Origin of the sequence: Luteibacter sp. 621, from assembly GCF_050435445.1 — a bacterium.
Lineage (GTDB): Bacteria > Pseudomonadota > Gammaproteobacteria > Xanthomonadales > Rhodanobacteraceae > Luteibacter.
Genome location: NZ_JBNDKI010000024.1, coordinates 1 through 57,671, shown reverse-complemented (window position 1 = coordinate 57,671; position 57,671 = coordinate 1). Strand labels below are relative to the sequence as shown.

Here is a 57,671-nt window from a genome sequence, read left to right as displayed (position 1 = left end):
TGGAAGAAGGCGACCTGGAGCTGCGCGGCGCCGATGCCTGGGCGCGCGTGCGCCCCCTTTCGGTCAAGGACGACCCGAGTGGCTGGTTCACGCTCGGCGAGCCCACCTGGCGCCCGCTTGCCGGGATCGACATCGTGCTGGCCCGGAAGGACCCGCCGGTCGACGCCCAATTCATCTACGACACCATGGTGCTGGAAGCGGCGCAGAAAGCAGGCGTGAAGGTGGTGAATGACCCGCGCAGCCTGCGCGACTGTAACGAAAAGCTGTTCGCCCTGCAGTTCCCGCAGTGCACCGCTCCGACCCTGGTCTCGCGCGACCGCGACCAGCTCAAGGCCTTCGTGGCCGAGCATGGCGAGGCGGTGCTCAAGCCGCTGGACGGCATGGGCGGCCGGGGCATCTTTCGCGTGAAGGCCGGCGACAGCAACCTGAACTCCATGCTGGAGACCCTGCTCGACGGCAACCACCACTTCACCATCGCCCAGAAATACATCCCGGAAATCACCTCGGGCGACAAGCGCATCCTGCTGGTCGACGGCGAACCGGTGCCCTACGCCCTCGCGCGCATCCCCCAGGGGGACGAGTTCCGTGGCAACCTGGCCGCGGGCGGCCGCGGCGTAGGCGTTCCGCTATCGGACCGCGACCGCTGGATCGCCAGCCAGGTCGGCCCCGAACTGGTCCGCCGTGGCCTGCGCTTCGTGGGCCTGGATGTTATCGGCGACTACCTGACCGAGATCAACGTCACATCTCCCACGTGCATCCGTGAGCTGGATGCCCAGTTCGGCATTAACATCGCCGGGCTGCTGTTTGACGCGATCGAGGCCCGATGACGACCCGTACCACCGGCGCCGACCTGATCGGCGCCACCCTGCTTTTTTCGTTGCTGCTGCACGGTGTCGTCATCCTGGGCGTCACGTTCCGGGCCGAAAAACCCGCCCCCAGCGTTCCGACGCTGGACGTTACGCTCGTTGACGTCGCCAACCAGGAACAGCCGGACAAGGCTGATTTCCTTGCCCAGGCAAGCAACTCGGGTGGCGGCGACCGCGACAAGGCCTCTCGCCCTTCCGAGCCGGTGAGCGGCCCGCTGCCCACTCGTAATGCAGGCGCGGCACCCGAGGTCGAAGAGGCCCAGGCGCCCTCCCCGCGCGAAGCCACTCCGGACCAGGTGCTCACCACCGCGGGCCAGACCGGCTTCCACGTTGATACCACCCAGCAGCAGACCGAACAGAAGAAACACCCCCTGCCGCCTTCCGACAAGGAAGTACAGCGCAAGCTGGAGATGGCAAAACTGGCGGCCGAGGTTCGCGATGAATCCGAGGCGTACGCCAAGCGCCCGAAGAAGAAGTTCATCTCCTCGAACACGCGCGAGTACGCCTATGCCGCCTACATGAAGGGCTGGGTGAACCGCGTGGAGCGCGTGGGCAACCTGAATTACCCGGATGAAGCCCGCCGCCAGGGGGTCTACGGCGAGCTGGTGCTCACGGTAGGCCTGAACCGCGATGGCTCAATCAAGAGCATCGATGTGATCAAGAGCTCGGGCCACAAGCTGCTCGACGATGCCGCGCAACGCATCGTGCGGCTTGCCGCCCCGTTCCCCGGCCTGCCGAAGGACAGCAAGGAAAAGGTGGATGAGCTGTACATCACCCGCACGTGGCAGTTCCTGCCGGGCAACGTCCTGCGGAATTATTGAGCGGCCTCACGGTTTCGGCAGAAGCTGGTCCGCCTCGCTCACGTATGCCTTTCCGGCCTTCCGGTCCCAAACGCATAACTCACGCCCCGGCGCGTTCTTCATGTGCTTCTGTGGGTAGCGCCCGGCGAGCACCAGCGCGGTGACCGGCACGCGGTCGTCGTACTTCACCAGCCCGCCCACCGGCTTCACATCCTTCAGGCCGCTGGCCGCGACACATGCCTGGGTTACCCGTTGGTCATAGTCCTTCCAGGCAGAAGGCGACGAGGCGTGCGCCGGGAGCCCGCCTAAGGCCATCGAGGCAACCACAAAACCCTTAACAAACATCATCTTCGGCATGAGTTGCCTCCATGTGAACCGGTGCACAAGGTACGCGCCCGGCGATGAACAATTCCGCACGGCCGCTGCCCGCTGCGGCTACAATGCAGCCATGAGTATCGCCAACACTTTCGCCGGCCAGTTTCTCATCGCGATGCCTTCCATCGCGGAACCGCCGTTTGCACGTGGCGTAGCGTTCCTTTGCCAGCATGGTGAAGATGGCGCGGTTGGGCTGCTCATCAACCAGATCTCAGAATACCGCCTTGGCGATGTACTCGCCCAGATGAAGCTGCCATGCGAGGACATGGAGATCGCCGAGCACCCGGTGCTCATCGGCGGCCCGGTACAGCAGGAACGCGGCTTTGTGCTGCACCGCGAACACGGGCACTGGGATTCCAGCTACCGCATCAACGATGACTGGTCGGTCACCACCTCGCGCGACATCCTGGTCGCCATGGCGCGCGGCGATGGTCCGCGACGGGCGGTCGTTACCCTGGGCTATGCCGGGTGGGAAGCGGGCCAGCTCGAGCAGGAAGTGATGGAAAACGCATGGCTGACCACGCGCGCGGATGAGCGCATCGTGTTCGATACGCCGATCGAGGAACGCTGGTTCGAGGCCACGCGCAAGATGGGCGTGCGTGATCCGTCGCAGCTTGCCGGCTACGCCGGGCACGCCTGATCCATGAGCTGTCTGTTCGGGTTCGATGTGGGCACCAAGGTGGTCGGCGTGGCCGTGGGTAACCGCCTGACGGGGACGGCGCGTGCGCTTGCCGCCCTGCCCGTGCGCGATGGCACGCCCGACTGGCAGGCGCTGGATAACCTGCGCCGCGAATGGCTGCCAGGCGAACTCGTCGTTGGCCTCCCCCTGGATAACGAAGGCAAGGAGCAGCCGATGACGCGCACCGCGCGCCGGTTCGCCGAGACACTGGCAGAACGCTACGGCATCCCCGTGGCGTTCGCCGATGAACGCATGAGTTCGCAGGAAGCCGCACGGCGTTTCGCCGCCGCGCGCGCCGCGGGCACCCGCAAGCGATCGGATGCAAAATCCATCGATGCCGAGGCCGCCGCGGTTATCCTCGAGTCGTATCTGCTGCAACCGTAAACCGATCGCCATCCACCGTTAGCCTTGAGGCCGTCATGTCAAACCGCCTGCGCCATCTGACCACCCTCGAGAACCTGCCGCGCGAAACCATCGAGCGCCTGCTCGATAAAGCCATCAGCCTGCGCGACCAGTGCGCACACGGAACGCGCAAGCTCGATATCCTTGCCGGCCGCACCGTACTGAACCTGTTCTTTGAGCCCTCGACGCGCACGCGCACGTCGTTCGAGCTCGCCGCGCGCCGCATGGGCGCCGATGTCATCAACTTCGATATCGGCCTGTCATCCACGAGCAAGGGCGAGGAACTGTTCGATACCTTGCACACGCTCGAAGCCATGCACCTGGACGCGATCATCGTCCGCCACAAGGTTTCCGGTACGCCGGAAGAATTGGTGAAGCACGCCATGAGCGGCGTCGCGGTGGTGAATGCCGGCGATGGCAACCGCGCGCACCCCACGCAGGGGCTGCTCGATGCGCTCACGATCCGCAATCACCACCCGGATTTCCGCAAGCTAAAGGTCGCCATTTGCGGCGATGTGCGTCATTCGCGTGTCGCCCGTTCCGACGTGCACGTACTGACCGCACTTGGGGCTAAGGATATCCGCATCGTCGGTCCTAGCCGCCTGCTTCCTGCGGAAGGTGAGTTCAAGGGCGTCACACTGCACGAAAATTTCGATGAAGCGATCGAGGGGGTCGACGCCGTCATCATGTTGCGCCTGCAGAAGGAGCGCATGGAGGCGACCGATCTTCCGGATGAAGCCGCCTACTTCGAGCGCTACGGCCTGGATACGAAGCGCCTGGCCCGGGCGGCCAAGGGCGCCCTGGTGATGCACCCGGGCCCGATCAACCGCGGCATCGAAATCGCATCCGACGTGGCCGATGGGGCCCAGTCGCGGATCCTTGAGCAGGTCGGCAACGGGGTGTTCGTACGCATGGCCGTGCTCTGTGAAGTGATGGGCCGGTGAATATCATGCTGGGACACGCCACACCGCGCGTTCCGGCATAATGGGGGTTCCAAGGGACCAATTAACGGGATAAAGAATGCGACCGACGAAGCGACTCCTCGCGCTCGGCGTCGCCAGCGTGCTGCTGGCGGCCTGCGGCCACAAGGACAAGGATGCCCCGCTGGCTTTCGTACCGGCCGATACGCCGTACGTCGTGGCCAGCCTCGATAAACTGGACGACAGCGCCTACGAGGCGGTGCTCGCCCAGCTGAACTACGAAGCCCCGGGCCAGGTCGCCCAGCTCAAATCCTACGCCCAGGAGTTCGATACCAAGGGCAATGCCGATGCCGCCCGCCTGCTGCGTGCGGTCGTCGCCGAGATGGATGGCAAGAACGCCGAAACCATCCTGAAGAACGTCGGCATCGATCTCAAGACCGGCTCGGCCGTCTACGGCCTGGGCCTCAGCCCCGTCGCCCGCGCGGCGCTGGGCGATCCGGCGGCGTGGGATGCCTTTGTCGGCCGCCTCGAAACCGCTTATGGCAAGAAGCTGGATACCGCCGATGCGGGTGGCCAGGCCTACCGCCACGTCGCCCTGGGCGATAGCGGCACGCAGCTGGTCATTGCCACGGTGGGCAAGAACGCGGTCGCCGCGCTGCTCCCGGCCGATGCGGCGCAGCCGCTGATTCGCCAGGCCCTGGGGGTCGATCGCCCGGAAAAGAACCTGCAGGATGATGGCCGCCTCGCCGACCTGGCGAAGGACAAGGGCTACAAGGATTACGTGGTCGGCCAGGTGGACCTGACCCGCCTGCTTCCGCTGGTTGCCGCCGGTAAGGATCCGCTGTTCGCAACCTTCCTCAAGCAGCAGTCGAAGAAGACCGGCGAGCCGGCACCACAGATCCCGCCCACCTGCCAGGAAGAAGCCACCCGCGTGGCGGCCCGCGTACCCTCCTTCAGCTTCGGCTACACCAAGCTCGACCTGCACCATGTGGAGCAGCGCGTGGACGTGGCGCTGGCCAGCGACATCACCAGCGCCTTCTCGGGCCTGAAGGTGGAACTGCCGGGCCTGGGCAACGATGCCACCGGCCCGTTCGATGCCAGCATCGCGCTGCCGGTTGAGCAGATCCGTACGTTCTTCACCACCCAGTCGGAAGCCGTCGCGGCCAAGCCGTTCGCCTGCCCGGCGTTCGCCAGCCTCAACGATAGCTTCGCGAAGATGGGCTCGACGATGCAGCAGGCGGCGATTCCGCCGTTCGGCGATATCCGCGGCGTGCGCCTGGTGGTGGATTCGTACAAGCCGGGTGCCCCGGGCGCTGCCATCCCACAGGTCACCGGCCGCATCGTGCTCGCTACGCGCAACCCCGCGGGCCTGCTGGCCATGAGCCAGGCGGTGCTGGGCGGTGAGTTCAAGCTGGCCGCCGATGGCAAGCCGGTGGCGCTCCCTGCCAACCTCACGCAGTCGCTGGGCATGCCCGGCTGGGCGGCGATGAACGGCCAGGCTATCGCGATTGGCCTGGGCGATGGCGAAGATAACAAGCTCGACGACGTACTGATGGGCAGCACCGGTGATGCCGGTCGCTTGAGCCGCCTGCACCTGAACGGCGATATGTACCGCACGTGGGTGGATGTCATGTCGGATAAGGCGCAGCAGTACGCGTCGGCCATGGCAGAAGCGGCCACCGCGGATGGCGCGCCTGATTCGCAGGCAGCGGATACGGCGACGGCGCAGCGTTCGAAGGCACAGTTCGATGCGATGAAGGCGCAGGCTGCCCGCGTGGTGCAGGTGAGCGGCGAGGCACACATGGATGAGAAGGGCCTCGTGATCTCCGGTGCCGTGGAATACAAATAAGCACTGGCACTAACTGTAGGAGCGTGCTTGCACGCGATAAGCCAACGAAGCGGTAAAAGCCGCAGCGTCAGCAAACCAAAAAAGGCCGCGATCAATCGCGGCCTTTTTTGTTGCCCGTTTTTGCACGCGCTTTCACTGCCACGACAACATGTGAAGACGTATTCGGCAAAGCTGAATCAATGCATTTTTCGGGCACAAATCGTTCACGGATGCGCTGGTGTTATGGCCACCGCGACAACGGCAGCCACAGTGCGTGGCGCCGGCGTCGTCCCACCACAGATCCGTAAAAAGGAGTTCCCCATGATGAACGCCAACATTCGCAAGGCCCTGTTCGCTGCCGCCCTCGTTGCCGGTCTCGGCACGGTCCCGTTTGCCTCGGCGTATGCCCAGGACTCCGCCGCGGCCGCCTCCAAGGGCGATAACCAGACGGTAGCCGGCAAGGCCGACGACACGTGGATCACCACCAAGGTGAAGAGCGAATTCGCCGCTAACAAGAGCGTGAACGCGACCGATATCTCGGTGAGCACCACCGAAGGCGTCGTGACCCTCACCGGCACGGTCGCCACGGCCAAGGAAAAGAGCCACGCCGAAGCCATCGCCAAGAAGATCAAGGGCGTGAAGAGCGTGGATGCCAGCGGCGTGACCGTGTCGGCTGCTGCTGCCAAGTAATCGTACCCGGTAGGTGAAATGCAAAAAGGGAGCCCCAATGGGCTCCCTTTTTCTTGTAGGAGCGCGCTTGCGCGCGATCCGGCGTTACCGCAAGCACCCCATCGCGCGCGAGCGCGCTCCTACATCTAGCAGCAACGGTTAGCGGTGCAACATGCCGCCGAACGTGTTTTTGTCGTTGGCCTTGTCGATTTCGACGCCTTCAAGGCCCTGCGAGAGGGTGTGGGCATCGCCGCCCTGCGCCAGCTTGATGCGCAGGCGCACCTCGTTGGAGCTATCGGCGTGGCGCAATGCATCTTCGTACGAGATCTCGCCAGCGTGGTACAGCTCCACCAGGCTCTGGTCAAACGTACGCATGCCCAACTGGTTGGAATCGCGCATGAGTTCCTTGAGCTTATGGATTTCACCCTGGCGGATGTAATCCTGCGCCAGCGGCGTGCCCAGCAGCACTTCGATAGCCACGCGGCGCGCCTTGCCATCCGGCGTGGGAATGAGCTGCTGCGCCACGATGCCCTTCAGGTTCAGCGACAGATCCATTAACAGGGCGCTGCGGCGGTCCTCCGGGAAGAAGTGCAGGATGCGGTCCAGCGCCTGGTTGGCGTTGTTCGCATGCAATGTACACAGGCACAGGTGGCCCGTTTCGGAGAAGTTGATCGCGTGTTCCATGGTTTCGCGCGTACGCACTTCGCCGATCATGATCACGTCCGGCGCCTGGCGCAGCGTGTTCTTCAGTGCGTTTTCCCAGTTATCGGTATCGATGCCGAGTTCGCGCTGGGTGATGATGCAGCCTTCATGGCGGTGCACGTACTCGATCGGGTCCTCGATCGTGATGATGTGGCCCGTGGAGTTCTGGTTGCGGTAGCCGATCATCGATGCAAGCGAGGTGGATTTACCGGTACCGGTACCGCCCACGAAGATGATGATGCCGCGCTTGGTCATCGCCAGCTGCTTGATGATCGGCGGCAGGTTCAGCTCTTCGGGCGTGGGGATCTTCGACTCGATGCGGCGCAGGACCATGCCCACGCAATTGCGCTGGTAGAAGCACGATACGCGGAACCGGCCCACGCCCGAGGCGCTGATCGCGAACTGGCACTCGTGGGTCTTTTCGAATTCTTCGCGCTGGGCCGGCGTCATGACGTTCAGCACCATATCGCGCGACTGCTGCGCGGACAGGGGGCTTTGCGTGATGGGCACGATGCGGCCCTGCACCTTCATGGAGGGCGCGACACCGGCGGTGATGAACAGGTCGGACGCCTGCTTATGCACCATCAGCTTAAGAAAGGAGGTGAAATCGAACTCGCTCATGGCCTGGATCCCCGTTGCCGGAACGGGCCGGCACCCCTATGGCCGATCATATACCTGCCCGGTTACCGCTGCAGAGACGGTAATCACACCGGCGGCCGGGCCACGGTAACCGCGGCCCTGGCGGAACGGCTCCGCTTAGCGGAAGCCCTCCTTGTTCTTGGCGTACATGGCGCCTTCCTGGCGGGTGATCAGGCCACGCTTGATCAGGTCAGCCAGGTTCTGGTCCAGGGTCTGCATGCCATGTTGCTGGCCGGTCTGGATGGCGGAATACATCTGGGCCACCTTGTCCTCGCGGATAAGGTTACGGATGGCCGGGATGCCCACCATGATTTCGTGGGCCGCGATACGGCCACCGCCGACCTTCTTCAGGAGCGACTGCGAAATGACCGCACGCAGCGATTCCGACAGCATGGAACGCACCATCGGCTTCTCACCGGCGGGGAACACGTCGATGATACGGTCGATGGTCTTGGCGGCCGAGGACGTATGCAGCGTGCCGAATACCAGGTGTCCGGTTTCCGCAGCGGTGAGCGCCAGGCGGATCGTTTCAAGGTCACGAAGCTCGCCGACCAGGATGTAGTCGGGATCTTCGCGGAGCGCCGAGCGCAACGCCTCGTTGAAGCCGTGGGTATCGCGGTGCACTTCGCGCTGGTTCACCAGGCACTTCTGCGAGGTATGTACGAATTCGATCGGGTCCTCCACGGTGAGGAGGTGGCCGTATTCGTTCTTGTTGATGTGATCGACCATGGCGGCCAGGGTGGTCGATTTACCTGAACCCGTAGGCCCCGTGACCAGGATGAGGCCCTGCGGCTGTTCGATCAGCTCACGGAAGATCTTGGGCGCGCCCAGGTCTTCAAGGGTAAGCACCTCGGAAGGAATGGTACGGAACACGCCGCCCGCACCACGGTTGTGGTTGAAGGCGTTCACACGGAAGCGGGCCAGGCCGGGGATCTCGAACGAGAAATCGACCTCAAGGAATTCCTCATAGTCGCGGCGCTGCTTGTCCGACATGATGTCGTAGATCAGCGAGTGGACCTGCTTGTGCTCCAGGGGCGGGATATTGATCCGTCGAACGTCACCGTCCACGCGGATCATGGGCGGGAGGCCTGCGGAAAGATGCAGGTCGGAGGCCTTGTTCTTCACTGAGAAGGCAAGGAGTTCGGCGATATCCATTGTGGTCCCCTTTCTTTGTGGGCCAAAGGTAACCACCCCCGGGGGTCGGCGCAAGGCGGCGCAGCGTATATGCTTTACCAGTCTGTGAAAGTCGTCGCGAACGGAGCGAAACAACCCATGAACCGGATCGCCTTCATTGGTGGCGGCAATATGGCCACGGCGCTGGTTGCGGGCCTGGTCCGCCACGGTGCCCAGCCCGGCGGCATCGCCGTGGCCGAGCCGCGCGCCGAGGCCCTGCAGGAGCTATCGCGCCAGTACGGCGTGGCCACGTATACGGATAACGCGGCGGCGGCCGAGGGCGCCTCCCTGCTGGTGCTTGCCGTCAAGCCGCAAATGATGGCCGAGGTGTGCCGTGGCCTCCGCGCCGTGGTGCAGCAGTACCGGCCCATGGTCGTTTCCATCGCTGCCGGCATTCGCATCGCCCAGATCGAACGCTGGCTGGATGCGGCGCTGCCCGTGGTCCGCTGCATGCCCAATACGCCCGCCATGTTCAGTGCGGGCGCCACCGGCCTGTATGCCAACGCCAGGGTCAGCGCCCCACAACGTGCCGAGGCCCAGCACGTACTGGATGCCGCCGGGCTCACCGTGTGGGTACCGGATGAGGACCAACTGGATATCGTCACCGCCCTCTCCGGCTCAGGCCCGGCTTACTTCTTTCTCATGGTGGAAGCGCTGGAAAACGCCGCCGTGGCCCAGGGGCTCTCCCGCGAGACGGCACGAGCCCTTGCCGCCCAGACGGCACTGGGCGCCGGCCGCATGTTGATGGAAAGCGGCGACGACGCGGCGACGCTGCGCCAGAAGGTCACCTCGCCCAAGGGCACCACCCAGGCGGCACTGGAAAGCTTCCAGGCCGACCACTTCCCTGCCATCGTGGCGCGTGCGGTGGATGCCGCCCGCCGTCGTGGCGTGGAACTCTCCGAACAGATGGAAACGAACTCGTGAACTACCTGACCAACGCGGGCGGCCTGCTGCTCAATGTCATTTTTGGCGCCCTCGTGGCCCTGTTTGTCCTGCGCCTGCTGGCCGAGGCCAACCGGGCTGACTTCAACAATCCTATTTGCCAGTTCCTCTACCGCCTTACCAACCCGGTGGTACGCCCGTTGCGCAAGGCGCTGCCTAGCGTGCGCCGGATCAACCTGGCGGCCCTGCTGATTGCGCTGGTCATCGAATGCGTCAAGGTCCTGCTCATCGTGCTGCTGGCCGGCCTGCCGGTTTCCGTGCTGGGCATCCTGGTGATGGGCCTGGCCGAACTGCTCGATTTCTTCCTGCTCACCTGGATCGTGGTGGTGTTCGTGTGGTCGCTGATGAGCATGCTCTCCACCGACCGCTACCACCCCGTAGCGCGATTCGTTACCGCGCTGGCCGAACCGCTGGTTCGGCCGCTGCGTGGGCGCATGACGATCGGCGGCCTGGATTTCTCGCCGACAATCGTGCTGCTGGGCCTGTTCCTGGCGCGGATCCTGATTGCCCAGCCGTTGCAGGACCTGGGCGGCCGTCTGCTGGTCGGCATGTAAGGGCTCAGCGACCACCCAGACGGCGGGCATCCGTCACGTTGGGCAGCGCGGCAAGCCTGCCCAACAACATGGAAAGCTGCTCGTAATCGCGAACGCGCAGGGTGAAGCGCATATCCACTTCGCTGGTACGCGTATTCACCCGGCTCGATGAAGCGACAATGTGCGGGCCAATGTTGTTGATGGTCGTGGCCACGTCTTTCTGCAATCCCTTCCGGTCGTAGCCGCGCAGCTCGATATCCACCTCGTAGTTCTGTACTTCCACCCTGCCCCAGCTCACCTCGATCACGCGATCGGGGTCCTTGCGGGCAAGGCGTGCCAGCGATGCGCAATCGGCGCGGTGCACGGATACGCCGCGGCCACGGGTGATGAACCCCCGTACCGGATCACCCGGAAGCGGCTGGCAGCAACGCGCCAGCGTGGTGAGCAGGTTGCCCACGCCCTCGATGGATAGCGCGCCACGATCGTGCTGCGCCCCGCGGGCCGTGACGGGCGTGGCGGACTGGGTGAACCCTTGTTCTTCGGGCTCCTGCAGGTGGCGCGCCACCTGGCCCAGCGATACCTCGCCCAGGGCCACCGTGACGAACAGCTCCTCGACACTCTTCAGGCGGAAGTGCGCCGCTAGTGCCGCGAGGTCCACGTCATCCAGCGCAAGCCGGCGCAGCTCTTTTTCCAGCGTCGCCTTGCCGGCCACGATGTTGGCTTCGTGGGCTTCGCGGCGGAACCACGCACGCACCTTTTCCTTCGCGCGCGAGGTCGCGAGGTAGCCATGATGGGCAGAGAGCCAATCGCGGCTTGGCTCGGAGATCTTGGTGGTGAGGATCTCGACGCGGTCGCCGCTGCGCGGCTGCGTCGTGAGCGGCACGATGCGGCCGTTGATCTTGGCGCCACGGCAGCGATGCCCGACCTCGGTATGGATGTGGTACGCAAAATCCAGCACGGTGGCGCTGCGCGGCATGTCGATCACCTCACCCTTGGGCGAGAGCACGTACACGCGATCTTCCATCAGCTCCGTTTCGAAGCCAGCCGCCAGCTCGGCATCATCCTCACCGCGCGGTTCAAGCAACTTGCGCATCCAGGCGATCTTCGCCTCGAACTCCGCATCCGCACCGCCGCCTTCCTTGTAGCGCCAGTGCGCCGCCACGCCCAGTTCGTTGGCGCGGTGCATTTCGTGCGTACGGATCTGCACTTCCAGCGTCTTGCCTTCCGGACCGATCACCGCCGTATGCAGCGAACGATAGCCGTTGCCCTTGGGACGGGCCACGTAATCATCAAACTCGCCCGGTAAGTGCGGCCACAAGCTGTGCACGAGGCCCAGCGCCGCGTAGCAATCGGCGACGGAGCCGACGAGGATGCGTACCGCACGGATGTCATAAAGGTCGGAAAACTCCAGGCCCTTCTTCTTCATCTTTTTCCAGATGGAGAAGATGTGCTTGGGCCGGCCCGCAAGCTCAGCGTCGATGCCAGCATGGCCAAGCACGCTACGCAGTTCCGCCAGGCTTTCGGTGATGAAACGCTCACGATCGGCACGGCGCTCATCGAGCAAGCGGGCAATACGGCGGTAGGTATCTGGCTCCAGGTAACGGAACGCCAGGTCCTCCAGCTCCCACTTCAGCTGCCAGATACCCAGCCGGTTGGCGAGCGGCGCATGAATATCGGCGGTGAGCTGGGCCAGCTCACGGCGCTCCGCATCCGGCAGCGACATGGCCGTGCGCATGGCGGCGAGCTGGCGCGCCAGCAGCACAAACACCACGCGCAGATCGCGAATAATGGCCAGCAGCAGGCGACGAAGGCCTTCGGACCCGGTGGCCGGACCACGCTGCGCGTGCAGCGCCCATACCTTCTCGGCCTCGCCCTGCCCATCCACCACGCGCCGGAGCGATGCCGGCCACGATGCAGCGGCGTCATCCGTGGCACCTGGCATGCCACGGGACAGCGAATACCAAAGGGCCGCGGCACAGGTTTCATCGTCGCAACCGAGCTGGCGCAGCAGCTCGATAATGGTTTCCGCTTCCGCGCGAGCGGCGGCCGGCAGCACACCGCACGCCTCGCGCGCACGCTCGGTGAGCGGCTGCCGCGAGCCCGTATCGGGCGTATGCTCCGAACCTGCGTTGGCCTGTGAACTCTTCATGCAGTACTCGCCTGTGCGGCTTCGAGTGCCTTGACCAGTCGCTTGGCCGAGACGGGCTCGGCGGTTTTCAGTTCCTGGGCGAACAGCGATACGCGCCATTCTTCGATAAGCCAGCGCAGTTCAGCCCAGTTCTGCGCATCCAGTGCGGTGCCGCCGGCATTGAGCAACGCCCGCCAGTACGGCAATACCTGCAGCATACGCGACTGGTCGCGCTGGGGATCCTGCCGTAGGCGCTCGCCACGCAGGCGCATGGCTTTCAGGTACCGGGGGATGTGGGCCAGCCGGCTCGTGGGCAGTTCACGCAGGAAGCCCGGCTGGAGCAGCCCAGCCAGCTGCTCGCGCAGGTCGTCGTAGCTGGCCTTGGCAAAGCCCATCAGCGGCGGCTCCATCCAGGGCCGAAGCTCGGCCTGGGCCTCGATGATGGGCTCGGCCAGCTTTTGCCGGGCCATGGCGGCGCCGAACAGGCCACGCCCGAACTCGGTTTTCAGGTGCTCAAAGTCAGCCAGTGTTCGCACGTTGAGCTTCGCATCGGCCAGCAGATCGGCAAACCCACCTTCCACAAGGTCGTCGCGCAGGCCATCCACACTTCCCAGCGGGGCATACTTCAGCGACAACGGATTGCTAATGGGCAACTGGCGCCGGGCCCGCTTGAACTCGGGCGCCAGCGCGCCACGCAGCAAGCGCTCCACGCCGCGCACGTGCGCCTGGGCCGCTTCGTCGGCGCGTTCGAACACACGCAACGCGACCGCCTCGCCCAGATCGACCAGGGCCGGGAACGCCTTCAGGCCCGCTTCGGAACGCACCTCGGCAGGAATCGATTCGAAATCCCACGTAAGGATGTCTTCGCGGGTCAGCTCAATATCGGTCTTGCGGGAGAAGGCCTCCCGGGCCTTGTCTTCCCACTGCGCGCGGATCGCCCCCAGGTCGCGGCTTTCCGCGACCGTGCGGCCGTTCTCATCGTGTATGCGGTAGCGCATCAGCAGGTGCGTGGGAACCTCGGCCTCGGCAAAGGCGGCCGCATCGATATCCACGCCCGTGGTGCGCTTGAGGAATGCGGCCAGTGCCTTGGCCAGCGGCTCGTCACGTGGTGCTTCGGCCTCGGTGAAGGCGCGGGCGAAATCCGGTGCGGGCACGAAGTTGCGGCGAAGCGCCTTCGGCAGCCCGCGGATCAGTTCCGCCACCTTGTCGGCCAACAACCCACCCACCAGCCATTCACCGCGCGTGGATGGCAGCGCGTTGAGGAACGCGAGCGGGACGTTGATGGTCACGCCATCAGCCGGATCGCCAGGCACGAAGCGGTATTCCAGGCGGTAACGGTGCTGGCCGATATCCATCGAGGCGGGGAATGCCTTCGGATCAAGGCCTGCGCCCGCATCCATCACATCGGCCAGAGTCCAGCGTAGCGCCGCCTGCTCGCCGGGCGATGCCTTCCGGAACCACGCATCAAGGGCGCGCGTATCGGCGATGGACTCGGGCAGTTTGCCCTCGAAGAATGCGGCAAGATCCTCGTCGGAGCGCAGCAGGCCCGCACGGCGCTGCTTGGCCTCGATATCGTGCGCCTGCTCGAGCACGCGCTGGTTGGCGCGCACGAAATCCGCACGGCTATCAAGGTCCGCCCGCACCAAGGCTTCGCGTACGAAGATATCGTGCGCCAGGCGGGGGTCCTGTTTGTGGAACGTCACCGGCCTCCGCTCGACCAGCACCAGCCCGAACAGCGTCACTTCCTCATAGGCCACCACCGTGCCGCGCTTGCGCGACCAGCGCGCGTCGCGCGCCGTGGCACGCACAAGGTGGCTGGCCTGTTGCTCAACCCATGCCGGATCGATGCGGGCATTCATCATGGCCCACACGCGCCCACCGATATCCAGGATCTGCGCGGCGAATAGCCACGCTGGCGGCGCCTTGGCCAGGGCCGAGCCGGGAAACACCTGGAAACGGCGTTCGCGCGTGCCGCGGAAAATGCCCTTTTCATCCTTGTGGCCCACCTGCGTGGGCAAACCGGCGAGCAGGCTGCGATGGATCGATTCGAACAGGGCATCGCCCTCGGCTGCGGATTTTTCGAGATTCCAGCCAAGGTCGCGGGTAACCAGCACCAGTTGGCGGTGCAGCTCGCGCCATTCGCGCATGCGCATGAAGCTGAGGAAGTGCCGCGAGCACCAATCGCGTAGCTTCGACGAGGTGAGTTCCTCGGCGGCGGCGAGATGCGCCTTCCACAGGTTGAGCACGCCGACGAAATCGGATTTGGGATCGGCGAACTGCGCGTGGGCGGCATCGGCCTGGCCGCGTGCTTCGGGTGGGCGCTCGCGCGGATCCTGGATGGAGAGGAACGCCACGATGGTAAGCAGGTCGGCCAGGCTGCCGAGGCGGCGCGCCTCCACCAGCATGCGCGCCAGCTGCACATCGATAGGCAGGCGCGCCACCGTGCGGCCGGTTTCGGTCAGCTTGCGATCGTCCCCGATCGCGCCGATCTCGGCCAGGCGGCGGTAGCCATCGGCCACCACGCGTGGATCGGGCGCCTCGAGGAACGGGAAATCCTCCACCTCGCCCAGATCCAGCGCCAGCATGCGCAGGATAACGTTGGCCAGCGACGAGCGGAGCAGCTCCGGATCGGTAAATTCCGGGCGCAGCATGAAATCCTGCTCTTCGTAGAGCCGGTAGCAGATGCCTGGCCCCACGCGGCCACAGCGGCCCTTGCGCTGGTTGGCGGCGGCCTGGGAAATGGGTTCGATATGCAGGCGTTCGAGCTGGCCACGCTGGCTGTAGCGTTTGACCCGCGCGGTACCCGGATCCACGACATAGCGAATGCGCGGCACGGTGAGCGAGGTTTCCGCCACGTTGGTGGCGAGCACGATGCGCCGCTTCGGGCCAGGTCGGAACACTCTGTCCTGCTCGTTGGCGGAAAGGCGTGCGTACAGGGCCAGCACCTCGGTTTCGCGGTACTGGCGCCGCGAAAGCAGTAAGTGTGCGTCGCGAATTTCGCGCTCGCCGGGCAGGAACACCAGCACATCGCCACGTGGATCTTCACGGGTGATCTCGTCCATCACATCGGCGATCTGCAGCGAGAGGTTGCCCTCGCCTTTTTCACCGGGGGGCCGGTAGCGCACATCGACAGGGTACGTACGCCCTTCCACCGTCACCACGGGCGCATGACCGAAGTGCTCGGCGAAACGCTCGGTATCGATCGTTGCCGAGGTAACGATGACCTTCAGATCGGGCCGGCGCTCGCAAAGGCGCTTCAGGTACCCGAGAAGGAAATCAATGTTGAGACTGCGCTCGTGGGCTTCGTCGATGATGATGGTGTCGTAGGCCGACAGCCAGGGGTCGCCCTGGGTCTCGGCCAGCAGGATGCCATCGGTCATGAACTTGACCAGCGCCTGGTCGGAAACCTTTTCGGTGAAGCGGACCTGGAAGCCCACCTTGTCACCCAGCGGCGTGCCCAGCTCTTCGGCCACGCGGGCCGCCACGGAACGGGCGGCCAGCCGGCGCGGCTGGGTGCAGCCGATCAGCCCGGCCTCGCCCCGGCCGGCGGCAAGGCACAGCTTCGGCAACTGCGTGGTCTTGCCCGATCCGGTCTCGCCCGCCAGCACCACCACCTGGTGGTCACGGATGAGCTTGACGATATCGTCCGCCCGGGCGGCGATAGGCAGCGAGGCGTCGACCGTAATGACGGGCTTGGACGCCGCCCGGGCGGCCCGGCGGGCCATGGAGGTGGCGATATCCTGGCCGAGCTTGTCGATGCGGGCGGTATCGGGTTTGCGCGACAGCCCGCGCCAGCGGCCCAGGAGGCGGCCGTAATCGCGGCTGGCCACGCGCGACAGGGCATCACGCAGTTCTTTCAGGCGCGGATCGGTGGGCGGGTGGCGCGGGGGGGACTTGGAGGTACTCATGGGAACGCTAATGATAGCGTGTGCCTATCACCGGGATCGGAACGTTTCATTTCACGGCCACAGGCCGGGTCGTTAAGATTTCACCCATACCACTGGAAAACCACGGAGAGTCGAGACATGGCCATTGATATCGGCATTGCCAAGAAGGACCGCGAAGCGGTCGCCAAGCACCTTTCCAAGCTGCTGGCGGATACCTACTCCCTTTACCTGAAGACCCATAGCTTCCATTGGAATATCACTGGGCCGCAGTTCAATAGCCTGCATGGCATGTTCGAGGTTCAGTACAACCAGTTGTGGCTGGCCGCGGATGAGATTGCCGAGCGCATCCGTATCCTCGATGTGTTCGCCCCGGGCTCCTACAGCCAGTTCGGCAAGCTGACCTCGATCAAGGAAGAATCCGGCGTGCCCGAGTGGAAGGATATGGTGGCCCAGCTCGTGGAAGGCCACGAGATCGCCGCGGCCACCTCGCGCGAAGTGATCAAGGCAGCCGATGATGCCGGCGATGAAGGCAGCGCGGATATGGTGACCGGGCGCCTGAAGGAGCACGAGAAGACCGCCTGGATGCTCCGCTCGCTGTTGAAATAATGCGCCGCTGCGCTTACGCGCGATGAGGGCCTGGCCGTACGCCAGGCCCTTTTTCGTGCCCCCAGGCACCCCGCTTAACTCCATTTTCACTGCCAAACCCTGACCAGCCATTCAGCCCGGCGTTGAGCCATTACGCCCCGTTCGTTAAGCTCCCCCGGTTACCTCATTGAAGCCACTTGGGGGCCGATCGGTCCGGGGAATGTTTTGAGCGCTGCCAGCACGACCGACCGAAGCCACCCCATCCTCGTCGCGGTACTCCTCGCGATCGTTGTTGCAGGCCTGAATTACGGCCTCTGGCTGGTGGCGAACCTGCCCAACGGTCCCGCTGACTGGAACGCGCCGGTACCCGGGTTCGCCTTCACGGCCTACCAGCGTTACCAGAACCCGATGAAGGGCGACGTTTCGACCGATCCCGAGATCGATAGCGACCTGCGGCTGATCAAGCAGTACTCGCCGCGCATTCGCACGTATTCCATGCTTGAGAACCCGCAGGTGGCCCGCCTTGCCGACAAGGAAGGGCTGGACCTGATGGCGGGCGCGCAGATCGATACCCGTCTGGAAAATAACGAGCGCGAAATCGATGCGCTGATTGCCCAGGCCCATCGCTTCCCCAAGACCATTACCCGGGTCATCGTCGGCAACGAAGTGCTGTTCCGCGGCGACCTGAAGCCTGAACAGGTCATGGCGTACCTTGACCGCGTACGCGCCGCGGTGAAGCAGCCGGTTTCCGTTGCCGAGCCCTACCACGTGTGGGTCCAGAACCCGGAACTGGCCAATCATGTGGACTTCATCACCGTCCACCTGTTCCCTTACTGGAACGGTATTACGGCACGCGCCGGCGTTGGCGATGCCATCGGCAGCTACGAGAGCCTGAAAACCAGCTTCCCCGGCAAGCACATCGTCATCGGTGAAATTGGCTGGCCGTCCAACGGTGACCGGTTCAAGGCAGCGGACCCCAGCGTATCGAACGAAGCAATCTTCCTGCGCTCGTTCTTCAACGAAGCCAAGCTGCACGGTATCGATGACTACTATGTCCTCGAAGCCATCGACCAGCCCTGGAAGGAAAACCTGGGTGAAGGGCGAACGGGTGCGTACTGGGGCATGTTCAATGCCGATCGCCAGCTCAAGTTCCCCTTCAAGGGCCCGGTCACCGAGGACGTGCACTGGCCGTGGAAGGCGCTTGCCGCCTCGCTGCTCGCGTTCGTGCCCATGTTGTGGTTCGGCATAGCGTTCCGCCGGTTCAAGCTGGCCGGCTTGCTGTTCATGATGGGCCTGATCCAGCTGGCATGCGGCCTGATCGTGTGGTCGGCCACCCTGCCCTTCAACTTCTACCTTGGCCCGTTCGACTGGGCCATGCTGATCCTGCTGTTCCCCGCGCAGGTGGCCATCCTTGGCATCCTGCTGATCAATGGCTTCGAGTTCACCGAAGTGCTGTGGCGGCGCAAGTGGGTACGCCATGCGGGCATGCTCCCACCCGATCCGGTGGAACGGCAGCCGTTCGTCTCCATCCACCTGGCGTGCCATAACGAGCCGCCGGAGATGGTGCAGCTCACCCTGGATTCGCTCGCGGCGCTGGACTACGAGAACTTCGAAGTACTCGTTCTGGACAACAACACGAAGGATCCGGCGGTCTGGAAGCCGGTCGAAGAATATTGCGAGAAGCTTGGGCCGAAGTTCCGCTTCTTCCATCTCGAACCCTGGCCGGGCTACAAGGCCGGTGCGCTGAACTTCGGGCTGACAGCCACGGATGAGCGCGCGGATGTCGTGGCGGTGATCGATGCCGACTACGTGGTGCGCGAAGATTGGCTCTCCACGCTGACCGGCTATTTCCACGATCCGAAGGTGGCCGTGGTGCAGTGCCCGCAGGCCCACCGCGATTTCGAGAAGAATCGCTTCCGCCGCATGACCGCATGGGAATACGACGGCTTCTTCCGTATCGGCATGCACCACCGCAACGAACGCAACGCCATCATCCAGCACGGCACCATGACCATGGTGCGCCGCTCGGCGCTGGAAGGCACCGGCGGCTGGTCAGAGTGGACGATCTGCGAGGATGCGGAGCTCGGCCTGCGCCTGATGCATGCCGGCTACGAGCTTGTGTACGTCGATGAACTGATGGGCAAGGGCCTCACTCCTGCCGACTTCAAGGCGTACAAGAGCCAGCGCTACCGCTGGGCCTTCGGCGCCATGCAGATCCTCAAGGGTCGCTGGCACTGGATGACCCGCAAGGGCCCGCTCAGCGGTGGCCAGCGCTTCCACTTCCTCACGGGCTGGTTCAGCTGGTTCGCGGATGCCTTGCACTACATCTTCACGATGATGGGCCTGCTGTGGACGGCTGGCATGATCGCGGCGCCGGATTATTTCAACCTGCCCATGCAGTTGTTCCTGATCCCGGTCATTGGCTTCTTCTTCGCCAAGGCGATCTTTGGCGTCGTGCTCTACCGCGCCCGTGTGCCGTGCAGCTGGTACGACACCCTGATGGCTTCCGTGGCCAGCATGGGCCTGTCACACGCCATCGCGCGCGGCATCCTGCATGGCCTTACCCGCGAGAAGACCGCCTTCGTCGTTACCGCCAAGAGCCGCCGCATGGGCGGGAGCAGTTTCGCTGCGTTCTCACCGGTGCGTGAGGAAGTCCTCATGGCGGTGGCCCTGCTGCTGGCGATCATCGGCATGGCGACGCATTACGGTACGCACTACGTGGAAAGCACGCTTTGGATGTTCATCCTGGCGGCCCAGTCCATTCCCTACGTATCGGCCATGGCCGGCGCATGGATCGCGCACCAGTCAGGCGATGAAGCCGGCTAACCGACGGCGCGCTCCTGCAGGAGCGCGCTTGCGCACGATCGCTTTTCGCGAACCCCTTCACGCCGTTCAGCTTTGTAGTCACCCGTCTATCGACCTAAGCGCCTACGCGCGGTAAGTTACGGGCATACACAGGCGCGCCCGGATGCGCTCCCGAGGGTGGCCACCGCCACCCGCATGGCCTTGGATCACGACCGGAAGGACGCACATGCGCCTAACCAGACGCCATGGACTGCTGCTTCTGCCGTGGTTCCTCTTGCCCGCCGCCGCGCATGCAGGCGTCGTCCTCAACGTGGATGGCGTGGACGAAAACCTTAAGAACGCCGTGGTCGCCGGCGTGGAACTGAGCCAGTACACCGCGCGCGATGTCACCGATGCGCAGATCCGCCGCCTCTACGCCAATGCGCCTGACCAAGTGCAAGCCGCGCTGCGGCCGTACGGTTACTACGAGGCCACCGCCACCGGCGACCTGAAGCAGGTCGGTACCAACTGGCAGGTGACGCTTCACGTCGTGCCCGGTACACCGGTGAAGGTGACGTCCGTCAACGTCGCGATGGATGACACCGCATCGAAGGTGCCCGCCGTGCGACGTGCGCTGCGCGGCCTGGATAACCTCAAAGACAAGCCGATGAACGACGGCCAGTACGATGGTGCGCGCGATGCCGTGAGCGGCGCCCTGACAGCCACGGGCTTCCTCGATGCGAAACTGGTTACACACCGTGTCGAAGTGAACCGCGCGGAGCACACTGCGAAGGTTGACCTCAAATGGGAGTCCGGCGAGCGCTTCCGCTACGGCCATGTAAACTTCAAGAATTCACAGTTCCGTGACGGTTTCCTCGACCGCTACGTGCCGTTCAAGAGCGGCGATTACTTTTCACAGGACCAGCTGCTGCAGTTGCAGCAGGCGTTGAACGGCGCCGACTATTTTGCCGTCGTCAACGTGATACCGGACACCGACAACGCGAAGAACGGCACCGTGGACGTGAACGTGGACCTCGCGCCCGCCAAGCGCACCATCTATACGGGCGGCCCGTTCTTCGGTACCGACACGGGCGCGGGCCTGCGTGGCGGCATCGAGAAACGCTGGATCAACGACCGCGGGCACAAGTGGAAGAACGAACTGGTCGTGGCCCAGCGCCTGAAAACGCTTTCAACCCTGTACCAGATCCCCATGCCGGGCCCGAACCAGCGCAGCTTCAATTTTGGCGCGAACTACCGCGACGCGAATACCGTGACCTCCAAATCGCGCACGTTGCAGCTGGTGGGGAATGAAACGCGCCTTTGGCACGGGTGGACCCGCACCATTGGCATGAACGTGCTTACCGGCACATTTACGGTTGGCAAGCGCGGGGGCGAGAGCGATACCGCGGAAGGCCTGGAGCACGGCCAGAGCACCCTGCTCTACCCCGAGGTCTCGCTCAGCAAGAAGAAGGGCGATAACCCCACCTTCGTACGCAGCGGCTGGTCGCTCACCCTCACGGCACGAAGCACGGTCGGCACGCTGCTCTCTGATGCCAGCTTTTCCACCGTCATGGGCGATGCCAAGTGGATCCAGTCGTTCTGGGGCCGCAACCGCCTTATCCTGCGTGGCACGGCAGGCAAGACCTGGACCAACGACTTCAGCGCCCTGCCGCCTCAATTGCGCTTCTTTGCGGGTGGTGACCGTAGCGTGCGTGGCTACGATTTCGAAAGCATCGGGCCGCGCAACGCGTATGACCGCGTGATCGGCGGTGAAAGCCTGCTGGTGGGCAGCACCGAGGTGGAACATTACTTCACGCGCAATTGGGGCATGGCGGCATTCGTCGACGCTGGTAACGCGTTCACCGGCACTGATTACAACCCGCGCGTAGGTGCGGGCCTTGGCGTACGCTGGCTCTCACCCGTGGGCATGATCCGCGTCGACGTGGCCGTTCCTGTGCACGACAAGAACGAACATGGCATCCACCTGCATGTCGTGATCGGGCCGGACCTGTGAGGAGCGCCGGCATGAAATGGTTGATCCGCGTAGGTAGCGCGCTGGGTGTCCTGGTCATCGTCATCGCGCTGGGCGTGTGGTGGCTGGTCGGTACTGCATCAGGCCTGCGCTTCGCCCTGGAGCGGGCGAAGGGCTTCACTGGTAACGCCCTCTCGGTAACGCAGGCAGAGGGCCGCCTTGCCGGCCCGCTCGATCTGGCCGGCGTGCGCTACAACGATGGCAAGGGCATGGATATCCGGGTGGCCAAGGCGCACGTGGATTTCTCCTTTGGCGCACTGCTTCGCAAGACGGCGCACGTCTACACATTGACGGTCGACGGCGTAGATGTGGCGCTGCCCCCCAGCCAGCCGGATACGAACGAACCCAGCGAGCCGTTCTCACTACGGCCGCCCCTCGACATCGTGCTGGATGACGTGAAGGTCGGGCACGTGAAGGTGAGCCAGGCCGGCCAGCCCCTGTTTGAATCCAACACGCTGGATCTCGCCGCGTCATGGACCGGTAAGGGCATCGCTGTGAGCAAGCTCGCCCTGCGTGCGCCCGATGGCAAGGCTGACCTGGCCGGCAACCTTGCCGTGGGCAAGGGCTACATGGGCGATGGCAAGGCGGCCTTCCAGTGGAAGGTGGGGGATATCGACTATGCGGGCGACCTTGAAGCGCACAGCGACGGCGCCAAGGCGCACACCATCATCAAACTGCGCCTGCCCTTCGTTGCGCAAGTGGACGCGAACCTGGTCCAGAGTGGCGATTACGCATGGACCGCATCCATCGACGCGCCGCGCTTCAATCCCAAGCCGCTGCTTGGCGACAGCAGCCTGGACGCGCTTAGCCTTGCGCTGCAAGGTTCAGGCGATCGCTATGGCGCAAAGCTCACCGGCGATGTCGGCCTGAACGACTACCAGGTGCACCTGGCACCGATCGATGCCGCATTCGATCATGACTACAAACGGCTCACGTTGCATGAGCTGACCGTAGGCTCACCGCAGGTAAAGGGCTCGCTTACGGCGAAGGGCACGGTGGAAATTGCCGCCACGCCGTTGACCGCCGACCTGGCCCTGCAATGGAAGGACGTGCTGGTTCCGGAGGATGTCGCTGGCCAGGTACTCGCAAGCTCTGGCAAGCTCACCTTCGAAGGCGGCGCGGAGAACTACCACGCACTCGGCGATGTTGATATCGGCCCTCCGGATCACCTCGGCAAGTTCACGCTGGATGTGAACGGCAAGCCGGATGTGATCGATATCCACACCCTGGAGCTGAAGCAGCCCAATGGCGAGCTTGCTGCCAGCGGCAACGTCACGCTCAAGCCCGGTATCGCGTGGAAGCTGGATGTGCAGGGCGATCGCTTCGATCCGGGCCAGCTCCTTGCCGAATGGGCTGGCTCACTCAACATCGACCTCTCCACCGAAGGCCGGCTTGTCAACGATGAGCCGCTGGGTACTCTCGAGCTGCACAAACTTGATGGCACGTTGCGCCAGCGTCCGTTGCGTGGCAACGGCAAGATCGAGCTCAAACCGCATGAAGTGATCAACGGCAAACTTGATCTCGCCTCCGGCGGAAGCACGATTTCTCTGGATGCCAAGGGCGACACCGCGAACGATGCGCAACTGAAACTGGCGATCGCCTCACTGGGCGACTGGCTGCCCGATGCAGGTGGCCGCGTGCAGGGCACGATCAACGCGAAGGGCAACGTACCCAAGCTAGCGATAAAGGCCGACATCCGCGGCAACGCCCTGGTCTACGCGGGACAGAAGGTCGATACGCTTACGCTGAACGCCGATATCCCGGATATCAGCGCACCGGGTGGCAAGTTCGATGTTATTGCCACCGGTGCCAACACAGGCGACCTGGTCTTCGACCGCATCGCGGTGGACGCGAGTGGCACGCAGGATCGCCACCAGCTGTCGATCGACGCGCACGGCCGCCCCCTTACCACCGACCTCAAGCTTTCTGGCTCGTACAAGGACAGCAACTGGAACGGCACGCTGTCGGCCCTGAACGTCACGTTCCAGGGACTTCCGCAGTTCCGCCTGCAGAACGCCAGCCAGCTCGCCTATAAGGATGGCGCGATGAGCATGAGCGATCTGTGCCTCACGGCTGGCGATCCCCTGCTCTGCGTGGCGGCCAACCAGGACAAGGCCGGCAACCTCGATGCGAGCTACCGCCTGCGCCGTGTACCGCTCGCGCTCCTGATGACCGCGGCCGAAGCGGGCAACTCGCCGATGCGAGCCGACGGCATGATCGAAGGCGATGGCAGCCTACGCCGCACCGCGGCAGGCGCCCTTTCGGGCCAGGCCAATATCACGTCACCGCATGGGTCCGTGATCTACCCCGACCGCAGTGAACAACCGCTGCTGGTGTATGACAATCTCGCGCTGAATGCGCAACTCGCGCCAGACAACCAGCGCGTCACCGTCAACGCGTCATTGAACGATGGCGGCACGCTCGCCGGCAATGTTTCTGTCACCGGAGCGCAGCAAGCCCTCGGTGGCAATGTCGCACTGCACCTGAAGAACCTATCCGTCATCGAGCTGTTCACCACGGAGATCGATTCGGTAAAGGGCGGCCTCGATGCGAACTTCAACCTGGGCGGCACGGTGGGCACGCCTGCCGTGACCGGGCAGGCGCTGTTGGCGGGGTTCGCCGCAGAAGTGCCCAGCGCGGGCCTGAAGCTACACGACGGCCGGATCAGCGTCAGCACGACGGATGCGACCAACTACGCCGTGGACGGCACTATTCGCTCGGGTGACGGCACGCTTGGCATCAAGGGCACGGCCGCGCTAGGCGCGGGCGCGCAGGTACGCCTTGGCATCGAGGGCTCGAAGTTCACGGCGGCGGACATCCCTGCCGCAAAAGCAGTGGTCTCGCCCAACCTGACCATCGTGCAGGATGCGAAGGGCATGAACGTCACGGGCAAGGTCGGCATCGACATGGCCGATGTTAACGTGGAGCGCCTTCCGGGTTCGGGCGCCACCAAGGCATCCTCCGATGTGGTCGTCGTCGATGACAAGGCACAAGAGGCCGCAGCGGAAGCTTCGCCGATCAGCGCGGACATCAGCGTCGACCTTGGCCAGAAGCTGCACCTTGTAGGTTTCGGCATTGATGGCCGCATTACCGGCATCATTGATGTTCGTGAGCGCCCCGGCCGTGCGACAACAGGCCAGGGCCAGGTAACGGTGGATGGCACGTATAAAGCCTACGGCCAGGACCTGAAGATCGAACAGGGCCAGCTTCTTTTCGCCAGCACTCCCATCGATAACCCGGGCCTCAACATTCGCGCGGCGCGCATCCTCAATCCCAACGCCACGATTGACGATGGCCAGAAAGTTGGCCTCTACGTCTCGGGCACCGCGCGCCGCCCGATCCTTACCGTCTTCTCCAACCCGGTGATGGAACAGTCCGATGCCCTCTCCTACCTTGTGACCGGCAAGCCGCTTTCGCAGGTTAAGGGTGGCGAAGGCAACATGGTGGGTGCAGCCGCACAGGCGCTGGGCTCAGCCGCAGGCGACCTCCTTGCGAAGAGTGTTGGCTCACGCATCGGCGTGGACGACATCGGTGTGAGCAATAACGATGCCCTTGGTGGCACCTCCGCGTTCACTGTGGGCAAGTACCTCTCACCGCGCCTTTACCTCAGTTACGGCGTGGGCCTGTTCGATCCCGGCCAGGTGATCACGCTGCGCTACCTCTTCAGCCACCGCTGGAACTTCGAAGCGCAGAACGCGACGGATTTCAGCCGGGCGAGCTTAAATTACCGGTTGGAGCGATAGGCCCCACAGAGGACCTTGCGCACTCAACATGGCCTACGCAGGATGAGGTAGAGCCCTACATATTTAGGCTTCGCAACACGTCAAGCTGGCAGCCCACACTCGAGGAGGCCGTGACGTGTTTGAACTGATCATCGAGGACATGGAGCGTTCTGCTGCCAAAGCGATCGAGGTCCCTGCCAGCTGCCAGCCGAAACGCATGGCCAGCAGCGCTGGCGTCGGTGCGCTCGTCGGCCTGGGTGGATTCGCCGGTGGCCCGTGGTTGGCATTCCATCTACCGCGCTCGGAGCGTCCGGGGCCGCCGTCCTCGGCATGCTTAATTGCGCCTACGATCTGCGTGAGACGAAACACTGATGAAGACTATAAGCAAGGCTGCGCTGGCAGCATGGCGTTGGCATATCGGACTGTTCGCCCCGCCGTCACCCGGCTACCGCTACTGGTTCAGGGTCACATTCCTATGGTTCGTTCCCATCTGCACGCTGCACCAACTAGCCATGTCCGCCACGTACGATCCAGAGGGGCTGTCCCAGCGAATCGTCGTGAGCCGTATCGCGACGGGGCTCATCACGGGTACGGTCATCAGTATCGGTGGCTGGCTCGCTTGCCGCGCCGTCCTCGCGGTGCGGCAACGAGCTTAGCGCCAGCGCCTCAGCGCGCTGAGTGCAGCCGGTGCAGTAGCTCGGCTTCCGTCAGGGAGATGCCGCAGGTATCGGCAATATCCTGCGGCGAGGCACCCTGGCGGGCGAGGCGCTGGGCCAGTGCGAGGGAGCGATCGCTTGCGCCGCCGGTTTCCGAGGCCACGGTGACCGTCGGTTGGCGGCGGACCTGGTCTTCGATATCGCCAAGGCGATTTTCGAGACGGCGGAGCATGCTCGCCAGTTGATCCGGTTCGATGGCGGGAATGGCCGGCGCCGGGTTCGGTTCCGGCTTTTCCACGGGTTCGCCTGAGGCGGCCACAGGCTTCCTTGCCACCGCCTGTTGGCCAAGGCGCCGAAACAGAAGCAACAAGCCGATGAGATTGAGGACGGCGAGTGCGATCAGCACGTAACCAAGGATGGCGGCGTTCATGCGGGTGTGGGCTCCGGGATAGCGGGGACACGGTAGCGCATTGAATGATGCCGCACTAGGGATCGCGCGCAAGCGCGCGCCTACAGTGGCGTGCCATCGGCACCGGGACAGTGGGGACAGATCAGGCGCGGCACAGCCTTGGAACGTCGACCAGGGCGATAAAGCCGTCATCACGGGTGATCACCCCGCTGACCGGATCGTCACGGCGCACGGCGCGGCCTGGTGGCGGTGGGGCCACGTCAGCGGGATCGAACTGGAGCATTTCACCGATCACATCGATCAGCAGGCCAACGGTGGTGCCGGCATCGTCGAATACGATGACGCGTTGGGCATCGAGTTCTTCGGCGGCAGCGCCACCATCAAGACCGAAGCGCCGGCGGCCATCGAGCACCGGCACGATCTGGCCACGCAGGTTCACGATGCCCAGCACATCGGTCGGTGACCCAGGAACCGGCGTGATATCGCCGGGGCGGATCACTTCGCGTACCGCCGTCAGCGATACGGCGTAGCGCTGCCCTTTCAGGGAAAAGCCGAGCCATGGGCTGCCGGCCTCGTGTTTTACTTCGCTCACGGGCCAAGCTCCTGTTCCAGCCATGCGATGAGGGCGGTAGTGCCGATAACGCCACACCGCGGTTCTTTGGACATGCCCGCGAGCCACGGACGGGTGGCGGCGCCATCGCGCCAGAGTACGCTCGCGCCATCAATCTCGACCGGTTCATCGGTCACCTCGCATGCCAACGCCCAGCGGCGATCGCCAAGGAGTACCAACGTGGGTGCATGCGCGCCTCCCATGTCAGGCGAAAGAATGGCGGCGAGATCGGCAACGCGCGCCTCGCCACTTGGGTGCCGCCAGCGGCCGAGGCAAATTGCATTGGCGTTGCGCGGCGGGGTTAATGGCGGCATGGGCAGCATGTGCGTGATATCGGCCATGGGCACGGCAACTTTTACGCCAGCGGCGACGCATAGCAAGTAACGCGGCGGCTGCGACGTTTGCTCGGGCACTTCCGCGGCCGGCGCGTTGCGCCAGGTCTCGATGGCGACCACCTTGACCTGCGCGGGCGCGGCATCCGCCGCAACAGGTGCGGGCGTCAGCAGCTCGGCAAGGTAATCGGCGACGATCTGCTCGGCGTCGTTCATATTGCCGATCACGCGGCCGCGTCCGTCACGGACGTTGCGGATTTTGCCAACAGCTCGGCGAGCAACTGGCGGTAGGCCTGCCCACCACGACGGGCGGCAGGCCATGAGGCGAGTGGCACACCTGCTGCGCTCGCTTCACGGATCTGGGTATCGGTGGGGATCACCGCCTCACTCACGATATCCCCATACTGCTCGCGCAACTGCGCCAGGCAAGCGCGCGATGCATGGGTCCGCGCATCGAACAGCGTAGGCACGATGGTGCGCGGCATGGGCTTACCGCGCGAGCGTTCGATCATGGAGAGGCTGCGCAGCATGCGCTCCAGGCCAGCCAGGGCCAGGGCTTCGGTCTGCGTGGGCACCAGCAGACGATCGCTCGCTGCCAGCGCGTTCACCATGAGTACGCCCAGCGTGGGCGGGCAGTCGAGCAGGACGTGATCGAAGTCCGGCGCCAGCTCCGCAAGGGCCTGGCTCAGGACGAGGCCCATGCCGGGCTTGGTGCCAAGGTGGCGATCCAGCGTGATCATGGCGGCAGACGCCGGCAATACGCTCAGGCGATCCCATTGCGTGGCATGCACGAGCGTGCCGACGGGCAGCGGCGTGCCACTGACCCCGAACAGATCGTAGACGCTGCCGTGGGCACCGCCTTCCACGCCGATATAGCCGGACAACGATGCGTGCGGGTCCATATCGACAAGCAGCGTACGCTTGCCGTCGGCGGCCAGCATGCTGCCCAAGGACATCGCAGTGGTGGTTTTACCGACGCCACCCTTTTGGTTGGAGATAGCCCATACGTGCATCAGGGAGCGGCTCCTTGCCCAGGCAAGGGCGACGGCGAGCCCTTGTCACTCATCACCACGATCACCACGCGGCGATTATGGTTGCGGCCATCATCCGTCGCATTGGAGGTAGAGGGCTTGAACTCCCCCCAACCCATGATGCCAACCCGGTGTGGATCCACACCTTGTTCGGTAAGCAGGCGCGCCACCGTGGCGGCGCGCGCAGCGGAAAGTTCCCAGTTTGATGGGAACGTCGCTGTGGCAATCGGCGTGTTGTCGGTGTAGCCCTCGACACGCATGCTGTTCGGGAACGGTGCAAGGATGCCGGCAAGCTTGCGGATCACGTCTTCGGCCGCGGGCTGCAGCTTCGCCACGCCCACGGGGAACAGGATATCGGTGCGCACCTCGATCTCGAGCCAGTCCGGCGTCTGGCGCACGCTGACCAGGCTCTTGTCGATCAGCGGCTTCATCGCGCGCTTCACTTCATCGGAGATCTGGCTCAGGCTGGCTTGTTCGACCTTGCCGACCGTCGCGTTATCCGCAGGTGCTGTCTGGTGCTTGTCACCCGGCTGCGCTTCGGCGGCCGCACCCTCGTGGCCTGGCAACGGCAGGTTACGCGGCGGAATGGGCACATCGATTTTGGCGATGGGGCTGGCCGTGGGCGAACGGGTTTCGTTCGGCAACGGAACCTGGGTGGCTGGTGTATTCGCCTGCACGGGCTCGATAACCTTGCCCGTACCGTTGAAGGCTTCGTTGATGGACGCGGCCATCACGCGGAATTTCGTTTCGTTGACGGCGGATACCGCGTACATGACCACGAAAAGCGCCAGCAACAGCGTGATCAGGTCACCATAGGGGATGGCCCAACGCTCGTGGTTGATGTGTTCTTCGTGGTGTCGGCGCTTCACTGCAGGAACCCCTGCAGCTTGCTCTCGATGTGCCGGGGGTTATCGCCCTGGGCGATCGAGACGAGACCTTCAACGAGGATTTCGCGCATCTGCGAACGTTGGCGCGCGAGGCCCTTCAGGCGCGCGGCCATTGGTAGCGCAAGCAGGTTGGCCAGGCCGATGCCGTAAATCGTGGCGACGAATGCAGCAGCGATGCCGTGACCCAGCTTGCTGGGTTCGGCCAGGTTCTGCATGACAGCCATGAGGCCCATCACGGCGCCGATGATGCCCATGGTGGGCGAGTACGCACCGGCGTTCTCGTACACCTTGGCCGCTTCGATATCGATGTGTTCGCGCGTGAAGACCTCCACCTCCAGCACGGAGCGCATGGCGTCCGGTTCGGTGCCATCCACCAAAAGCTGAAGCCCCTTCTTGATAAAGGGGTCCTGTTCGCGCTCGATGGCGGGTTCCAGGCCAAGCAGGCCCGTACGCCGGGAAATCTCGCTCCAGCCGACGATGCGGCTGACGAGGTTCTCCGATTCGATATCCGGCGGACGATAGACCCAGGGCAACATGGCCCATGCGCGCTTGAGCACCGTGCCGGGCGTCTGCACGAGCAGCGCGGCGAACGTACCCAGGAAGACGATAACGAAGGCGGCCGGGTTCCACAGGGCATCGATGCTTGAGCCCTTGAGGATGGTCCCCACGATAATGACCACGAAGGCCAGGATCGTGCCGACAACGCTCACGATATCCATATCAGACCGCCATCCTCAGGCTAGGCAGCACCTGGCCGCTATCATCGGCCAGGCCCGCAAGATCGAGTACGAGCGAAATGCGGCCATCCCCGGTGATGGTGGCGCCGGCGACGCCGGGCACTTCCTTCAGGAACGGCCCGAGCGGCTTGGCCATGACATCCTCACGGCCTAGAACTTCATCCACCAGGCAGCCAAGGGTCTGGTGCCCGATCTGCACCACCACCACATGGCCGCCCCTGCCCTTCGCACCCGCCCAGTTACCCAGGTCGGCTAACGGCAGCGCGCGATTACGGTGGGCGGCAACAATGCGGCCATCGAGTTCCTGGACCTGCCCTGCGGACAGCTCGAACACTTCGGCGACGTTGGACATGGGCAGGCTCAGCAGGCGGTTGCCTACGCGCACCATGAGCACACGCAGGATCGCCAGCGTCAATGGCACCGACAGGCGCACGGTGCTGCCGTGGCCCACCCGCGAATCGATCGAAAGGGTGCCGCCCAGCTCAACAATCTTGGTCTTGACCACATCCATGCCGACGCCACGGCCGGAAATATCCGAGACCTGGCTGGCCGTGGAAAACCCGGGGCGAAACACGATCTCGTAGCACTCGCGCTCATCCAGCCGCGCGGCCTGCTCTTCGTCCATCAGGCCTTTTTCAACGGCCTTGCGACGCAGCACTTCGGGATCCATGCCTTTGCCATCATCGGTTACCGTGATGACGATGCGATCGCCATACTGGCCCGCGGCAAGGCGCACCGTACCGGAACGCGACTTGCCCGCCTGGTCGCGGATATCCGGCATTTCAATGCCGTGGTCGACGGCGTTGCGCAACAAGTGCACGAGTGGATCAGCCAGTGCTTCGACCACCGTACGGTCGATATCGGTTTCTTCACCCTCGGTGACGAGTTCGATGTCCTTGCCCAGTTGGCGGGCCAGGTCACGCACGATGCGCGGGAAGCGGGAGAACAGCTTGCCCACCGGCTGCATGCGCATGCGCAGGACGGCGTTCTGCAGGTCTTCGGCCACACGCTCAAGTTCACCGATGGCGCGTTCCATCGGATCGTTGGTACCGCGCGGCGCCAGGTTGGTCAGCCGGTTGCGGACCAGGACGAGTTCACCGGCGGCATCGACCAGGCTGTCGAGGCGATGGGTATCGACGCGGACCGTGGTTTCAGCCGTGGCGGACGGCTGGCGCTTTTCTGTGGCGGCAGCCGGCTTCGGCTTCGCGGGGGTGTCGGCAGGTACGCCCGCATTGACCGCAACGGCGACGGGAACAAGGGGGGCCGCGGTTTCGTTGATCGCGGGCAAGCCCGCTCCTACAGCGACGAGGTCCGTGGGCGCAGAGCCAGCCTCGGCGGGGGCGCTGCCGCTGGGGGCGCCGGTGCCGTAGAGCTGGTCAAGCAGTGCTTCGAACTCGTCATCGCTGATGGTGTTGCTTTCGGGCGCAACTGCGACTGCCTCGACCACGGGCCCGGCGGGCGCGACGCCCTCGGCGCCGGGCGCACCGGTGCCGTAGAGCGAATCAAGCAGCGATTCGAATTCGTCGTCCGAAATGGTGCCGGACTCGGCGGGCGCGGGAGCACGCTCGGTACGGGCAGCATCGAGCATGGCCTCGAACTCATCTTCGATGGGATCGTAGGCTTTGGCGGGCGCGGACACGGCGGCCGCCTTCGGCGCGCTGACCGGCACCGCGAGCGCGACCGGTGCGGCGGAGGCAGCACGCCCCGGTACGACCAGGCGATCGAGCAGCGAGCGCGGCGCGGGCTCGGCAGGCACGCCAGCATCAGCCGCACGCATCATGTCGTTCAGCAGATCGAGCGACTCCAGCAACGCATCCATCAAGGCAGCATTGAGCACGAGTGCGCCGTTACGCGCCTCGTTCAGCAGATCCTCCGCGCGGTGGCACAGTTCCACCATGGCGTTCAGGCCAAGGAAGCCCGCCCCGCCCTTTACGGTATGGAACGCACGGAACACCGCGTTCAGGAGCTCGCTGTCCTCCGGCGAGGCTTCGAGATCCACGAGCTGTTCGCCCAGGGTCTCAAGCAGTTCGCGGGCCTCGATCAGGAAGACGTTGAGCAGCTCGTTGTCCAGCTCCACGCTCATGGCGGGCTCAGAAGCCGAATTCGCTGAGCAGGCGGTCCACTTCGTCCTGGCTCACCTTGTCCGCCGCCGGCGCGTTGGCGCCGGCCAGCGAACCGGTGAGGCGCACCAGCTCCACCAGGGAATTCTCGACCTTGGCCATGAACGATTCGACCTGGGCCACGCGCTGGCCGGAGAGATCCTGCCAGGACTGCGCCTCCACCATTTCGCCAAAGCCGATATCGCAGTTCTGCGCGAAATCGCCGACGCGTACCGCCAGCGACGTGGCGTTGGCGGTGAAGGCAGGATCGGCCTGGTCGAGCACCAGCAGCTCATCGGCCTGTTTTGCGAGGGCCTGCGCCTGCGGGCGCAGCTTCTCGCTGAAATCGAGCGTGCGGTGGGCGGCCTGCGAGCTCATCTCGAGCACATCGCGCAGGTGCTTGCGCGCATCGCTCATGGTGCCGGGCACGCCATCGCTCGAAATATCCGAGGCGAGGCGACGGGCGGATTCGTGCAGGTCGCGCGCGAGGTGGCCCAGGGCCAGGAACAGATGTTGCTCACGGCTGCGGATCAGGCGATCGAGCGCCTGTTCGAACGCCGCACTGTCGTCGGCATCCAGCAGCTCACGCAGTTCGGGTGCCACATCCTGGCCAGCGGAAATCATCGTATTCATGTCAGTCCCTTAGCCCGCGGCCGCGGCGAGTCGTTCGAAGATCTTGTCGAGCTTTTCCTTCAGCGTGACGGCCGTGAACGGCTTCACGACGTAACCGTTCACGCCGCTCTGCGCGGCCGCGATGATCTGGTCGCGATTGTTCTCGGCGGTGACCATCAGCACCGGCAGCGATTTCAGGCTGGCATCCGCGCGAATGGCACGCAGCAGGTCGATGCCGGTCATGTTCGGCATGTTCCAGTCGGTGACCACCAGGTCGATGGGCTGCGAGCGCAGGAGCGCCAGCGCCGCGTTGCCATCTTCCGCCTCCTGGATGAGCGTGTTGGTGAAACCCAGCTCTACCAGCAAGTTACGGACGATTCGCCGCATGGTGGAGAAATCGTCCACCACGAGGATTTTCATGTTCTTGTCCAAAGCGCTCTCCGCCTTACAGCCGCGTATTTCTTAGTGTTTGTCTTTCCAACCCGACATGCGTGCACGGAGGCGAATCAAAGCCTGGCCATGGATCTGGCACACGCGCGATTCGCTAACTCCCAACACCGCACCGATTTCCTTCAGGTTGAGTTCGTCATCGTAGTACAGCGACATCACCAGCTTTTCGCGCTCGGGCAGGCCGTCGATCGATTCGGCCAGCGCATGGCGCATGCCGTCCTTCTCGAACAACCCATCCGGGCCCGTGGCATCCGGGTCGGCAACATCGATGGCGGAACCCTCGTCGCCTTCCGGCGCCGTAAGGCTCAGCAACCGCGCACTCGCCGCGTCTGCCAGGATCTGGTTGTATTCCATGGCGTCGATGCCGAGGCGCTTCATGACCTCGAGATCATCGGCGTCGCCGCCCGTTTCGTTTTCGATCTGCCTTGTGACTTCCGCCACCTCGCGCAATTTCCTGTGGACAGAGCGCGGGGTCCAATCCGTCTTGCGCAGTTCATCCAGCATGGCGCCACGTATGCGGATACCCGCATAGGTTTCGAAGCTGGCCGCGCGAGTCGGCGAATAATTCCTTGCCGCCTCAAGCAAACCGATCATGCCGGCCTGCATAAGGTCGTTTGCATCGACGCTGGGCGGCAGGCGGCCCATCAGGTGATAGGCGATCCGGCGCACCAACGGCGCGTGCGTTTTTACCAGTTGATCGGCCGGAACCTTAGTAATTTCAAGGTATTCGCTCGCGACACTCACAACGGCAGCCCTCCCCCCACGTGTTCGCGCCCGGCAAAAAAGCCGATGCGACCCTGACCACGGGGTTCGGGTTCACCCCATGTATCGACCGACCTGGCCAAATTCTTGAATCCCACCGCTGAACGGCTGCTCGGCCAGGCGTCGACCACCGCCGACTGGCGGCGAATCGCCTGGCGCAGGTACTCGTCGTGCGGCACCATGCCCATGAAATCGAGCGACACATCCAGGAAGCGGTTGGTCACCCGGGAAAGCTTTTCGAACAGCTGGCGCCCTTCCTGCGCATGGCGGACCATGTTGGCCACGATGCGGAAGCGGTTCACCGCGAACTCACGCGAGAGGACCTTGATCAGCGCATAGGCGTCAGTCAACGAGGCCGGCTCGTCGCAAACGACCACCACCACCTCGTCGGATGCGGCGGCGAACATCGATACGCTGTCGGAAATGCCCGCTGCGGTATCGACGATGAGGTATTCGGGCGCCAGCGGGTATTCGTCGAAGGCGCGGATGACGGCGGCGTGCTCGATGTTCGGCAGTTGGGCCATGCGGCGGGTGCCCGACGTGGCTGGGATCACCTTCAGGCCATGGGGCGCATCAAGCACCAGATCCTCTATGGCACAAGCACCCTCGAGCATATGGCCCAGGTGGCGCGTGGGCTGCAGGCCCAGCAGCACATCGATATTGGCCATGCCCAGGTCGGCATCCAGAAGCAGCACATCGCGGCCGCCCATGGCCAGGGCCATGCCAAGGTTCACGGCCACCGTGGTCTTGCCAACACCGCCCTTGCCGCCCGCGATCGCGATGCTGCGCGTGGGACGGCGGTCGGCGAGCCAGTTAAGACCGGCGGCCTGGGAGTTGTCGACGTGTGTGGTCATGAAGGAGTTCACTGCCGTGAAAGAAGTTGCGGTTGCGGTTGCCGTAGTCACGTTCGTCAGATTCTGCGATCAGGCCAGGGCCGGAGCGGATGCGAAGCCGAAACGATCGGCAAGTATGGCGTCATCCGGTTCGTCGTTGCGCTGCTTGAGCATCTGGGCTGCCAGGCAGACCAGTTTGCGCGCATCGGCGGACGCGATGTCCTCGGGCACGCGCTGCCCATCCGTGGTGTAGTCCAGCGGCATGCTATGCCGGATAAGGGCCGAGAGCGCGCCACCCAGCAGGGGCGTCTCGTCGAGCTTGGTGAGGATGGCGCTTTGTGGCTTCAGGGGGGCGTAGGCGCGCACGGCGCCGTCGATCGCCTGGGCCTGAGCGTTGGCGGCGAGCACCAGGCACACGCGCACATCGGCCATGGCGCGCAACGTCTCGAACTGCTGCTGCAGCTTCGGATCGTTGCCCGCAAGGCCCGCGGTATCAATGAGCACCGTATGCTTGCCACGCAGTTGCAACAGTACGTTGCGCAGGCTCTGCGCGTCGTGCGCGTTGTACACGCGCACGCCAAGCAGGCGGCCGTAATGTTCCAGTTGGGCGCCAGCGCCAATACGGTACTGATCGGCACTGATCAGCGCGACGTTGGACGCACCGTGGCGAAGCACGGCGCGAGCCGCCAGCTTGGCAATACTGGTGGTCTTGCCCACGCCCGTGGTCCCGACGAAAGCAGTGATGCCGCCACCGACGGTGTCGAAGTTGCGGCCGCTGGTGCGGATATTCCGCGAGAGGATGCCCAGCGGCAGATAGCGCGCCTGCTCGGCGGTCATGTTATCCGGCAGCTCGGCACACAACGCGCGGGCCACGTCGCCATCGATGCCCAGGCGGGTCATCTCGCGCAATACGCGGGCACGCAGCGGGTGCTGGCGATCCATCTGGTTCCACGCCAGCGCGGAGAGCTGCACTTCCAGCATCTCGCGCAGGTTATTGATCTCGGCGCGCATGCCATTCACCGCGGTATCGTTCTGCGGCGCGGTGACCGTCGCGGCGCGCACCACATCGGCGACGCTGGCAGCCAGTGCGGCGGAAGACTGGCGCTGCGGCGCGTTCGCTGCGGCGGGTGCGGCTCCCTTGGTCGCACGCTCGACGGCGGCGGCGGTGGCAGCGCGAGCCTGGTCGACGCGGGCGATGCGTTCGGCTTCACGGTTATCGCGGGTGTCGCGAGTGGCACGGATCTTTTCGAGCTTCTCTTCCGGGGTCGGCGGTTCGAACGCGAAGCCCGCCTCGCGGACCAGCGCCTCGTCGTAATCGAGCGCAGCGATGATCTCGATGCCGTCGTCCATCTTGCGCGTGGACAGGATCACGGCGTCCGGACCCTGCTCATCACGCACCTGGCGCATGGCCTGGCGCATATCCGGAGCAACGAATCGTTTGATTTTCATGCGTTCGATCCTGTCTTCTTCGATCGGCGCCCCGCTTGCCTGCGGCGCCACCTTGTTCTGTCACGTCCGCCGGGGGAATTCCCCGAGCGGCGTCTCATTCCTATCGTCCCAGGGCCGTCACCAGCTTGACGCGGCGGTTGTCCGGAACCTCGTTGTACGCAAGTACATGCAGGTTTTGGGCCACATGCCGCACGAAGCGCGAAAGCCATGGACGAAGCTGCGGTGAGACCAGCAGGACGGCCGGTTCGCCGGCGGCTTCCTGGCGCCGCGCCGCATCGGCGACGTTCTTCTGCAGGCGATCTGCCAGGCCCGGCTCCACGGCCGCACCGGCGGGACCACCACCCTGCAGGGACTGGAGCAAAATCTGTTCCAGTTCGGGTGCCAAAGTAATGACGGGAACCTCGGTGCCAAGGCCAGCGATCTCCTGCACGATCTGGCGACCCAGCGTGACGCGCACGGCGGCGGCGAGTACGCCGGGATCCTGGCTCTGCCCCGCATGCTCCGCCAGCGATTCGACGATGCCGCGGAAGTTGCGGATGGGCACGCGCTCGGCGAGCAGGTTCTGCAGCACCTTGACCACGGCGCCGAGCGAAAGGCGCTTGGGCACCAGGTCTTCCACCAGCTTGGGGGTCTGCTGGGCCAGGCGATCGAGCAGCTGCTGCACGTCCTGGTGGCCGATGAGCTCGTGGGCGTGGTTCTGAAGAATGTGCGAGAGGTGGGTGGCGATGACCGTGGCCGGATCAACCACGGTGTAGCCCAGGGTCTGCGCATGTTCGCGCAGGCCCGGCTCGATCCACACCGCATCCAGGCCGAAGGCCGGGTCGCGGGTGGCGATGCCATTGATGGTGCCGTGCACGCGGCCCGGATCGATGGCCAGCATGCGCTCGGTGTGGATCTCGGCCTCACCCATGGGCACGCCCATCAGCGAGATGCGGTAGCCATGCGGGGCCAGGTCGAGGTTGTCGCGAATGTGCACGGAAGGGACCAGGAAGCCCAGTTCCTGCGACAGCTTGCGGCGAACCGACTTGATGCGTGCCATGAGCTCGCCACCCTGCGCTTTATCCACCAGCGGGATGAGGCGGTAACCCACTTCAAGACCCACCGTATCGACCTGCGCGACGTCTTCCCACGACAGTTCGAGTCGCTCGGCCGGCGGCGCGGATTCCAGCGCAGCCAGTTCGGTGCCCGGCGCACCCGGGGTACCGGCAGCGGCACCGGCCGGAATCATCTTGCGCTGGTGCAGCTTCCATGCGCCAAAGCCGGCAAGGCCGGCCAGCAGAAGGAACGGGATGTTCGGCATGCCCGGGATCAGCCCCATGGTGCCAAGCACCGCGGCGGCCACGGCAAGCGCCTTGGGCTGGCCGAACAGCTGGCCGAACACCTGCTTGCCCATCTCCTGCGACTTCGACACGCGGGTAACGATCACCGCGGTGGCGATGGAAAGCATGAGGCCGGGCACCTGTGCGACCAGGCCATCGCCTATGGTCAGCAGGGTGTAGGTGCGGGCCGCTTCGCCGGCCGAGAGGCCGTGCTGGAACATGCCGATGAAGAAACCACCCAGCATGTTGATGACAAGGATGAGGATGCCGGCGGTGGCGTCGCCGCGGACGAACTTGGAAGCGCCATCCATCGAGCCGTAGAAATCCGCTTCCTCACGCACCTCCTGGCGGCGCTCGCGCGCCTGTTCCTGGGTGAGCAGGCCGGCGTTGAGGTCGGCGTCGATCGCCATCTGTTTGCCGGGCATGGCATCGAGGGTGAAGCGCGCGGTCACTTCCGACACGCGGGTGGCACCCTTGGTCACCACCACGAAGTTGATGATGGTGAGGATGGCGAACACGACGAAACCGACGGCGAAGTTGCCGCCGATCACGAACTCGGCGAACGCTTCGATCACCTTGCCGGCCGCGCCCGGGCCATTGTGGCCGTGCAGCAGCACCACGCGGGTGGAGGCAATATTCAGGGCCAGGCGCAACAAGGTGGCGAACAGCACCACGGTCGGGAACGAGGCAAGCTCCAGCGGCCGCATGACGTACATGGTGGCCAGCAGGATCACCAGCGACAGCGCGATGTTGAACGTGAACAGCAGGTCCAGCATGAACGGCGGCAGCGGCAGCATCATCATGCCGAGCATGATCAGCATGGCCACCGGGGCGGCCACGCCACGCCGGCCGATTTGCCGGAAGGTGCCCATCAGGTTCGGGGAGGCTGCCATCTGTAATCACTTATCCATGCGGTAGGGGCCCATCAGCTCCGGATCGATATCCTGCTGGGGCATATCAGGCGGGAGATCGCCGGTGGCGATCGCCTGCTTCAACCGGAACACGTAGGCCAGGATCTGGGCCACGGCCACGTACAGGGCCGAGGGGATTTCGCGTCCGATTTCCGTCGTGTGATACAAGGCTCGTGCCAACGGGGCCGCTTCCACCACCGGCACCTTCGAATCGGTGCCCAATTGCCGGATCTGCAGGGCAATCACGTCCATGCCCTTGGCCACCACGCGCGGCGCTCCCATGCGGTTTTCGTCGTATTTAAGGGCCACCGAGAAGTGCGTCGGGTTGGCGATGATGACATCAGCCGTGGGCACGTCTTCCATCATGCGGCGGCGGGCCATCTGGTGCTGCATCTGGCGGATTTTTGACTTCAGCTCAGGTGAGCCTTCGTTTTCCTTGTGCTCGTCCTTCACTTCCTGCTTGGTCATCTTCATCTTCGACATGAAGCTGTACTTCTGCCACGGCGCATCCACCAGGCCGATGGCGCCCATCGCGATCGCGAAGATGAGCGATGCGCTACCGAACATGCTGAAAGCGTGGGCGATGCCCTCCTCGACCGGCCCCGAGCCCACGGCATACATTTCCAACGTGCTCTTACGCAGGTACCAGGCCAGCGCACCACCGATCAGCAGCAGCTTCAGCAGGGATTTGCCCAGCTCGACCAGGCCATTCTTCGAGACCAGCCGGGAGAAGCCCTGGATGGGATCGAGCCGATCAAACTTGGGCGCAAGCGCCTCGAATGAGAAATTCAGGCCGCCCATGAGCGCCGGCGCGGCCACCGACGCAGCGACCGTCACGGCGAATAGCGGCCCCAGCATGCGCAAGGCTTCCATCACGCAGGTCATGAGGGCGCGCTCCAGCCCGTTGGCCGCGAACAGGTCCTCGCGGCCGTAGTTCAGGCCTACCCGCATGATATTGGCGGCGTGGGTGGCCATCTGGGCGTGCGAGGCGATGAGCATGGCCACGCCCGCGAACACCACGATGGCGGTGGAAAGCTCCCGGGAGCGCGGAAGTTCGCCTTTTTCACGTGACTCACGCAGCCGTTTATCACTAGGGGCTTCGGTTTTGTCTTCCTTATCCGCACCTTCGCTCACGGCTTACCTCCCGATGAGCTGGCGCATGGTTTCCCATGCATCCGTGGTGAGCGAATCGAAGGCGCTGGGCAGGCCACGTAGGGCAAGCCAGACAGCGATCAGACCGAGGCAGATGGTGATCGGGAAGCCGACCGCGAAAAGATTCATTGAGGGCGCCGAGCGGCTGATGGCGCCGAAGCCCAGGTTCACGATCAACAGTGCCGTGAGCGCGGGCAACGCTACCCGAACGGCACCGGCGAACAGGTGGGTAGCAAACGTGAGCACGCCCCACAGGCCGTTCGTGCCGATGCCATCCTGGCCCACCGGCATGCTGCGGAAGCTTTCCGCCAGCAGGTCGATCAGCTGCAGGTGGCCGTTCATCACCAGGAACAACAGGGTGACCAGCATGGTGTAGAACTGGCTGAGCACAGGCGTAGTACCGCCCACGCCAGGGTTCACCACCTCGGCGAAGCCAAGGCTCATGGCCTGCGAGACGTACTGGCCACCGAACGAAACCGCTTCAAAGACCAGCTTCAGGATAAAGCCCAGCGCGCCGCCGATCAGGATCTGCTGGGCCAGCGTCGCGACACCGGCCGCCGAGAGTGGGCGGATATCCAGCGGGGCCAGCGGCGCCAGCACGATGGTGAGCATGATGGTGAGGCCCAGCCGGATCCGGGTCGGGATCATGTTGGAGCCGAGCACGGGTGCCACGAGCATCAGGCCGGAAATACGCGCCATCGCCCAGCACGCGCTACCCACCCAACCTTCGAGCTGGCCGAGCTCCAGTGGCATCAACGCACCGCCTGGGGCAGGTTTTCGATGAGCGTGCGGGTGAAATCGACCATGGTGCGCAGCATCCACGGGCCGGTGATGATGGCGACGAGCGCCATGCAGATCAGCTTCGGGATGAAGCTCAGGGTCTGCTCGTTGATCTGCGTGGCGGCCTGCACCATGCCGATGATGAGGCCCACCGCCAGCGCGGTGAGCAGCAGCGGCGCGCCGATCAGCATGGCGATGTGCAGGGCCTGCTGGCCGAAGTTGATGACCGATTCGGGCGTCACTGGAAGAAGCTCCCCGCCAGGGTGCCAAGCAGCAAGGTCCAGCCGTCGACCAGCACGAAAAGCATGATCTTGAACGGCAGCGAGATGATCATGGGCGAGACCATCATCATGCCCATGGACATGAGCACGGAGGCGACGACCAGATCGATGATCAGGAACGGGATGAACAGCAGGAAGCCCATCTGGAACGCGGTCTTCAGCTCGCTGGTGACGAACGCGGGCAGCGCCACGCGGTAAGGCACGGCTTCCTTGTCGGCGTACGGCTGCTCGCCGGCCAGCTTGGTGAACAGCTGCAGGTCGGGCTCACGGGTCTGTTCGAGCATGAAGTGCTTGAACGGCGCCGCCGCGGCGGGCAGCGCGTCCTGAACACTCATCTGGCCATCCATGTACGGCTTCAGGCCGGCGTCGTAGGCCTTGTTCAGCACCGGCGACATCACGAACAGGGTGAGGAACAACGACAGGCCCAGAATCACCTGGTTCGGCGGCGTGCTGTTGGTGCCCAGCGCCTGGCGCAGGAAGCCCAGCACGATGATGATGCGGGTGAACGAGGTCATCATCAGCAGGATCGCCGGGAGGACCGTCAGCGCGGTCATCAGCGCCAGCATCTGGATGGACAGCGACCACTGCTGGCCGCCATTGGCGCCCGGCTGCACGTTCACCAGTGGGATGCCCGGCGGCTCGGCCGCGAACGCGGCGAACGGGGCAAGGAGGAGGAGCAGCAACAGCCCCCACTTCAGGTACTTCATGGACGCTTCCACTGGGAAAGGATGTCGCGGAAACCGCGGATCGCCTGGCCGTCCTGCGGCGTAGCGTCTTCCTGCACCGGGGTATCGAGCACGTGCAGCGTGCGCAGGCCACCCGTGGGCGAGGCGCCCACCAGCAGCTGGGTGCCACCCACCTCGATCAGCATCACCTTCTCCTTGATGCCCACCGGCATGGATTCGATCACGCGAATCTTCCGGCCACCCGGGCGAATACGCGCCTGGGCACGGCGGCTTAGCCAGCCGACGAAGAAGATGAGCGCCACGACGCCCAGCAGGCTGATCAGGACGCGAACCAGTTCCGCGCCCGAATCCACCGCCGGCGCGGCCGCCACCGGGGCGACCGGGGCCGCCAACAGGGCGCAAGGGAGGAAGCCGCCCGTAAGGGCAGCGGCAATGCGGCGCATGGGCGGCCCTCAGCGGAGCTTGCGGACGCGTTCGGCCGGGCTGATCACGTCGGTCAGGCGGATGCCGAACTTTTCGTTGATCACCACCACCTCGCCGTGGGCGACGAGCGTGCCGTTCACGAAGACATCGAGCGGCTCACCAGCGGCGCGGTCGAGTTCGACCACAGAGCCCTGGTTGAGCTGGAGCAGGTTACGGATGCTGATCTTGGTGCGGCCTACTTCCATGGCCATGGTGACCGGCACATCGAGGATGACATCGAGGTTGACGTCGCTGCCCAGGCCCATGTTCTTGGTGAGATCGGCGGCGCCGTCGACGGGTTCGAGGATGGTGGGTTCGTTCATGTCCGAGTATCCGGTGCGTTGCTGGGATGACTTACCCATGGAAGCAAACGGCGTGCCATGCTTTTGGCACGTGGCGGAACGACGGATTATCTTGCTATTTCAGCGGCTTATCGGAGGTACATATTCGGCCGAATGCAGGTCACGGCGGAAACCTGACGCTCGACGGCAGTTAGTCACCGTGACGGTCAGTTGACGTCGTAAAAACCCACCGGTCACGCCGGCTCGGCGGCCGCGGGCACCGCGACCGATGGCTTGATCGACGGGCGGCGCATGTGCGACTCGAACTGCACCGCCTTGTTGCCGGCCGCGTTGGCCATGCGGCCGCGGAAGATCGGCACGTCTTCGGCAAACACCGTCGCCAGGTCCGGCATGCTGATGGGGATGATGTCGCCCTTGCGCAGGTGCAGGAAATCGCCAATGGTCAGGCGAGCCTCGGCCAGCATGGAGGTGACCTCCACCTCGGCATCGAGGATTTCCTCGTGCAGGTTCTGGATCCAGCGCTCGTCGCGTTCGGCGCGGTCGCTCTGGACGCCCGCATCGAGCAGCTCACGAATGGGCTCCACCATCGAATACGGCAGGGTGAGGTGAATTTCACCGCCGCCACCATCCAGCTCCACGTGGAAGCGCGAGACCACCACGGTTTCCGTGGGGCTGACGATGTTGGCGAACTGCGGATTGATCTCGGAATTCAGGAACTCGAACTGCATCTTGAGCACGGGCGCCCAGGCCTCGGCCATGGCGCCAAACGCCTCTGCCAGCACGATCTGGATGACGCGGTTTTCGGTGGGCGTGAAGTCACGGCCCTCAATACGGGCGTGGAAGCGGCCATCGCCACCGAAGAAGTTATCGATCACCGTGAAGACCAGGCGCGGCTCGAAGACCATGAGTGCGGTACCACGCAGGGGCTTGATGCGCACCAGGTTCAGGTTGCTCGGCACGGCCAGCGAATGGACGTACTCGTTGAACTTGGTCATCTTCACGCCCAGCACCGAAACTTCGCACGACTTGCGCAGCACGTTGAACAGGTTGGCGCGGAAATAGCGGGCGAAACGGTCGTTGACCATTTCCAGGGTCGGCAGGCGGCCGCGGACGATGCGGTCCTGCTGGGTGAAGTCGTAGTCGAGTATCGAGCCCGGCGGCGGTGGCGGCTCGAGCTCCGTTTCAACGGCGCCGCCCTCCACGCCCGCCAGCAGGGCATCGATTTCTTCCTGGGTGAGGATATCGCTCATGGCTGGACGGCTCCCGTCACTGCATGATGAAGCTGGTGAAATACAGGGCATCGACGCCTGGGCGGCCGATCTTTTCCTTCAGCACGCGCTGCACTTCCGCCAGCGCGGCGGCCTGCAGCTTCTGCTTGCCCTTCACATCGGAGAGCGATTTCACATCCTGCGCCGAGAACAGCATGAGCAGGGCGTTGCGAATCTCCGGATCGGCTTCTTTCGCGGCAGCGATCGCTTCGGGGTCGTGGGACATCACGTTGACGCCCACCTGCAGGAAGCGCAGCGCGGCCTCGTCCTGAAAGTTGACCACGAAGGCGGGATCCAGCTGCAGGTAAACGGCAGGCTTGGTCTTGGCGGCATCCGCGGCGGCCTGTTCCGCGCTCTTCGGGTGGCCGCCCTTCAGCATGAAGAAGGCCCCACCGCCACCGGCGGCGAGCACGACGAGCGCGGCAATCACCAGCAGCTTGCCCTTGCCCTTCTTCTTACCTTCTTCGCCTTCTTTCTTTGCCGTGGCCATGCGGGTGAAACCTCATTGATGCGGATGCGATGTGTGGCTGGCCCAGAAGGCCCCGCAGGTATTGTTGCAAGCGGCGTGCCATGACGCCCAGTAGGTGCAGGCCTCACGAACACCACATTTCGAGCGGTTTTCGGCCAGGGACAGCATGCGACCCGCTTGGCGGAAAATTGACGCGTGACGTCATTACGTCACGACAATCACTCATGCCACCTCGTCGACCAACCCGCGCGACACGCGTGACGTGGACGCGGTGACCAGCGTATCGGCGTTGCCATCGGACTGGCCTGCGTTACCGCCCTGCCCCTGGCCCTGGTTGCCACTGTTGTTCTGCTGGGCGCCACCCTGGTTCACCTCGGCGTTGCCGAGCGAAAGGCCATGGTGCGCCAGCATGGCATCCAGGTTCGAGAGCGTCTGCTGCACGGCGTGAACTGCGGCCGGATGCTGCGCCATGATCGCGACGTTCACTTTGCCGCCATCGACGTTCACACGCACATCCATGCTACCCAACTCTTCCGGGTGCAGCTTGATGCGGGCTTCCTTCACGCCGCCGGCCGCGGAGCTCATCCAGGCGATCTGCTCGCCCAGTTCCTGAGTGAACTGCGGGGACGTCGCCGCCTGGGTGGCCTGCAACTGCACCGGACCACTCGCCTGGCCCGCGGGCGCCGAATGCGCAAGCGGTATGGGGCTCATGGTCGTCAGGTCCACACCCTTGGCGTCATCCTTGCCTGCGTGCGCGGCGGCACCCTCGGAGGCCAGCAACGTGGCAAACGGCGAGGCCGTGAGCGCCGCCGCATCACCCGCTGCTGCGGCGGTGGTAGCGGGCAACGCGTTGAGGCCACCGTCCTTCGCTGCAGCAGCCGCATCGGCGGGATCACCCTTGCCCCCCGTAAGCGCGGCAAGAGCCTCGGCGGGGTTACCCGTGGCGACGCCCTTGGCGGCGCCAAGCGCTGCCGCCGCTACCTGGGTCACCTGCGCGGGCACGCCAATGAGCGCTAGCATCGAAGACGCCAGCGACGTATCGCCATCGGCCTTGGTGTCGTCCTTCTTGTCGGCGTCGTCGTCCTTGTCGGCCGTGGTGTCGTCTTTCTTCGCGTCGGAAGCCTTGCTTGTCGATTTGTCCGCAGGCGCTTTGGTCGTTGTCTTCGTATCCGAATCGCGCCGGGACTCGGCGGGCTTGTGCGCATCGGTGGGCTTATGGGCATCCGCCTGCTTGTGCGCATCGGCCCGTGCCGCATCCAGGGCATGGTCGAACCCCGACCGCGCGCTCGACGTATCGCCGGTGGACGCCGCCTGGCTCGACGCTGGCGTGGGCGACGAGGCGTGCGTGGTAGCCGGCGGGCGGGCCGCGTTGAGGAGAAGCGAGGCGTTGTTCATGCGTTTGGCTCGATAGGGTCGATCGACGGGAGGCGTGGCGTTGCGCACGTCATGCCTCGCGCCTTGGGGTTCGGCGGTATTGGGACCGTTCGTCGGCTTGTTCCTGCTCGCGACGGTCCTGGGTTTTGCGTTCCTGCTCGCGATACTTGGCGGTGACCGAATCCAGCGCCTTCGCACGGCCGCGCGCTTCGGCCCAATCGCCACGCGCGCGCTCGAGGGCGCGCTCGCGGCGCTGCACCTCACCCAACTGCTGCACGATGGCCATATCAATCTTCTGCAGGAACTGCTGGCGATTCAGGAGCTCCGCCACACCGATGCCCGAGGGCATCTCCGCGTATTCGTTGCGGTAGCGGCGAAGTTCAACCAGCTGTTGTTCCGCATCGGCGACGGCGCGTTGTTGCACCGCAAGCGCCCGCGTGGCCTCCTCCGCCTTTTCGGCGGCAAGATCCACGACCGGCTGGAGGCGATCGGCGCGTGAGGGCATCAGCCGGCCCTGGCGGCGTCGACGAGCCCGGCTTCGGCCTCGTCGAGGAATACGGGAACATCGGTTTCCTGCTGGAGGAAGGCCGATAGCTTGGGATAAAGCGCGATGGCCTCGTCGGTACGGGGATCGCTGCCCTGCTTGTAGGCGCCTACGGCAATCAGGTCACGCTGCTGGCGGTACGCGGAGTACACCTGGCGGAAGCGCTGTGCCGCACGCATGTGATCCTTGCTCACCACCGAATGCATGACACGGCTGATCGAGGCTTCGATATCGATGGCCGGGTAATGCCCTGCCTCGGCCAGGTCGCGCGACAGGACGATGTGGCCATCGAGGATGGCACGAGCGGAATCGGCGATGGGATCGTGACGGTAATCATCACCCTCGGTAAGGACCGTGTAGAACGCCGTGATGGAACCGCGCCCCTCGGCATCGTTGCCCGCACGTTCCACCAGCGCCGGCAGCATGGCGAACACCGACGGTGGGTAACCCTTGGTCGCCGGCGGCTCACCGATCGCGAGCGCAATCTCGCGCTGCGCCTGGGCGTAGCGGGTCAGCGAATCCATCAGTAACAGGACCTTCAGGCCCTGGTCGCGGAAATGCTCGGCGACGGCAGTGGCCACCTGCGCACCACGCAAGCGCGAGAGAGGCGGCGCATCGGCAGGGGCGGCAATCACCACGGCGCGACGGCGCCCTTCTTCGCCCAGCGTGTGGTCAACGAATTCCTTGACTTCGCGGCCACGCTCGCCGATCAGCCCCACCACCACCACATCGGCGTTGGTGAAGCGCGTCATCATGCCCATCAGGGTGGATTTACCCACGCCGGAGCCCGCGAACAGGCCGATACGCTGGCCACGACCTACTGTGAGCAATGAATTGATCGCGCGAACACCGGTATCCAACGGCGTATCGATGGGCTGCCGAAGCATCGGGTTGATCGGATCGCGGCGCAACGGCGCACGGTCGCGTGCCAGGAGCGGACCCAGGCCATCCAGCGGCACGCCATCGGGCCCGATAACGCGACCCAGCAGCGAATCACCCACGGGAATACCGGAGACCGACGCGACCGGGGTGACCCGTGCATTGGGCAGCACGCCGTGCATTTCGCCTGTCGGCATGAGTAACAGGCGGCCATCGGAGAAGCCGACCACTTCGGTTTCCAGCTGCTTGCCATCCGCACCCGACACCATGCAGCGCGAACCAACCGGCGCCTCGCAACCGACCGCTTCGAGCGTAAGCCCCACCACGCGGCGCAGCTTCCCCTCGGCTTGCAGCGGGCGCACTCGCTCCACGTTGGCGCGCTGTACCGCAAGCGCGTCGCGCCAGTGCGCGGTGCGGTTCGCTTTATGGTTATCGGCGTTCACGGCGTGGCGGCCTCGCCAGCCCCGTCGATCTCACTTTCATCCACCGGCGGGGCGATAAGGACGCTATCGATGACGGCGGCCAGGCGCGTACGTACGCGGGCATCGAGCCGCGAATGCTCGCTTTCCAGGCGAACGTCGCCGCGCTCAAGCGCCACATCGTCGACGATGCTGCCCTCGTGGTCCACCGAGGCGCGGTGCTCGCGAACCAGCGCGGCATCGGCCGGGTTCAAGTGGATTTTAAGGTGGCGCGAGCCGGCCGGCAGCACATCGACGGCTTGGTGCACCACATCAAGGATTTTTTCGGGGCGCGAGGCGATCTCGTAGCCCAACACGCGCTCAGCGATAAGGGTGGCCAGCGCCGCCAGATCACCCGCCACGTCACTGTCCAGTTCAGCGAATGGACGCTCCACCGCGGCAAACAGCGCATCAAGGCGCGCCACCTGCGAGGCAAGTTCGCGCTTTGCCATCGCCCGGCCTTCATTCAGGCCGGCATTGAAGCCCTCTTCACGCGCCTGGCGCTCAATGGCTTCGATTTCCGCGACCGTCGGCCGATGGGGAGCATCGTCCTCTTCCACCTCGTCCACATGCTGCACCGGGGAACCACCGACGATCGGCAGTTCCCAGCGTTCGAACTGATCGACGCGCTCGCGGGAGAGGATGGAGGTGAGGCTCATCAGACGAACTCTTCCCCGCCACCGGCGAGATTGATCTGGCCCGCGTCAGCCAGGCGGCGCGCGGTAGCCAGCACTTCTTTCTGCGCCGCATCCACTTCGGATAGGCGTACGGGGCCCTTCACTTCCAGGTCGTCGCGCAGCATATCGGCGGCGCGCTTGGACATGTTGGCGAAGATCTTCTCGCGAATGGCGGCATCCGCACCCTTCAGCGCGGTAATGAGGCGCGCCGACGGCACTTCACGCAGGAGTACCTGCATGCTGCGGTCGTCGAGTTCAGCCAGGTCATCAAAGACGAACATGAGCTCTTCGATGCGATCGCCCAGGCCAGTATCGATGCCACGGATGGAGCTCATCAACTCGGCCTCGCGCGATGTTTCCATCGCGTTGAGGATATCCGCCGCGGCCTTGAGGCCACCAACCGTCGCCGACTTCAGCTTATTGGAGTTGCCCGAGAACTGACGCTCCATGATCTCATCGAGTTCGTTCAACGCATGCGGCTGCACGCCATCGAGCGTGGCGATACGCATCACCACGTCGCTGCGCGTGCGTGCCGGCAGGTAGCCAATCACTTCCGCGGCCTGGTCCGGCTCGAGATGCGCGAGCACTAGCGCGATGATCTGCGGGTGTTCCTGGCTGATCATCTCGCCGATAGCGCGGCTTTCCATCCACTTCAACGATTCCAGGCCCTTGCTGCTACGGCCCAGCAGAATGCGATCGATGAGGCCACCTGCCTTGTTTTCGCCCAGGGCGTTCACAAGAATGCGGCGAATGTAATCCTCGGTGCCCACGCCGATGGCCGTGTGCTGGCCCACATCTTCCTGCAGTTTGGTAAGGACAACCTCGACCTGCTCCTTCGAGACGTTCTTCAGCTGCGCCATGGCGGTACCCACCGCCTGCACATCACGCGCACCGAGATGCTTGAGGATGTTGGCGGCGTCCTCCTCACCCAGGGTGAGAAGAAGGATCGCGGCCTTTTGCGCGCCCGTCAGGGCTTCTTTCGACTCAGCCGCCATCGTCGGATACCCAGCTCTTCACGACCTGCGCTACCTGCTTCGGATTCTCGGCCGCCATCCGCTTGGCAAGGCCGACTTTTTGTTCATATGCCAGCAGCGCCGGTGCGCCAAGCTGGACCTGGGAAGCGATGTGCGAACGATCCGGCGACATGTCGTCATCATCGACCATGACCGAAACCGTAGGCATGGGGCCGGCGAGGGCCATGCCCTGCTCCGTTGACGGGGCCGGCTTCAGCAGGCCCTTCAGCATGGGGCGCAGCACGAAGAAGCCAACGATCAGGGCCACCATGACACCCAGGCCCTGCTTGATCAGATCGAGCATGCCCGGGCGTTCCCAGAACGCGGGGCTCTGCGGCGCATCTTCCGCGGCGACGCCGTGGAACGGTTCGTTGATGACACTGACACTATCGCCGCGCTCGGTGCTGAAGCCCACCGCGTTCTTGGTAAGTTCGGTGAGCCGCTGCAGCTCTTCCGGCGTGAACGGTACGCTTTTTGTCTTGCCATCCTTGTCTGGCACGGTCTTGTTATCGACCACCACCGCGACGGTGAGGCGGGCGACCTTGCCGGCGGGATCCGTCACGTGGCTGACCGTACGGTCCAGCTCGTAGTTGCGGGTGGCGTTCTCGGTCTTCTGGGTCGGCGTCTGGGAGGTCTGCGTGCTGGCCGCCTGGCCCGGCGTGCCGGGTTTGCCGGCGTTCGGATTCGCAGCGGTCGGGTTGCCACCGGCGTTGGGCGGCTGGTTGCTCAGCGCACCTGGCACACCACCGTTAGCAGCCGGATCGGTGCGCATATCGCTGCTGGTCTGCTCACTGCGCAGCGCCGGATTATCGTGGTTGAACGTTTCGCTGGCCTTCTCGGTAGAGGAGAAGTCGAGATCGGCGAACACCTGGGCCCGGACCTTGCCAGCACCGACGAGCGGCGCCAGCAGGTCTTCGACCCGCTGCGTATAGGTCGCTTCGATACGGTTGGACAGGCGCAGGCGGTTATCGCCGATGGCGGCCGGGCTATCCGGGTCGTTCTGGGTGAGCAGGCTGCCGCCCTGGTCGATGACCGAGACGTTGCGCGTATCGAGCTCCGGCACGCTGGCTGCGACGAGGTGCACGATCGCCGCTACCTGGCCCTGGTCGAGGGTACGGCCCGGGTACAGCGTGACCACGACCGATGCGCTGGCCGGCTTGTTGTCGCGGATGAAGGCGGACGGCTTCGGCAGGGCCAGATGTACGCGCGCGGCACGCACCGACTGCAAGCCGGCAATCGTGCTGCCGAGATCGGCCTCGAGCGCGGACTGGTAGTGCGAGCGCTCGGCCATGTCGCTCATGCCAAACGGCGAATCGGCCTGCGGCTGCGCGTTGGCGGTGCCCTGCGGCAGGCCCTGGCCCGCGAGTTTCAGGCGCACGGCGGCCACATCGGCGGCCGGCACGAAGATGGAGCTGCCATCGGTGCTGAGCGTATACGGCTCGTTTTGCGTCTGCAGCGCCTGGGTAACGGCGGCGGCATCTTTCTGCTCCAGGCCACCGTAAAGCAGCCCGTAGTTCGGTGCACGCGACCACATGACCGCGGCGATGCCGATAGCCACCGCACCTGCGATACCTGCAAGCATGAACAGCTGGCGCGCGGCCGGCGTCTGCGCGAGCGACTTCAGCGAGTGCATGCGCGATGCCGAGCTGGTGTCCGTATTGGCGACGCCGTTATCAGCCATGGTGTGGATTCAGTCCTGTGATTCGTGGCACGTCGATCAGATCGACATGTTCATGATTTCTTTGTACGCATCGACCATCTTGTTGCGCACCTCAGTCATGGCGCGGAACGAGAGATCGGCTTTCTGGCCCTGGATCATGACCTGGGCGAGATCGATGCCGGGGTCGCCACGCTCGAACGCGGCGGAAAGCTGACCCGCCTTCTGCTGCGTTTCGTTCACGCTGTTGATCGATTGCTTAAGCAGATCGCCGAACGCGCCCTTCTGGGCCGGTGCGGCTTCGCCCACGCCACGGATTGCGGGCATCTCCGTCTGCGCGCTGATGCGGCGCATCTGGAGCAGGAGGCTGTTGACGTCGATCGTGGTCATGACGGTTTTCCAACGCGTAATCGTCTTACCGACACTTCAAGCACGACCCATGCCAACAGACGGGATGGTTTAACCCGCCTGCGCGGCCTCGGACAGGCCGTACTTGCGCAGCTTCTCCACCAGCGTGGTGCGCTGGACGCGGAGCAGCTTGGCGGCATGCGCCACCACGCCGTTGGCGGAATCGAGCGCCTGGCGGATCAGGCCGATTTCGATGCCGGCAAGATGGTCCTTCAGGTCGAGACCGCCCTGCGGCAGTACCGACGGGTCGCCTTCACCGCCGAAACGGAACGTTTCGGTGATCTCCGGCTCGGCTTCCATCATGGCGATGAGGGCCGCCCCCGATACTTCCTCAACCGGCGTGGCACCGCGGTACTTTTCCGGCAGATCGGCGGCACGCACTTCGCCCTGGGGCATGAGGATGGCCATGCGCTCGACCAAGTTCGACAGCTCGCGCACGTTACCCGGCCACGGGTGCTGGCAAAGCGCATTCATGGCGCTCGGGGTGAAGCGCACCGACGACAGGCCACGCTGGACCAGGCGCTGGTTGAATTCGGCAATAAGGGCCGGCAGGTCTTCCAGGCGCTGACGCAGCGGCGGCATTTCCAGCGGGAACACCGACAGGCGGTAGAACAGGTCTTCGCGGAAGGTACCGCGTTCGATCGAGCCCTCGAGATCACGGTGCGTAGCGGCGATGATGCGGACATCGCAGCGCTGCGCCCGATTGCCGCCAACGCGCTCGAACACACGCTCCTGGAGCACGCGCAGCAGCTTCACCTGCATCGGCAGGCTCATGTCGCCGATTTCGTCCAGGAACAGCGTGCCGCCCTCGGCCAGTTCGAAGCGGCCCTTGCGCGAGCTGATGGCACCGGTGAACGCACCCTTCTCGTGACCGAACAGTTCGCTCTCCAGCAGCTCGGCCGGGATGGCGCCACAGTTGATGGCGACGAACGGCTTGTCACGGCGCGGCGAGCAATCGTGGATAGTACGGGCGACCAGTTCCTTGCCGCTGCCGGATTCGCCCAGCACCAGTACGCTGGAATCGAACGGGGCCACCTGGCGGATAAGCGAGTTCACCCGCTGCATGGGGCCGGACTGGCCCACGAAGCGCAGGTTGGAAGCAATGGGCTGCATGCGTGACTGCAGGCTGCGCAGGGCCTCGGAGAGGCGCTCGTAGCGCAGCGGCATGTCGATCAGTTCGACATTCTGGTTGGTGTCATCGGCGATCAGCGAGGTGGCGATCGGCGAGTCGGCCGCCACCAGCATCGGCAGGTCACGCCCCTGGCGGCCCAGCGGCGCGAGGAAGCCTTCCAACTCCGCCTCGTCATCGACCGTACCCACGTAGGCCCCGCGCCACGCGTCACCGGCTTCAGCCGTGTGCATACGGCTGGCAAGGACAGGGCGGTAACCGAGGAAGGCCAGCGCGGAGCCGATGGCATCGGCGCGGGACGGGTCGGATTCGACGACGAGAAAGTTGGACGACTTCACCGGATATACCTCGCGTAGAGAAGAATCGAAGGCCCCTGGGCGGGTCCGTGCTGGAATCCCGTCGCCTTCGTTGCAAGGTATCAATCAAGGAGCGTGCCAACGTCGGAATTCCGACGGAAGATGGCTGAAAACCGTGTCAGGGAACGCACTCTGGCCGTGTAGGTAAAACCTTTTCGGCAACGTGTGAAAACGCGAAAGTGAGCGTCAGTGTCAATGCTGACGACACGCGTCACGAATGTGACGCAGGAAGACACGCGACGTTCTTACGTCACGTGACGTAAAAGGTCACCCTTGGGTCGCGTGAGCCCTGGCCTCGGCCACCTGGCGGCGATGCTGCCGAAAAACCAGCCTTTCTATCTCGTCACGGACCGGCTCGGAGAGCCCCTCGAAGGCCACGAAGCCCTTGCCGTCCAACGGCCCGGCCTGGCGGACGCCCGGCAGCTCGAGGGGAAGTGCCCTCACCACGTCGAAGTGGAGCTTCAGCAAGACCGGCTGCCCGACCGGCGGCAACCCTTCCCAGGGCAGGACGGCCCCAAGGCCGTTGAAGCGCAGGGAAATACGCGGCGGCAGGGCCGACTGGGGCAATAACAGGCGGTTGACGATCTCCATCAGGACGTTGAGCTTGGCATCCAGCCGGGCCACCTCCTGGCTGAGGGCGTTATCGTCCTCGCCGGTATCCACGCGGCGGTCCATCAGGGCAGCGACGGCCACCAGGACGTTGGCGTTTCGGTCGTTGATCGAAGCCAGTGCGGCCGCGGCTGGGGGCGCGGCAGGCTCACACGTGGCGTGAAAGCGCCCGTCCCAGGTCACCCGCTCGGAAAATCCCTTCCACGCTTCTTCGCTCATGGGCCCGCCCCCGTTTGGGAAGATCAGAACGAAGTATACGCAGCGACGGCGCGGCGGACGCGGCGGCCATTATCAAGAGCCAGGGCGGTCTCATCGCGGGCTGCGGAGACCAGGTCCTTGATGAGGTTATCCATCAGCATGATGGACTTGAGCGATTCGAGCGTTTCCGGCGCAGGACGCATGGCCCCGGCGTACAGCACCGGCTCGCGCTCTGCCGCCAGACCGGTGAGGTCGTCCCAACGGCCTTCGACAGCGGCAGCGTGCATGGCCTCTGTGAGGGCGAGCACCTGATCGATATCGCAGAACGCAGTGGCGGTCACGCTCCAGCTCCCGCCACCTGGCGAGCCTCTGCCGGAATGGCAACCCAGCTATCGCGGATCTGGCCAAGTAAACCAGCTACTTCTTCCAGCGCCTCGGTATCGGCATTGAGGTTTGCGTGCAAAAGCCTGCGATTCATGTAGTCGTACAGCGCCTCGAGGCGGCCGACCAACGGGCTTTGAACCTCATGGTTAAGGCTGTCCTGCAGGCCACCAATGATGTTAATGGCCTTGGAAATGGCTTCGCCACGCGATGCAATGTTGCCCGTGGCGATGCAGGCCACGGCGAGGCGGATACGCTCGAGAGCGCCATCCATGAGAAGGGTGATCAGACCGTGCGGATCGGCCTGCTCGAGGCCGCCGCCGGTACGAATCTGCTGGTAGGCGCCAGCGCCCTGGGAATAGCCAAGTGCCATATCTATCGTCCTGTCCGCCGTCAGCTCTTATTGGTGAGTGCGTCGAACTGCTGGGTGAGGTAGCTGCTGGTGCTCTGCAACTTGGTCATCAAGGTGTCCAGCGCGGTGTACTGCGTGGTCAGGCGGGCCGTGTACGCCGTCATCTGCGTGTCGTAATCGGTCTGCTGCTGGGTAAGGTCTTTTGCCTTATCGTTCAGGTTGTTCGTGCGCTGAGTCAGGATGCCCGACGACGACGTCCAGTTCGTGATCAGCGTATCGAGCTTGCCCGCGATGCCTGTGCTGCCACCGACCAGCGCCGCCGTTTCCTTGGGATTCGTCGCCATGACCTTCGTGAGCTTGGTCGAATCGAACGCGAGCGTGCCGTCTGTCTGGAACGAAACACCGAGGTCACTGAGGGACTTCGGGCCGGCCCCGGCCGCCGCGGACTGCGAGCCGAGCAGGCTGGTGATCTGGCTTTTGATCGACGTGACCGTGGCGTCGCCGATCAGGGCGCCGACCTCGTTATTCGTCGAGTCGTACTTGGTAAGCGACTGGTAGGTGGAGACGAACGAGTTGTACGCGGTGACCAGGTTCTGCACCGCTGTCGTCACGGCCGAGGTGTCATTCGCGATCGAGACCGTGCTTTCGCCCACCTTTGACAGGGTCAACGTGACCCCGTCAATCGCAGTAGCATCCGTATTCGAGGCACTGGTGACCTTAGTGCCGTCGACTGTGTATTCGGCATCCTGGGCCACCGTAGTGGGCGTGCCGGTAGCCGGGTCAAAGTTGAGCCCGGCCAGGCCGCCATCGCCACCACTGCTGGTGACCGTGAAGGCGTTTGCCTTACCGGTGGAGGAAGAGGTGAGGACCAGATGCGCGCCATCCGCGCCGGTAACGATACTGGCCGTAACGCCCGGGTTATCCGCCGACTTATTGATCTGATCGCGTATGTTCTGAAGGGTGTTGGCGCCCGACGCAACATCAATACTCATCGACTTGTCGCCGATGGCAATGTTCAGGGTGCCCGTGCCCACGGCGGCCGTGGAGCTTGAATAAGCCTGCGACGTGGTCTTCTGGGCGCTCGCCAGTTTCGAAACGACAATATCGTAGTTGTTGGGTGTGGCGTCAGAATCGGCCGTCACACCTAGAATCGTGGAGTCACCGACCGACGTTTTCTGCGTCGTAAACGCCGTAGACGTCGAAAGGCTCTTGATTGCCGCCTGCAAGCTCGTCAAGGACGAGGTGAAGTTGCCGATCGCGGAAATCTGCGTGGTATTGGCAGTAACGGCGTCAGAAAGCTGTTTGTCCTTATCGGCGCGCTTGGCGGCGACCAGGTTGGAAACGAGGCTGGCGACGTCGATGGAACTGGAGCCGAGGGTGATGCTGCTGGTGCTGCTGGCCATGAAGCTCTCCTTGAAGACGCCTCACTGCCCGGGCGCCAATTTGTCGACGGCTGGCGCCTGAAAAGCGCCAGCCGCGGACAACTAAGCAATTACCCTGCCAAACCCGGGATTGCCCCGGGGCCGGTAGTGCCCTTCCGGAATTACTGGAGGAGCTTGGTAACGATCTGCTGCGACTGGTTGGCCTGGGCGAGCACCGAGACACCGGCCTGCTGCAGAATCTGCGCCGAGGACATGTTCGCGGTTTCCTGGGCGAAGTCGGCGTCGGTAATGGCCGACTTCGACGAGGTCAGGTTCTGCGAGATGTTCGACAGGTTGGAGATGGTCGAATCGAAGCGGTTCTGCACCGCGCCGAGGTCCGAGCGCAGGTCGGAAACCGACTGCAGGGCGGCGTCGATGCGGGCAATCGTCTCGTTCGCACCGTCCACCGTCTTGACGCTGGAATCAGCAAGCGTTGCGGTCGAAGCGGCCGCCGTGCCAGCGGTCAGGCCAGCGGCGGTCAGGTCGGCCGTCGTGCCGCCGATGGTGACAGTCGAAGCGGAGGCGAACTTCACGGCGCCGTCAGAGCCCACGTAGGCATTGATGCCCTCGCCCGACTGGGCGTTGATGGCATCGGCCAGGTCCTGCGAGGACTTGTAGGTGCCCGAGAGGCTGAACGAAGCATTGTCGCCCACTTTCAGGGTGACATCGCCGATGGTGACCGGAGCAACATCACCCTTCGTGACGCCCGCAACGACCGTGGCGGCGGCGCCATCGTCAGCGTCGGCAACGGTCAGGTTACCGGCGGTGCCAGCCGTGTTGGCCGTCAAGGTCAGGTTACCGCCGACGACAGTGGCGGTCGCACCGATCCCAGCGGTGCTCAGCGCCGAGTTCACGGCGGTGAGGTAATCTGCCTGATTGCGGCCAGCCGCGGCAGCGACGTTGATGTCCTTGCCATTCACGTTCAGCTTCAGCGCGGCAGCCGGATCAGCCGTGGCGGCGAGCGTGACCGACGAGGTCGTCGTGGCCGTGGCCGGATCGAAACCGCCGATCGAACCTTCGTTCAGGCCGCCAAGCTGGCTAGCCTTCATGCCCTGGTTCAGGCCGACGTTGATGACTTCACCGACGTTGGCGCCGACCTGGAAGCTCAGGCTCTTGGCCGAACCGTCCAGCACCTTCATGCCGTTGAAGTTGGTCTGCGTGGCGATACGGGTGACTTCCGACAGACGCTGCTGCACTTCGGCGTCCAGCGCGGCGCGGTCAGAGGCCGAGTTCGAGGCGTTGGTCGACTGAACGGCCAGCTCGCGGATGCGCTGCAGGTTGTTCGTGACTTCGTCCAGCGCCGATTCGGTCGTCTGGGCGAGCGAGATGCCGTCGTTGGCATTGCGCTGCGCCTGGGTCAGGCCGTTGATCTGGGTGGTCATGCGGGTGGAGATCGCCATGCCCGCGGCGTCGTCCTTGGCGCTGTTGATGCGGTTACCCGACGACAGGCGCTCGATAGCCGAAGACAGCTTGTTCTGCGAGGTCGTCAGGTTGCGCTGGGCATTCAGCGACATGATGTTGGTGTTGATGGTCAGAGACATCGTTTTGATCCTTTGGTAGCGGAACCGAATTGCCGGAGTAGGTGCGGCGTATTCCGGCGGGGTTCCGATAGGGAAGCCTTCCGCCTCAGAGAGGTTTACGGCACGCCGGGAGGAAACTTGAGAACTTTTTCTACCTGTCAACAGTTATTTTTTGACGGGGCGGTGAAAGGAGCTCTGCCCAGCCACTGTCGAGGGAGGTATCGGCACTTTCGTGCCGGGGTTTAGGGCCATTTTTCGCTTCCTTGTGTGGAAATCCGGCCAGAGGCTCCTGGCCGGCAACCGTGCCGTTGGTGGAAAAGGTCAACCCAATGTGTCGCAAGAAACCGTGGCGTGGTGGCAACCGCCCGGCAAATCCATCCTTGGCGAACGTCTGTGCGCTCTGCCTTCGGGACCGTGTAGGAGCGGGGGGGGGGGGGGGGGGGGGGGGGGGGGGGGGGCGGGGGGGGGGGGGCGGGGGCCGGGCCGGGGAACGAGCGCAGAACCGCGAGACGGGAGCCACAACCCAGCGCGG

53 protein-coding genes (1 of these 53 running past the window's edge) are annotated in these 57,671 nt (G+C 64.4%); 14 read left to right on the top strand and 39 right to left on the bottom strand.

Going from position 1 to position 57,671, the window contains the following annotated elements; all coding sequences use genetic code 11:
• A protein-coding gene (gene gshB / locus ABIE56_RS20025; protein ID WP_429245569.1) for a glutathione synthase crosses the window boundary here: on the top strand, positions 1-827 show its 3' portion. The gene continues 115 nt to the left of window position 1, outside the view; only the last 827 of its 942 coding nucleotides appear in the window; its start codon lies off the left edge, out of view; the stop codon is at positions 825-827.
• The gene (locus ABIE56_RS20020) at positions 824-1,687 is read left to right on the top strand and encodes an energy transducer TonB (RefSeq protein WP_429245568.1); all 864 of its coding nucleotides are present in this window, start codon (positions 824-826) and stop codon (positions 1,685-1,687) included. The genes gshB and ABIE56_RS20020 overlap by 4 nt, the downstream gene beginning before the upstream one ends.
• A 6-nt stretch (positions 1,688-1,693) precedes the next feature.
• Here the strand turns inward: ABIE56_RS20020 and ABIE56_RS20015 are convergent, their stop codons facing one another.
• On the bottom strand, positions 1,694-2,023 hold the full coding sequence (locus ABIE56_RS20015; protein ID WP_429245567.1) for a hypothetical protein: 330 nt from the start codon (positions 2,021-2,023) through the stop codon (positions 1,694-1,696).
• Positions 2,024-2,114: 91 nt separating this feature from the next.
• Between ABIE56_RS20015 and ABIE56_RS20010 the strand changes: the two genes are divergently transcribed.
• From ABIE56_RS20010 to ABIE56_RS19990, 5 genes are all read left to right on the top strand, one after another.
• A complete protein-coding gene (locus ABIE56_RS20010; RefSeq protein WP_429245566.1) occupies positions 2,115-2,681 on the top strand; it encodes a YqgE/AlgH family protein in 567 nt (188 codons plus the stop codon).
• A 3-nt stretch (positions 2,682-2,684) separates the two neighbouring features.
• Positions 2,685-3,104 carry a Holliday junction resolvase RuvX gene (ruvX, locus tag ABIE56_RS20005; RefSeq protein WP_429245565.1) on the top strand — a complete coding sequence of 140 codons (420 nt, stop codon included), beginning with the start codon at positions 2,685-2,687 and terminating at the stop codon, positions 3,102-3,104.
• 35 nt (positions 3,105-3,139) lie between these two features.
• Complete coding sequence (locus ABIE56_RS20000) at positions 3,140-4,066, top strand: aspartate carbamoyltransferase catalytic subunit (RefSeq protein ID WP_429245564.1); 927 nt, start codon at positions 3,140-3,142, stop codon at positions 4,064-4,066.
• A 76-nt stretch (positions 4,067-4,142) separates the two neighbouring features.
• A complete protein-coding gene (locus tag ABIE56_RS19995; protein ID WP_429245563.1) occupies positions 4,143-5,891 on the top strand; it encodes a hypothetical protein in 1,749 nt (582 codons plus the stop codon).
• Between the two features lie 300 nt (positions 5,892-6,191).
• On the top strand, positions 6,192-6,560 hold the full coding sequence (locus tag ABIE56_RS19990) for a BON domain-containing protein (RefSeq protein WP_429245562.1): 369 nt from the start codon (positions 6,192-6,194) through the stop codon (positions 6,558-6,560).
• Positions 6,561-6,698: 138 nt separating this feature from the next.
• Here ABIE56_RS19990 and ABIE56_RS19985 read toward each other — a convergent pair whose 3' ends face one another.
• Entirely contained in the window at positions 6,699-7,862 is a 1,164-nt protein-coding gene (locus ABIE56_RS19985) for a PilT/PilU family type 4a pilus ATPase (protein WP_429245561.1), read from the bottom strand.
• 135 nt (positions 7,863-7,997) lie between these two features.
• Positions 7,998-9,035 carry a type IV pilus twitching motility protein PilT gene (locus tag ABIE56_RS19980; RefSeq protein ID WP_429245560.1) on the bottom strand — a complete coding sequence of 346 codons (1,038 nt, stop codon included), beginning with the start codon at positions 9,033-9,035 and terminating at the stop codon, positions 7,998-8,000.
• A gap of 117 nt (positions 9,036-9,152) precedes the next feature.
• Here ABIE56_RS19980 and proC point away from each other — a divergent pair, with 117 nt between their 5' ends.
• Entirely contained in the window at positions 9,153-9,977 is an 825-nt protein-coding gene (proC, locus tag ABIE56_RS19975; RefSeq protein WP_429245559.1) for a pyrroline-5-carboxylate reductase, read from the top strand.
• Positions 9,974-10,549: a YggT family protein gene (locus ABIE56_RS19970; protein WP_429245558.1), complete on the top strand. Its 576-nt coding sequence runs from the start codon at positions 9,974-9,976 to the stop codon at positions 10,547-10,549. The genes proC and ABIE56_RS19970 overlap by 4 nt, the downstream gene beginning before the upstream one ends.
• A 4-nt stretch (positions 10,550-10,553) precedes the next feature.
• Here ABIE56_RS19970 and ABIE56_RS19965 read toward each other — a convergent pair whose 3' ends face one another.
• Together ABIE56_RS19965 and hrpA are read right to left on the bottom strand one after the other, a co-directional pair.
• Positions 10,554-12,677 carry a bifunctional (p)ppGpp synthetase/guanosine-3',5'-bis(diphosphate) 3'-pyrophosphohydrolase gene (locus ABIE56_RS19965; RefSeq protein ID WP_429245557.1) on the bottom strand — a complete coding sequence of 708 codons (2,124 nt, stop codon included), beginning with the start codon at positions 12,675-12,677 and terminating at the stop codon, positions 10,554-10,556.
• Entirely contained in the window at positions 12,674-16,564 is a 3,891-nt protein-coding gene (gene hrpA, locus ABIE56_RS19960; protein ID WP_429245556.1) for an ATP-dependent RNA helicase HrpA, read from the bottom strand. The genes ABIE56_RS19965 and hrpA overlap by 4 nt, the downstream gene beginning before the upstream one ends.
• 117 nt (positions 16,565-16,681) lie before the next feature.
• Between hrpA and ABIE56_RS19955 the strand changes: the two genes are divergently transcribed.
• The 5 genes from ABIE56_RS19955 (at position 16,682) to ABIE56_RS19935 (ending at position 26,322) form a co-directional block, all read left to right on the top strand.
• Entirely contained in the window at positions 16,682-17,149 is a 468-nt protein-coding gene (locus tag ABIE56_RS19955; protein WP_429245555.1) for a Dps family protein, read from the top strand.
• A 204-nt stretch (positions 17,150-17,353) separates the two neighbouring features.
• Positions 17,354-19,954: a glycosyltransferase family 2 protein gene (locus ABIE56_RS19950; protein ID WP_429245554.1), complete on the top strand. Its 2,601-nt coding sequence runs from the start codon at positions 17,354-17,356 to the stop codon at positions 19,952-19,954.
• Positions 19,955-20,159: 205 nt separating this feature from the next.
• Positions 20,160-21,926 (top strand): autotransporter assembly complex protein TamA, encoded by a 1,767-nt coding sequence (locus ABIE56_RS19945; RefSeq protein ID WP_429245553.1) that lies wholly within the window; start codon positions 20,160-20,162, stop codon positions 21,924-21,926.
• An 11-nt stretch (positions 21,927-21,937) separates the two neighbouring features.
• Positions 21,938-25,687, top strand: a complete 3,750-nt coding sequence (locus tag ABIE56_RS19940) for a translocation/assembly module TamB domain-containing protein (protein WP_429245552.1) — start codon at positions 21,938-21,940, stop codon at positions 25,685-25,687.
• Positions 25,688-26,037: 350 nt separating this feature from the next.
• The gene (locus ABIE56_RS19935; RefSeq protein WP_429245551.1) at positions 26,038-26,322 is read left to right on the top strand and encodes a hypothetical protein; all 285 of its coding nucleotides are present in this window, start codon (positions 26,038-26,040) and stop codon (positions 26,320-26,322) included.
• A 10-nt stretch (positions 26,323-26,332) separates the two neighbouring features.
• Here ABIE56_RS19935 and ABIE56_RS19930 read toward each other — a convergent pair whose 3' ends face one another.
• The 34 genes from ABIE56_RS19930 to ABIE56_RS19765 all read right to left on the bottom strand — a co-directional run bounded on the left by ABIE56_RS19930 (position 26,333) and on the right by ABIE56_RS19765 (position 57,160).
• Positions 26,333-26,752 (bottom strand): DUF2802 domain-containing protein, encoded by a 420-nt coding sequence (locus ABIE56_RS19930; RefSeq protein WP_429245550.1) that lies wholly within the window; start codon positions 26,750-26,752, stop codon positions 26,333-26,335.
• A 121-nt stretch (positions 26,753-26,873) separates the two neighbouring features.
• Entirely contained in the window at positions 26,874-27,323 is a 450-nt protein-coding gene (locus ABIE56_RS19925) for a chemotaxis protein CheW (RefSeq protein WP_429245549.1), read from the bottom strand.
• Complete coding sequence (locus ABIE56_RS19920; protein WP_429245548.1) at positions 27,320-27,901, bottom strand: hypothetical protein; 582 nt, start codon at positions 27,899-27,901, stop codon at positions 27,320-27,322. Before ABIE56_RS19920 ends, ABIE56_RS19925 begins: the two co-directional genes overlap by 4 nt.
• Positions 27,898-28,686 carry a ParA family protein gene (locus tag ABIE56_RS19915; RefSeq protein ID WP_429245547.1) on the bottom strand — a complete coding sequence of 263 codons (789 nt, stop codon included), beginning with the start codon at positions 28,684-28,686 and terminating at the stop codon, positions 27,898-27,900. Before ABIE56_RS19915 ends, ABIE56_RS19920 begins: the two co-directional genes overlap by 4 nt.
• A complete protein-coding gene (motD, locus tag ABIE56_RS19910; protein WP_429245546.1) occupies positions 28,686-29,573 on the bottom strand; it encodes a flagellar motor protein MotD in 888 nt (295 codons plus the stop codon). Before motD ends, ABIE56_RS19915 begins: the two co-directional genes overlap by 1 nt.
• On the bottom strand, positions 29,570-30,310 hold the full coding sequence (locus tag ABIE56_RS19905; protein ID WP_429245545.1) for a flagellar motor protein: 741 nt from the start codon (positions 30,308-30,310) through the stop codon (positions 29,570-29,572). Before ABIE56_RS19905 ends, motD begins: the two co-directional genes overlap by 4 nt.
• A gap of 1 nt (position 30,311) precedes the next feature.
• Entirely contained in the window at positions 30,312-32,411 is a 2,100-nt protein-coding gene (locus ABIE56_RS19900; RefSeq protein WP_429245544.1) for a chemotaxis protein CheW, read from the bottom strand.
• A gap of 7 nt (positions 32,412-32,418) precedes the next feature.
• Entirely contained in the window at positions 32,419-33,060 is a 642-nt protein-coding gene (locus ABIE56_RS19895) for a protein phosphatase CheZ (protein WP_429245543.1), read from the bottom strand.
• A gap of 9 nt (positions 33,061-33,069) precedes the next feature.
• Complete coding sequence (gene cheY / locus ABIE56_RS19890) at positions 33,070-33,471, bottom strand: chemotaxis response regulator CheY (protein ID WP_247328356.1); 402 nt, start codon at positions 33,469-33,471, stop codon at positions 33,070-33,072.
• A gap of 30 nt (positions 33,472-33,501) precedes the next feature.
• On the bottom strand, positions 33,502-34,233 hold the full coding sequence (locus ABIE56_RS19885; protein ID WP_429245542.1) for an RNA polymerase sigma factor FliA: 732 nt from the start codon (positions 34,231-34,233) through the stop codon (positions 33,502-33,504).
• Positions 34,230-35,105 carry a MinD/ParA family protein gene (locus ABIE56_RS19880; RefSeq protein WP_429245541.1) on the bottom strand — a complete coding sequence of 292 codons (876 nt, stop codon included), beginning with the start codon at positions 35,103-35,105 and terminating at the stop codon, positions 34,230-34,232. The genes ABIE56_RS19885 and ABIE56_RS19880 overlap by 4 nt, the downstream gene beginning before the upstream one ends.
• A gap of 69 nt (positions 35,106-35,174) precedes the next feature.
• Complete coding sequence (gene flhF / locus ABIE56_RS19875) at positions 35,175-36,533, bottom strand: flagellar biosynthesis protein FlhF (RefSeq protein WP_429245540.1); 1,359 nt, start codon at positions 36,531-36,533, stop codon at positions 35,175-35,177.
• Between the two features lie 100 nt (positions 36,534-36,633).
• A complete protein-coding gene (gene flhA / locus ABIE56_RS19870) occupies positions 36,634-38,745 on the bottom strand; it encodes a flagellar biosynthesis protein FlhA (protein ID WP_429245539.1) in 2,112 nt (703 codons plus the stop codon).
• Between the two features lie 6 nt (positions 38,746-38,751).
• The gene (flhB, locus tag ABIE56_RS19865) at positions 38,752-39,897 is read right to left on the bottom strand and encodes a flagellar biosynthesis protein FlhB (protein ID WP_429245538.1); all 1,146 of its coding nucleotides are present in this window, start codon (positions 39,895-39,897) and stop codon (positions 38,752-38,754) included.
• Positions 39,898-39,900: 3 nt separating this feature from the next.
• Complete coding sequence (gene fliR, locus ABIE56_RS19860) at positions 39,901-40,668, bottom strand: flagellar biosynthetic protein FliR (protein WP_429245537.1); 768 nt, start codon at positions 40,666-40,668, stop codon at positions 39,901-39,903.
• A complete protein-coding gene (fliQ, locus tag ABIE56_RS19855; RefSeq protein ID WP_429245536.1) occupies positions 40,668-40,937 on the bottom strand; it encodes a flagellar biosynthesis protein FliQ in 270 nt (89 codons plus the stop codon). Before fliQ ends, fliR begins: the two co-directional genes overlap by 1 nt.
• Positions 40,934-41,683 (bottom strand): flagellar type III secretion system pore protein FliP, encoded by a 750-nt coding sequence (gene fliP / locus ABIE56_RS19850; protein ID WP_429245535.1) that lies wholly within the window; start codon positions 41,681-41,683, stop codon positions 40,934-40,936. Before fliP ends, fliQ begins: the two co-directional genes overlap by 4 nt.
• The gene (fliO, locus tag ABIE56_RS19845) at positions 41,680-42,105 is read right to left on the bottom strand and encodes a flagellar biosynthetic protein FliO (RefSeq protein WP_429245534.1); all 426 of its coding nucleotides are present in this window, start codon (positions 42,103-42,105) and stop codon (positions 41,680-41,682) included. Before fliO ends, fliP begins: the two co-directional genes overlap by 4 nt.
• Positions 42,106-42,114: 9 nt before the next feature.
• Complete coding sequence (fliN, locus tag ABIE56_RS19840) at positions 42,115-42,390, bottom strand: flagellar motor switch protein FliN (RefSeq protein ID WP_211352790.1); 276 nt, start codon at positions 42,388-42,390, stop codon at positions 42,115-42,117.
• Between the two features lie 269 nt (positions 42,391-42,659).
• Positions 42,660-43,676, bottom strand: coding sequence for a flagellar motor switch protein FliM (gene fliM, locus ABIE56_RS19835; RefSeq protein ID WP_429245533.1), 1,017 nt, complete (start codon positions 43,674-43,676; stop codon positions 42,660-42,662).
• Positions 43,677-43,692: 16 nt separating this feature from the next.
• Positions 43,693-44,184 carry a flagellar basal body-associated FliL family protein gene (locus ABIE56_RS19830; protein ID WP_429245532.1) on the bottom strand — a complete coding sequence of 164 codons (492 nt, stop codon included), beginning with the start codon at positions 44,182-44,184 and terminating at the stop codon, positions 43,693-43,695.
• Positions 44,185-44,385: 201 nt separating this feature from the next.
• Positions 44,386-45,558, bottom strand: a complete 1,173-nt coding sequence (locus ABIE56_RS19825; protein ID WP_429245531.1) for a flagellar hook-length control protein FliK — start codon at positions 45,556-45,558, stop codon at positions 44,386-44,388.
• Between the two features lie 49 nt (positions 45,559-45,607).
• The gene (fliJ, locus tag ABIE56_RS19820) at positions 45,608-46,042 is read right to left on the bottom strand and encodes a flagellar export protein FliJ (protein WP_429245530.1); all 435 of its coding nucleotides are present in this window, start codon (positions 46,040-46,042) and stop codon (positions 45,608-45,610) included.
• Positions 46,042-47,403, bottom strand: coding sequence for a flagellar protein export ATPase FliI (gene fliI, locus ABIE56_RS19815; protein WP_429245529.1), 1,362 nt, complete (start codon positions 47,401-47,403; stop codon positions 46,042-46,044). Before fliI ends, fliJ begins: the two co-directional genes overlap by 1 nt.
• The gene (locus tag ABIE56_RS19810; RefSeq protein ID WP_429245528.1) at positions 47,400-48,077 is read right to left on the bottom strand and encodes a FliH/SctL family protein; all 678 of its coding nucleotides are present in this window, start codon (positions 48,075-48,077) and stop codon (positions 47,400-47,402) included. Before ABIE56_RS19810 ends, fliI begins: the two co-directional genes overlap by 4 nt.
• Positions 48,077-49,066 (bottom strand): flagellar motor switch protein FliG, encoded by a 990-nt coding sequence (gene fliG, locus ABIE56_RS19805; RefSeq protein WP_247436858.1) that lies wholly within the window; start codon positions 49,064-49,066, stop codon positions 48,077-48,079. Before fliG ends, ABIE56_RS19810 begins: the two co-directional genes overlap by 1 nt.
• 13 nt (positions 49,067-49,079) lie before the next feature.
• Positions 49,080-50,789, bottom strand: coding sequence for a flagellar basal-body MS-ring/collar protein FliF (fliF, locus tag ABIE56_RS19800; RefSeq protein WP_429245527.1), 1,710 nt, complete (start codon positions 50,787-50,789; stop codon positions 49,080-49,082).
• A 36-nt stretch (positions 50,790-50,825) separates the two neighbouring features.
• Positions 50,826-51,155 carry a flagellar hook-basal body complex protein FliE gene (gene fliE, locus ABIE56_RS19795; RefSeq protein WP_247428853.1) on the bottom strand — a complete coding sequence of 110 codons (330 nt, stop codon included), beginning with the start codon at positions 51,153-51,155 and terminating at the stop codon, positions 50,826-50,828.
• 69 nt (positions 51,156-51,224) lie between these two features.
• Positions 51,225-52,640, bottom strand: coding sequence for a sigma-54 dependent transcriptional regulator (locus tag ABIE56_RS19790; protein WP_429245526.1), 1,416 nt, complete (start codon positions 52,638-52,640; stop codon positions 51,225-51,227).
• 285 nt (positions 52,641-52,925) lie between these two features.
• Positions 52,926-53,486, bottom strand: a complete 561-nt coding sequence (locus tag ABIE56_RS19785; protein WP_429245525.1) for a PilZ domain-containing protein — start codon at positions 53,484-53,486, stop codon at positions 52,926-52,928.
• Positions 53,487-53,509: 23 nt separating this feature from the next.
• Positions 53,510-53,806, bottom strand: a complete 297-nt coding sequence (locus tag ABIE56_RS19780) for a flagellar protein FliT (RefSeq protein ID WP_429245524.1) — start codon at positions 53,804-53,806, stop codon at positions 53,510-53,512.
• Positions 53,803-54,219 carry a flagellar export chaperone FliS gene (fliS, locus tag ABIE56_RS19775; RefSeq protein WP_429245523.1) on the bottom strand — a complete coding sequence of 139 codons (417 nt, stop codon included), beginning with the start codon at positions 54,217-54,219 and terminating at the stop codon, positions 53,803-53,805. Before fliS ends, ABIE56_RS19780 begins: the two co-directional genes overlap by 4 nt.
• Positions 54,220-54,239: 20 nt before the next feature.
• Positions 54,240-55,601 carry a flagellar filament capping protein FliD gene (gene fliD, locus ABIE56_RS19770; protein WP_429245522.1) on the bottom strand — a complete coding sequence of 454 codons (1,362 nt, stop codon included), beginning with the start codon at positions 55,599-55,601 and terminating at the stop codon, positions 54,240-54,242.
• Positions 55,602-55,741: 140 nt separating this feature from the next.
• Entirely contained in the window at positions 55,742-57,160 is a 1,419-nt protein-coding gene (locus ABIE56_RS19765) for a flagellin (protein WP_429245521.1), read from the bottom strand.
• Between the last annotated feature and the right edge of the window lie 511 nt (positions 57,161-57,671).

What these genes read in the sequence shown, in the direction of transcription:
- fliE (WP_247428853.1), bottom strand. Translation starts at nt 51,155, where the DNA reads ATGACCACGATCGACGTCAACAGCCTCCTGCTCCAGATGCGCCGCATC.
- hrpA (WP_429245556.1), bottom strand. Translation starts at nt 16,564, where the DNA reads ATGAGTACCTCCAAGTCCCCCCCGCGCCACCCGCCCACCGATCCGCGC.
- ABIE56_RS20015 (WP_429245567.1), bottom strand. Translation starts at nt 2,023, where the DNA reads ATGCCGAAGATGATGTTTGTTAAGGGTTTTGTGGTTGCCTCGATGGCC.
- fliM (WP_429245533.1), bottom strand. Translation starts at nt 43,676, where the DNA reads ATGAGCGATATCCTCACCCAGGAAGAAATCGATGCCCTGCTGGCGGGC.
- ruvX (WP_429245565.1), top strand. Translation starts at nt 2,685, where the DNA reads ATGAGCTGTCTGTTCGGGTTCGATGTGGGCACCAAGGTGGTCGGCGTG.
- ABIE56_RS19945 (WP_429245553.1), top strand. Translation starts at nt 20,160, where the DNA reads ATGCGCCTAACCAGACGCCATGGACTGCTGCTTCTGCCGTGGTTCCTC.
- ABIE56_RS19940 (WP_429245552.1), top strand. Translation starts at nt 21,938, where the DNA reads ATGAAATGGTTGATCCGCGTAGGTAGCGCGCTGGGTGTCCTGGTCATC.
- fliJ (WP_429245530.1), bottom strand. Translation starts at nt 46,042, where the DNA reads ATGCCCTCACGCGCCGATCGCCTCCAGCCGGTCGTGGATCTTGCCGCC.
- ABIE56_RS20020 (WP_429245568.1), top strand. Translation starts at nt 824, where the DNA reads ATGACGACCCGTACCACCGGCGCCGACCTGATCGGCGCCACCCTGCTT.
- fliF (WP_429245527.1), bottom strand. Translation starts at nt 50,789, where the DNA reads ATGGCTGATAACGGCGTCGCCAATACGGACACCAGCTCGGCATCGCGC.
- flhF (WP_429245540.1), bottom strand. Translation starts at nt 36,533, where the DNA reads ATGAAAATCAAACGATTCGTTGCTCCGGATATGCGCCAGGCCATGCGC.
- ABIE56_RS19935 (WP_429245551.1), top strand. Translation starts at nt 26,038, where the DNA reads ATGAAGACTATAAGCAAGGCTGCGCTGGCAGCATGGCGTTGGCATATC.
- ABIE56_RS19785 (WP_429245525.1), bottom strand. Translation starts at nt 53,486, where the DNA reads ATGAGCGAAGAAGCGTGGAAGGGATTTTCCGAGCGGGTGACCTGGGAC.
- ABIE56_RS19930 (WP_429245550.1), bottom strand. Translation starts at nt 26,752, where the DNA reads ATGAACGCCGCCATCCTTGGTTACGTGCTGATCGCACTCGCCGTCCTC.
- fliR (WP_429245537.1), bottom strand. Translation starts at nt 40,668, where the DNA reads ATGCCACTGGAGCTCGGCCAGCTCGAAGGTTGGGTGGGTAGCGCGTGC.
- ABIE56_RS19830 (WP_429245532.1), bottom strand. Translation starts at nt 44,184, where the DNA reads ATGGCCACGGCAAAGAAAGAAGGCGAAGAAGGTAAGAAGAAGGGCAAG.
- ABIE56_RS19880 (WP_429245541.1), bottom strand. Translation starts at nt 35,105, where the DNA reads ATGACCACACACGTCGACAACTCCCAGGCCGCCGGTCTTAACTGGCTC.
- ABIE56_RS19810 (WP_429245528.1), bottom strand. Translation starts at nt 48,077, where the DNA reads ATGAGCCTCACCTCCATCCTCTCCCGCGAGCGCGTCGATCAGTTCGAA.
- ABIE56_RS19980 (WP_429245560.1), bottom strand. Translation starts at nt 9,035, where the DNA reads ATGGATATCGCCGAACTCCTTGCCTTCTCAGTGAAGAACAAGGCCTCC.
- ABIE56_RS19995 (WP_429245563.1), top strand. Translation starts at nt 4,143, where the DNA reads ATGCGACCGACGAAGCGACTCCTCGCGCTCGGCGTCGCCAGCGTGCTG.
- fliP (WP_429245535.1), bottom strand. Translation starts at nt 41,683, where the DNA reads ATGAAGTACCTGAAGTGGGGGCTGTTGCTGCTCCTCCTCCTTGCCCCG.
- ABIE56_RS19900 (WP_429245544.1), bottom strand. Translation starts at nt 32,411, where the DNA reads ATGAGCGTGGAGCTGGACAACGAGCTGCTCAACGTCTTCCTGATCGAG.
- fliN (WP_211352790.1), bottom strand. Translation starts at nt 42,390, where the DNA reads ATGGGCCTGGGCAGCGACGTCAACCTCGATGTCATCCTCGATGTGCCG.
- fliD (WP_429245522.1), bottom strand. Translation starts at nt 55,601, where the DNA reads ATGGCCAGCAGCACCAGCAGCATCACCCTCGGCTCCAGTTCCATCGAC.
- ABIE56_RS19985 (WP_429245561.1), bottom strand. Translation starts at nt 7,862, where the DNA reads ATGAGCGAGTTCGATTTCACCTCCTTTCTTAAGCTGATGGTGCATAAG.
- ABIE56_RS20010 (WP_429245566.1), top strand. Translation starts at nt 2,115, where the DNA reads ATGAGTATCGCCAACACTTTCGCCGGCCAGTTTCTCATCGCGATGCCT.
- ABIE56_RS19990 (WP_429245562.1), top strand. Translation starts at nt 6,192, where the DNA reads ATGATGAACGCCAACATTCGCAAGGCCCTGTTCGCTGCCGCCCTCGTT.
- ABIE56_RS19915 (WP_429245547.1), bottom strand. Translation starts at nt 28,686, where the DNA reads ATGCACGTATGGGCTATCTCCAACCAAAAGGGTGGCGTCGGTAAAACC.
- ABIE56_RS20000 (WP_429245564.1), top strand. Translation starts at nt 3,140, where the DNA reads ATGTCAAACCGCCTGCGCCATCTGACCACCCTCGAGAACCTGCCGCGC.
- ABIE56_RS19955 (WP_429245555.1), top strand. Translation starts at nt 16,682, where the DNA reads ATGGCCATTGATATCGGCATTGCCAAGAAGGACCGCGAAGCGGTCGCC.
- ABIE56_RS19765 (WP_429245521.1), bottom strand. Translation starts at nt 57,160, where the DNA reads ATGTCTCTGACCATCAACACCAACATCATGTCGCTGAATGCCCAGCGC.
- ABIE56_RS19825 (WP_429245531.1), bottom strand. Translation starts at nt 45,558, where the DNA reads ATGAACAACGCCTCGCTTCTCCTCAACGCGGCCCGCCCGCCGGCTACC.
- fliS (WP_429245523.1), bottom strand. Translation starts at nt 54,219, where the DNA reads ATGGCACTTGGCTATTCCCAGGGCGCTGGCGCCTACCAGCAGATTCGT.
- ABIE56_RS19895 (WP_429245543.1), bottom strand. Translation starts at nt 33,060, where the DNA reads ATGAATACGATGATTTCCGCTGGCCAGGATGTGGCACCCGAACTGCGT.
- proC (WP_429245559.1), top strand. Translation starts at nt 9,153, where the DNA reads ATGAACCGGATCGCCTTCATTGGTGGCGGCAATATGGCCACGGCGCTG.
- ABIE56_RS19905 (WP_429245545.1), bottom strand. Translation starts at nt 30,310, where the DNA reads ATGGATATCGTGAGCGTTGTCGGCACGATCCTGGCCTTCGTGGTCATT.
- fliO (WP_429245534.1), bottom strand. Translation starts at nt 42,105, where the DNA reads ATGCGCCGCATTGCCGCTGCCCTTACGGGCGGCTTCCTCCCTTGCGCC.
- flhA (WP_429245539.1), bottom strand. Translation starts at nt 38,745, where the DNA reads ATGGCAGCCTCCCCGAACCTGATGGGCACCTTCCGGCAAATCGGCCGG.
- ABIE56_RS19965 (WP_429245557.1), bottom strand. Translation starts at nt 12,677, where the DNA reads ATGAAGAGTTCACAGGCCAACGCAGGTTCGGAGCATACGCCCGATACG.